The organism is Sunxiuqinia dokdonensis (assembly GCF_001270965.1).
Classification (GTDB): Bacteria; Bacteroidota; Bacteroidia; order Bacteroidales; family Prolixibacteraceae; genus Sunxiuqinia; species Sunxiuqinia dokdonensis.
This window is the reverse complement of record NZ_LGIA01000161.1, coordinates 57,672-115,342: the sequence shown is the minus strand read 5'-3', so window position 1 is coordinate 115,342 and position 57,671 is coordinate 57,672. Positions and strand designations below refer to the sequence as shown.

The following is a 57,671-nucleotide window of genomic DNA, read 5'->3' as shown; positions in this document are numbered from 1 at the left end:
ACCGTTTCCGAACATCCGGCCATGCAAGCCAATTACAATTTGTGGTGGGCGGTTCCTGCCAACCTGCCTTTTATGTTTTTGTGGATGGTGAAAAAATGGCGTCCCGCACTGCTCTGGTATTGGAGAGCTTTGGCGGTTTGGCTGGTCTTGTTTTTTCTGTTCAATTTTTTCATCCCGCAAGCCTTTCCACTGGGATTCTATCTGCTTACAATTATGCTGCTGTGCCGGGCCTTGCTGCATAGTTTCCCGTCGTTACGACGCAGGCAGCTTTAATTCCAATCTGGCGGATCACAATTTGTTGAAAAGTTTCGATGAACAATGGCGGGCGCTTTTGCTTTCTTGTAAGCACATCTTATATCTTTGTTGATCGTTGAAAATTAAATCCAATCGATTTGTCACAATCAAAAAAATATGTTGAGACGCCTTTGATGAAGCAGTATTACGCCATCAAGGACAAACATCCGGATGCGGTGTTGCTCTTTCGTGTAGGCGACTTTTACGAAACCTTTGGCGAAGATGCCATTAAAGCGGCTGAAATCCTTGGGATAACTCTGACCCGGCGGGCCAATGGTGCCGCCAGTTATGTGGAGTTGGCCGGATTTCCCCATCATGCCCTGGATACTTACCTGCCCAAGCTGGTTCGGGCCGGGCAACGGGTAGCCATTTGCGAGCAGCTGGAAGATCCCAAAATGACGAAGAAAATCGTCAAACGCGGAATCACCGAGCTGATCACGCCCGGGCTTTCCATCAACGACAATATTCTGGAGCACCGGGAAAACAACTTCCTGGCTTCCGTGCATTTCGACAAGAAGATGGCCGGCGTGGCGTTCCTCGATATTTCAACCGGCGAATTTCTGACGGCTGAAGGCAGTTTTGAGTACATAGACAAGCTCTTGAATTCTTTCAAACCGAAAGAAGTCTTGTTTCAACGGGGCAAAGGCAATGATTTTATCGCGCTTTTTGGCGGGAAATTTTACACCTACACACTCGATGACTGGGTTTATACTGAGGACGCGGCCATGGACCGCTTGTTGCGCCACTTCGAAACCAAATCGTTGAAAGGATTCGGAGTTCAGGATTTGAATTATGGGGTGATGGCGGCAGGTGCCATTTTGCACTACCTTGACCTGACCCAGCATCACCAGGTACAACATATCTCATCGCTTTCGCGGATTGAAGAAGACAAGTACGTTTGGCTCGACCGCTTTACCATTCGGAACCTGGAGCTTTTTGGGGTGATCAACGAAGGGGCCATGACCCTGGCTCAGGTGTTGGACAAGACCATTTCACCCATGGGCTCACGCATGTTGAAACGCTGGATCGCGCTGCCGCTGAAAGAGATTTCGGCCATCAACGACCGGCTTTCGGTGGTGGAATACTTCACCCAACATCAAAGCCAGAAAGACGAGCTTTCCGATCATATCCGGCAGATCGGTGATTTGGAGCGGATTATTTCCAAAGTGGCAGTTGGGCGCATCAACCCGCGCGAAGTGGTGCAGTTGCGCAGTGCTTTGCGTGCCATTGAGCCGATCAAGGAATATGCGGCCAGTGTTGACCAGCCGGTACTTAACCGCATGGCCGAACAGCTGAATCCCTGCAAATCCATTCGCGAACGCATGGAGCGTGAAATTACAAACGATCCGCCAGTGCAGGTTCACCGGGGCAACGTGATTCAGCCTGGCGTTTCGGACGAGTTGGATGAATTGCGCAAGCTGGCATACTCGGGCAAAGATTACCTGGCGCAAATGCAGGAGCGCGAATCGAAACGCACCGGGATCACTTCCCTGAAAATCGCCTTTAATAATGTGTTTGGCTATTACATCGAAGTTCGAAATTCGCATAAAGATAAGGTTCCTGAAGAGTGGATCAGGAAGCAAACCCTGGTAAACGCCGAGCGCTACATTACCGAGGAACTGAAAGAATACGAAAGCAAGATTTTGGGCGCCGAGGAAAAAATTTTGGCGCTCGAAGCCCGCTTGTTTAACGAGCTGGTGGTGGCTTTATCGGAGTACATTCAGGCTATCCAGCTGAATGCGGCGGTGATTGCACGACTCGACTGCCTGCTGTCGTTCGCTACTTCGGCGGTCGAATGCCAATACAACCGGCCCGAGATCAACGATTCGGTGAAGATCGAAATTAAGGACGGCCGGCATCCGGTCATTGAACAGCAGTTGCCCATCGGCGAAAGTTACATCAGCAACGATGTGCTGCTGGATCAGGACGATCAGCAGGTGATCATCATTACCGGGCCCAACATGGCGGGTAAATCAGCCTTGCTGCGACAAACCGCACTGATTGTCTTGATGGCCCAGATCGGATCTTTTGTTCCTGCCAAAGCCGCCAAAATTGGCTATGTCGATAAGATCTTTACGCGGGTGGGAGCGTCGGACAATATTTCGCTGGGCGAGTCCACCTTTATGGTTGAAATGAACGAGGCCGCCAGCATTTTGAATAACCTGTCGGATCGCAGCCTGATTTTGCTGGACGAGCTGGGGCGTGGAACGTCCACCTATGATGGGATTTCCATCGCCTGGTCGATTGTGGAATACATTCACGAGCATCCGAAAGCCAAGGCGAAAACCTTGTTTGCCACGCACTACCACGAGCTGAATGAGATGGAAAAGTCATTTGGACGGGTGAAGAACTACAATGTGACCATCAAGGAAGTAGGTAATAAGGTCATTTTCCTGCGTAAACTCGTGCGCGGCGGAAGCAATCACAGCTTCGGGATTCATGTGGCTAAAATGGCCGGCATGCCGCCTTCGGTGGTTAACCGGGCCAACGAAATACTGGGACAACTGGAGTCGGCCAACCGGAAAGACAGCCTGGCCAAGCCTCTGGAAGGGATGGCCGAACAGCGCGAGGGCTTTCAGCTCAGCTTCTTCCAGCTCGACGACCCGGTATTAAAGCAGATTCGCGATGAAATTAAGAACCTGAACATCGACAATCTGACACCGCTGGAAGCACTAAACAAATTGCACGGAATCAAGAAGCTTTCGGGTCTGAAATAGGAATGCGGCCCAAAGCCTTAATTTCTCCGGTTTTTTTAAATATTCTTTTTGGAGAAAGAAAAATTAGCGATATATTTGCATCGCTGTTTTCGGAAGCCGAAAGCAGCACGTTCTTTAAAAAAACACTTGCGAGCCAGGCTCATTTGGAAGAGCATCATCCGGCAATTGACGGATCGGGGTCGCGGTGACAAGGGAAACCAGAATAAAACATGCGAGAGTAGCTCAGTTGGTAGAGCACGACCTTGCCAAGGTCGGGGTCGCGGGTTCGAATCCCGTCTCCCGCTCCATTTTAAGGATGCCCGGGTGGTGGAATGGTAGACACGTTGGACTTAAAATCCAATGATCATTATGATCGTGCGGGTTCAAGTCCCGCCCCGGGTACCATTTACAGTTTTATGGCGAGAGTAGCTCAGTTGGTAGTGAGCGCGATCCGGCAACTGACGGATCGGAGTCGCGGTAACAAGGAAAAAAAACAAGCGAGAGTAGCTCAGTTGGTAGAGCACGACCTTGCCAAGGTCGGGGTCGCGGGTTCGAATCCCGTCTCCCGCTCAATAAAAAGCACTTCATGAAAATGAGGTGCTTTTTTCGTTGGTCTAAGCGAACGTTGAGCAAAACCAGGATCAAACACTTGAAGCGGTGCGACTATCGACATCAATTCAGTTTACAATTTGAAAATAAATAGTCCCTGATGTCATTTGATTGTACTTTTTGTAACATATGCATCGATTCGATTGAAAGATGGTTTCAATCGGCCTCCTCCAAATAATCATCAGCGGATCTGGTTCCATGCTTATGGCAATTGTTCAGCAATAGTCCACAAATCAAAGTCGCCGTAATGCTCCAAAGAGTTTCCACAATGAACGATGACGATTTCCTTGTCGGGAATGACATAAATGTTTTGTCCCAGATTCCCTGAAGCGGCAAACTGAAAGGTGGAGTCGCAGTTGGCATGGCCCCACCACTGGTACTTGTAATACACGTGTTTGCAATCCTCTCCAAACCAATCGGGATAACTGTCGCGGGCGATGCTTTTGTCTTCGCGCGTCGATTCCAGGACCCAGTTTTTGGAGATGATTTGATTTCCATTCCAGTTGCCCTCGTTCAGGAAAAGGCGACCAAATCGGGCGTAATCAATCGCTCTGGCGATTAAGCGGCTGGGCATGTATTCGAAGCCAGATTTTTTACTGTCGATGGAAAACAAGGCATCGTACGCCATGGTTTTCGACCATAGTTTTTCCTCCAGATATTTAGATACCGTTTTTTCAGCAGCCCTCTCAATAATTAATCCCAGGTAGCTTGTGTTGTAATTGTTGTATTGAAATGTTTCTCCCGGTTCGCGGGCAATGTGTACTTTTTGCAGGAGCAGTTTCCGAACGTTGGGATGGTAGTATCCAACAGCCTCATCGTGCCACGGTGCATGAATGTAGGTTCCCGGAAGGTAGCTCGTATTGTACGCAAGCCCTGAGCGCATTTCCAGCAAATGCTGAATGGTGATCTTACTGAAGTTGGGATCCCTGGTTAGCAGTTCCGGAACATACTTTGTCATCGGGTCATTGATGCCGGAAATCAACCCATCGTCAATGGCGGCACCAATTAAAAATGAGATAAACGATTTGGCCATAGACTGCGAATGAAAATAGGAATCCCTGGAGAATCCGTTGAAATAGGCTTCATACAAGACCGTGTCTTTTCGAATGAAAATCAGCGCGGTTGTTTGCGATTTTTCTGCCCATTCGTCAAACGTTTTAAATCCCGATTGTGCCACCCTTTCGCTGAACAAAGCTTCAACATATTCCTTGTTTTGGCTTTCAGCAAACTGAAAGGCATTTTCAGCACCTTCTATCGTTCTGTTTTCATACAATTGATAATCATAAACATCGGCCACATTTTGCGTGATTAAGCGGTAAACATATACAGGCGAGTATTTTACAGATAACACAAGCAAAATGAAAACCAGAAGTATAATTGGGGTGAGCAGAATAATTTTAATTGCTTTTTTCATTTTTCAAGTACGGGTTTTGGAGTTGGAATTTCGGGATCCAAAGTAAATGAGCCAGAAAGCCAGCAAAATTTCTGCAAGTGCCATGGGTAGCGCAAGAAATTTTTCAACGGAGACCAGCAGCTGTTCGTCGAATAAACTCAAATGCCGAGCTCCGTGCAATACCGTATAGCAAGTGCCGCCGAAGTACAGTAAATAGCCCAACAGTTTGGGAACGGATGTGGACTGAACCGATAAGTAGCCCAGACCAATCAAATGTAGTCCAAACACAACCAGGCCAAGCGACCATAGCTTTTCAAACATGTGCAAATGAGTTGAAATCTCAAAAGCGTCAGGATTCAAGGAAGACAGAACAGGAACAATTCGATATAACTGATAAATGGCAATTCCTAAAAGCAGGGTGTAAATGATTCTTATAAAAGCAGTTAAGGCAGCTGTTTGCTTTGATGTACTGCGAAAAAACAAGTACAGCGCGATGGCAACTACCAGGTCGGTTATAAAAATGATACTCCATCCGGCCAACTCAGCCAGGAATAGTGATTTATTTGCAATCAGGTTTTGCAGGGTGATTTCCGGGGAGCCGGCCACTAAATTGCTGTGGGCATATCCATAGGCGAATCCTGCTGCAATAGCCATGAAAATCAGTGAAATTCCAGCAACGATTCCCTGTTTTTTTTCTCTTCGGTTCATTTGCATGGGTTTTAAGATGGTTGTATTAAAATACAAGTTGTTTTAGAAGCATCTGCAATATTTTAGTTCGGTTCAAGCTTGTTTGCTTTTCGCTTGCCAATGATTTTCACAATCCGCTTATAGGCGATTTCCGCCAAACTCCAGTCGTATCCGTCAAAATTAGTTGTGTTTACAAACTGGATCACCACCAGATCCAAGTCTTTGTGGTATTTGGCAATGCTTTGGTAACCGGGAATTAAGCCGGTGTGGTTGAATGTGTAGATGGAGGAATAAATTTCCTGCTCGCCTTCTTCAAACAGGGAGCCATCATTGAGTGCACGCAAAAATATTCCCACATCTTCGGCTGTAGCCAGCATGGAGCCATAATCCGTTGTTTTGATGTCTTCTTCCACGCCAACATAATAGCCGCTCATGACCTCATCCATATTCACGTCGTGAATCGATCCGAACGTATTTTTTAGTCCGAGAGGATTCAGGATTTCTTCTTTGATGAATTCGAATTTTCCGGCACCCGTTACTTTTTCAATAAGCAGGGAGATCAGCAAATAATTGGTGTTGGAGTATTCATAGTCTTGGCCGGGTTCAAAGTTTGCGGGCAAATCAAGTACGCGTTCAAGCGCTTCCTGGCTGTTTTGAGGCGGGTTGATCCAAAAGTCCGGCGTATTGGTCAGATTTGGAATCCCACTCCGGTGCTGCACCATCATGCTCAAGGTAATTTTGTCCGCATGCTCAATTCGCCCCTTTAAGTCCGGAAAGTAATCGGCCAGCGTTTTATCCAAGGACAGACGACCATCGTGTACCAGTTTGGTGATGGCCACAGCATCATATAACTTGCCAATGCTGGCGATCTTGAACAGGGCGTGCGGATCTGCAGGAATCTTATTCTCCCTGTTTTTCCATCCAGCAGCGTAGAACTCCGGCGCTGCTCCGCCCTGGTCAACGTACACAATCATCCCGTCAAATCCATATTCAATAGCTTGATCCAGTTGCTGCTGCACGGTAGCTGGCAGTGGCGTTAACATGGCTCTTAGTATGGTCCACGGGACAAAAAACATGGAGATGATGGTTCCGGCAGCCAATGCGATTCTAATTATTCGTTTCGTTTGTCTTTTGGTCATGACGCGGTTATTAAGTTGCTTTAGTTTAAATGAGTTGCTAATAACTTGTAATTTACCAACAATGGGGTTTATAAGCCCAGCTTCAGTCGAATTTTTTGCGGTATTATTTTCTTGCGATCCCACTTGAGCCCAAATAGCGGACGCATAAAACCGATCCTTCGGATCATAAATTCATAAATGAGAAAACATAACACAAACGTAAAAGTTGTGATGAGGATGAATTTCATAAAAGCTGGCATGTCCAGCGGTAGGATCACCAGGGCACCTGCATAGAGGGCGAACATATGAACGATATAAACCGGATAAGCTGCCTGACTTAAGTAGCTCAAGGTTTTTCCAGGCTTGTTCAGATACTGGTAACCAAAACCAAAAACTCCGAATATCCAGCAGTTTGATTCGATGGCCATCAGGTAGCCCGGTGAATTCGTTTCAAATACCAGTAACCGAATGGTGTACAAAACAGTTGCCAGACCAACGTACAGCCATTTCCATTTCGAGACAGTTTGCCAGAACGGTTTTCCGCTGTAAACAAACAGAAATCCAAAAAAGAAAGCCAGCAATCCCAGGAAGAACCCATGCAAAGTTTGGGCATATAAGGTAAACAGCTGGGGTTTGACCATGATGGCTTCGGCAACAAAGAAAACGGATATGGATAAGGGACCCAGCGGATGGGTCATCAAGCTGGAAAGTCCCTTTTTGAATTTTCCGTCTTCCCTTTTCTTCAGAAAAAGCAAAAGCGGAGCGAGCAGCAGTACGTAGACAAAAATGTTCCCGAGGAACCACAAATGCCCGGCGTGCGGATAATAGCCCAGCGGCAGCTGATAGTATTTCTGAAAAATCAGAAAGTGCAGTGGGGCAATCGCCACAATTCCAAAAAGCAGGGGGAGCAAAATTCGTTTGGTTCGTTCTGTAATCAACTGTCGGAAATTTCGTTTCCGCATGGCAAAGTATAAGCCCATGCCCGACACGTAGAACAAGAATGGAATCCGCCACACATTCAGCATGGTCATCGGTTTCCACAGGCCTTCCATGGTCTCGTCGTTTTTGATGAAGCCGATGAACATGGCCCACGGCTGAAATACAATGGCTATGTGATAGATGAGCAAAAGCCCGATCGCCAGCACCCGCAGCCAATCAATGTCGTATCTTCTTTCTGTAGTCATCGTGGTTTCCATTTGAGTTGATTATTGCAGCATCATGGCAATGACCGGGCGGTTTTTCTCGACTTCGTTCATGTCCAATTTCAAACCAAGTGGTTCCAACTGCTGCTGAATCATGCCATAAATGGGCTTCATTTCCGCGAATGGAGTCATCACGGTTTCCCGGGGAGTGGCGCCAAAATTATTTTTCACGGTTTTATCTGCCTTGGCGTCAATCAGCATCTGCACCATTTCAATCCGGCAAAAGAATGCGGCAACATGTAAGGCAGTCGCTCCTTCGTTATTCTTAATGCTTAAATCGGCATGGGCATCGATTAAGGCTTTGGCAATAGCTGTTTTTCCAAAGGTTACCGCAGTAATTAAGGGGGTTGAGCCACTCATCTGCTCTTGTACATTGATATCAGTTCCGGCTTCCAGGTGTTGTTTCACGATTTCGAGATTGTCCGACAAGATGGCCGCTTGAAGGTCCATTTTAGGTTTCTCAACTTTCGATGCTGCCTTTGGTTCATCTGCTGCGTGTTTGTTAGGGGCATCGCCCGACCTGCCACAGGCATTGAATAGTAAAAGGAGAACGAACGAAAAGCTTATTAGCATTTTGACAGCATTGGATTTTTGTGTTTTCATCTTTTTTGAATTGAAATTTTTAGATACTTTTTTCATGATGTTGAATTTTAGAAATTTGACTTTGAAAATCTGTGTTACAAAGATGAAACATTCGCAAACGCAAGTCATAAAAGCCATGCAGCCAAGTGTATCACCTATGGGTAAAGCATAAAAACTATGACGCAACGATATAAACTATGACGCAAAAGGCTGTTTTCAGGTCCTCGTCGAATTACTTTTTGATGGGCATGTGCACAAAATTCTCTACTTTCGTTTGATCAAAAAGAATGCAGTTTGAACCCATCCATTAGCAGAACAGATTTCATTGAGAAGGCAGAAGCCATGATTCTGGAACATATTTCAGAAGAGCAATTCGGCGTTTCTGAACTGGCGGAAGCGATGAATATGAGTCGCTCCAATTTGCTGCGGAAAATAAAAAAGGATACCCAGCTTTCTGCAAGCCAGTTTATCCGGCAGGTTCGGCTTGTCAGGAGTATGGAGCTGCTTAAACAGAATACGCTCACGGTTTCGGAGGTGTCGTACCAGGTTGGCTTTGGAAATACGTCATATTTTATCAAATGCTTCCGCGAACAGTACGGCTTTTCGCCCGGCGAACTGGGAAAAAGAAGCCCGGCCGATGAAAATAAGGTGGATCAAACGAGCTTGCTCAATCGGTATAAATGGCACATTTTAACAATCGTCGTGCTGATCGTACTGATTGGTACTGTTGTGCTTCTCCGAAAAGAAAGTTCCGTTCGGGTTAAAAATCAACTGGAAAAATCAATTGCCGTCTTGCCCTTCAAAAATGAAAGCAGCGACACGCTGAACCTCTATTTTGTAAACGGATTGATGGAATCGACGCTGAACAACTTGCAAAAAATTGGTGATTTGCGTGTGATCAGCAGAACTTCGGTGGAAAAATACCGGGAGACGAACAGGAGCATTCCCGAAATCGCCGAAGAGCTCCAGGTGAATTATTTGGTGGAGGGCAGCGGCCAACGCGTGGGTGACCAGGTTTTACTCAATATTCAGTTGATTGAAGCTGCCACCGACCAGCCCATTTGGGGCGAGCAATACAACCGCGAAGTGGGTGATGTTTTTGCGCTTCAAAACGAAGTGGCCCGAAAAATTGCCGATGCAATCGAAGCTATCGTTACGCCGGCCGAAATGAATCAGATCGAGAAAATACCCACCGAAAACCTGGTGGCCTACGATTATTATCTTCAGGCACTCGATCCGTATTACACCAGAACAAGGGAAGGCCTGGAAAAGGCGATTCCCCTGTTTGAAAAGGCCATAGAAAACGATGAGCAGTTTGCCCTGGCTTATGCCAATGTGGCCATATCATACTATTTTCTCGATGCTTATCAGAAAGAAAAACATTATACCGAACAAATCAACAAGTTTGCAGACAAAGCGTTGCTTTACGATTCGAAATTGGCGGAAAGCCTGATCGCTAAAGCACTTTACTACATACAAATCGGCGAATATCCATTGGCGGTTCCGCATCTGGAGAAAGCCCTGGAGTACAATCCCAATTCTGCTGCAGTGGTCCAAATGTTGGCCGACATTTATGCCCGCGTCATCCCCAATACAGGTAAATACCTGGAGTATGCATTGAAAGGCATTCAACTTGATATTGCTGCTGATGACTCCATCGCCAGAAGCTATAACTATTTGCACCTGAGCAACGCGCTCGTCCAAAATGGTTTTGCCGACGAGGCCGTCACTTATATCAACAAATCGCTCGAATACAGTCCGGAGAATTATTATGCGCCCCTGTTGAAAGCTTTTATTCAATATGCGAAAGATGGCAACATTGATCTAACCAAAAGACTGCTGATCGCTGAATGGCGAAAGGATACAACGCGCCTCGACATCTTGCAGGAAGTGGCCAAAATCTACTATTATCAGGAAGATTTTGATAGCGCTTTCCATTACTATGAAATATTTGTTGAGGCCCGGGAGAAGGATGGTCTGGATATTTATCCGCAGGAAGATGTGAAAATTGCCTGGGTTTATCAGCAACAAGGAAGGACTGACCAGGCTCGCAAATTTTTCAATGCCTATGCCGACTATTGCGAAACGGATCAATCCATCTACAAAAGCGCCAGCACAGCTGTAAAGTACGCCTATGAGGGAAAGGTAGACGCGGCGATCGATCAACTCAAAGTTTTTGCCACACAAGACAATTACCAGTATTGGATTGTGTTATTTATGGAACTGGATCCGCTGATAAAGCCCCTGAAAAAGCGTCCGGAGTTTGATGGCATCATGCAAAAAATAGAGAAACGCTTCTGGGATAGCCACAATCAGCTGGAAAAGCTGTTGGACGAAAAAGGATTGATTTAGTTGGGGCTTTTTCATCCGTACAATATTGCAGAAATACATTCACTTGCTTGTAGTTCCTGGTTTTTGGCCGTGCGGTGTTTCTTAATTTTCAAAGCTGAAACAAGCTGCCGGATTAAAACGCTTATTTGCTTTTAGGAAGCATACCTGTCATTTCAATACAAATATAAATTTGTCGGGATTGTAGTTCATTTGCATGGAACTGGAATCCGGGGCTTGGCTGTTTTTCGATGGATCGATCGGCCTGCGGCTGGTTTGGCGGGATGGTTCCGGCGTGAAAGGCAAAGACTTGATAAGCCTTGGCCCTTACCTTTTCTCAATGGGTGCATTAAACCTAAAGCCGATGCCGTGCAGGTTAATGATTTTGATGTTTGGGTCGCTTTTCAGGTATTTGCGTAAGCGCGAAATAAAAACATCGAGGCTTCGGCCCAGGTAGTAGTCGTTCGATCCCCACACGTTTTTCAAAATTTCGGAGCGGCTCAATACCGCGTTGGAATGTTCGCAGAAATAGCGTAACAACTCAGCTTCCTTGTAGGTGAGGGTGCGTTTTTCCTCGCCATGTTGCAGGGTCAGGTTGTCGAACAAAAAGTCGAAGTGGCCTACTTTGCAACTGCTTAGCTCTTCCGGTTCAAGCTCGTCGGTATGGCTTCGTTTTAAAAATACTTTGATGCGAAGCAGCAACTCTTCCATGCTGAACGGCTTGGTAATGTAGTCGTCGCCACCAATGGTGAAGCCTTTGATTTTGTCTTCGGTCATGGCTTTGGCCGTTAAAAACAAGATGGGAATGGACTGGTCTTTCTCCCTGATTTTTTTGGCCAGCGAAAAGCCATCCATTTTGGGGAGCATCACGTCGAGCAGGCACAGGTCGAACGGATTTTTATCGAAGATCTCGTAGCCTTCCTGGCCGTCGTCGGCTGCTTTTACATCGTAGCCCGCTTCTTCCAAATAGTCACGGATAATAAAGTTGAGGGTCTTGTCGTCTTCAACCAAAAGAATCTTTTTACCAGTCAGTTCCATAGCTAATTATCTTGTTTCGAGTTCAAGGTTTTTCCAGATCGAGGCGATCAGGAAATCGTCACCCGATTGTTGACTTTATTTCGGAATGACAATCGTAAATATACTTCCTTTTGGCGAATTATCAGAAACATCAATTTCCCAGTTGTGCCGTTCAATAATTTTCAAGACATAATCGAGCCCCAGGCCAAAGCCTTTGACATTGTGAATATCGCCGGTTGGAACCCGGAAAAAGCGGCCAAATATTTTTTTGCGGTATTCTTTGGGAATGCCAATGCCATTGTCGGCAAATTGGAGGAGGATGCTCTTTTTTGTTTGGCTGAGCCTCACATCGACTATTGGCGATTCGTCGCAGTATTTAATGGCGTTGTCAAGAATATTGAAAATGACGTTGGAAAAGTGCAGCGAGTCGGCCTGAATTCGCCAGTCGTCCACTTCACTCGTAAAATTTATGGCGTATTGATTCCCGTTCTGGCTGGTTTTAAAATCGGAAATGCTCTTTTGTACAAACTGGTTCAGCTCAATCATGGTCAGGTCGAGCTCGAGTCGCTGCTTTTCGATGCTGGCCATTTGCAGAACCTTATCAACCTGGGCCGACAAGCGTTGGGTTTGTTCGCTGATAATGTTGGAGTATTCCCTTAGCCGGTTGGGATGGTCCAGAATTCGAGGGTCGGCAATCACCTTCGACGAGAGATCGATCGAGGCGATGGGGGTGCGAAATTCGTGGGTCAGGTTGTTGATAAAGTTCTTTTGAATTTCGCTGAGCCGCCGCTGCTTGAAGATGACGAGCAGGGTGTATCCAAAAAACAAAATAACAATGAGCAAGAACCCATTGACCACGTACCAGCCATGCACCTGACTGCTGTAATATTTGGATCGGTTTGGGAACGATACCCCAAAATAATAGGTGTACTTTTCGCAGGTGGGCAGGCCGCATTCTTTTTTTGCGGCTTGTGTGTTGTAGTGCTGTTCAAAAAGCGCATCCTCGGCATCGCACTCGTCCGACTGGTTACTGACCAGCAGCGTGCTTGTGAGGCTGTCATTTTTTTCCATCAGGTGTTTGCCGTACACCATCTTTTCGTTCTCACAATCGTAAATGGCAAATTCAAAATCAACTTTCAGATTGTGATTTTTAAACTCTTCAATCAGAAAGTGCTCCAGCAAACCCGGGTGAATATCTTCGTTGACATTGACCACATAGTAGTTGTTCGAGATTTGATCGACCGCGTTGGGCAGATCTGCTTTCGCCTCCCTTCCCTTTACTTTTTGGTTGTACGAGACCAGTCTTTGAGCGACAACATTTAAGGCTTGAGTGGTAGATTCGTGAAACTTTCTTTCGTTTAAATTAACGGTATTCCGAAGAAAGAAAAACTGAATCAGAATAATGCCCAAAACCGAGAATGTTGCCAGTATGATGACGTATCTTATCGTGTTTCTTCCCATTCCTTTTCGCTTACGCAATTGACAACCACGAAACTACGGAATCTTTTCAAATAGCATGGCCTGTTAACACTTCATTAACAAAAGTTAGTGATGCATTAACAGCGATGAGGGTGAAGCTTTTATAGATTTGTTGCTGTCTGGTTAATTTGCCAGGGATTGTTATCTTTGATCGTGAATTCAATGCCTCAATTTAAATTATTGTCTATGAAAAATATGCTCTTTCTTTTAGTCTTGGTGTCCTTTGCTTTTGCTACGGCTGGCGTGGGACAAACAGTAAAAGCTAAAATTGATTTTGAAACGCTGGAACATGACTTTGGCACTTTTAAAGAAGAAGCCGGGGCACAAACCTACAGCTTTAAGTTTGTAAATAATGGTGCATCGCCACTGATCTTGAACAACGTTCGGGCCTCGTGTGGTTGTACAACGCCGCAGTGGACCAAGGAGCCAATTGCTCCGGGGCGTGAAGGTTTTATTAAAGTGAGTTACGACCCACGAAACCGGCCGGGCCCATTTAATAAAACGGTTACCGTTTCGTCGAACGCCGAGAATGCGACCACCGTTTTAAGAATAAAAGGAGCCGTTGAGCAACGCGAAAGAACGCTGGCCGAACAATATCCGCGCGAAATTGGGCCGCTGCGTGCAAAAACCAACCAGCTGTCGTTTGTCAAGATTAATGAAAACGAAGTGAAAACCGAGGAGCTGGAACTGGTGAATGACACCGATCAGCCGGTAAAAATTGAATTTAAAACGCCTCCGTCGCATTTAGCGGTGAAAGCGGTTCCGGAAACCATTCCGGCCAAAGGCAAGGGAAAGGTTGTGGTAACCTACGATGCCAAGCAACTCAACACCTATGGTTTCATGATGCACCGGATTTATCTGAATATCAATGGCGAGTCGAACTACCGCAATTCCATAGGGGTGTCGGCTACCATTGAAGAAGATTTTTCGGCGCTGTCGCCCGAAGAACTGGCCAGTGCACCGGTGGTATCTTTCAACGAAAAAGCGCACGATTTTGGAGACATTAACCAGGGCGATGCCGTGGAATACACCTTCACCATTAAAAATGAAGGCAAGCGCGATTTGATTATTCGCAATGTAAAAACTTCGTGCGGTTGTACAGCAGTAACGCCTGAGAAAAAAATTATTTCGCAAAACGAAGTGGTGCCGCTAAAAGTTAAATTTGACTCAAAAGGTAAGCGCGGACGCCAAAACAAGTCGATCACAGTCATCACCAACGACCCCAAAAACCCAACGACCATTTTAAGGGTTTCAACCAATATTAAAACCGCCGGATAACAACAAAACGATAAGAATTGAAAGCCGCTTCATTTTTTGGAGCGGCTTATTTTTTTCTAGTCACCGATGTTTTACCTTCGTAAAAAATTTTTTTCAATGGCAGCAGATCGCGATTTCCATCATATCGAAAATGATGACCAATATAAAGGACTGAACGTGAACAAAGGAGTGGATCAACCGCAGACGTTTAATGAAGATTCGATCAAGCGCTTTTTGAAGCACAAGCGCAAGAAAGTGATGACCGCCGATACTTATGTCGAAGGGATCCTGGCCGGGAATATTACCATGCTGAGCCAGGCGGTAACCTTGGTTGAAAGTTCGAAAAGAGAACACCAGGAAATTGCCAGCGAAATTATAACCCGATGCCTGCCCTACAGTGGTAAGTCGCTGCGCATTGGCATTACGGGTGTGCCGGGCGTTGGGAAAAGCACCTTTATTGAGTCGATGGGCAAGTTTATAACCCGGCGTGGCGGTAAACTGGCCGTGCTGGCAATCGATCCCAGCAGCGAGCGTTCCAAAGGAAGTATTTTGGGTGACAAAACCCGGATGGAAGAACTATCGTCTGATCCGAATGCCTACATCCGTCCTTCGCCCTCAGCAGGTTCGCTGGGTGGTGTGGCCCGGAAAACCCGCGAAACGATCGTGCTTTGCGAGGCTGCCGGATTCGACACCATTTTTATTGAAACCGTCGGCGTGGGACAAAGCGAAACCATGGTTCACTCCATGGTCGATTTCTTTTTGCTGCTGATGCTAGCTGGTGCCGGCGATGAGTTGCAGGGGATCAAACGGGGAATTATGGAAATGGCCGATGCCATTACCATCAACAAAGCCGATGGCAACAACATTGAAAAAGCAGAGATGGCCCGCGTGCAGTACCTCAATGCCTTACACCTGTTTCCGCCAACCGATTCGGGCTGGACGCCGAAGGTGTTGACTTGCTCTGCCTTTCATCACCTGGGCATCGATAAAATTTGGGAGACCATTGAAGCCTATGTCGAATTAGTGAAAAAAAATGGTTATTTTCAGCACCGGCGAAATGAGCAATCCAGGTATTGGATGTATGAAACCATCAACGACCGCTTAAAGTCTGATTTTTACCAGAATAACGAGTTAAAGGAAATGACGGCAGCCTTTGAACAGAAGGTGCTCGGGCAGGAGATGAGTTCGTTTGTCGCTGCTCGCGAATTATTGGAAAACTATTATCAATTTAAAAAATCGAACAAATGAGAAATTTAGGACTATTCATTCTTGCATTGCTTTTTATTGCTGGCTGCCAGAGCAATTCAGCAAAATATCAGATTAGCGGCACGGTTGCCGGGCTCGATTCGGCCATTGTTTATCTGGTAAAGGCAGAAGAAGGGCAGGCTGTAACCACGGACACGACCGAACTGGTGCAAGGAAAATTTAAATTTGAAGGAAGCATCGACGTTCCTGAGCTGCATTACCTGCGCTTGGGCGACCGGCAGTATTTTGCTCAGTTTTTCCTCGAAAATGCAAACATCGAAGTGGCGGCCAACAAAGATAGCTTGCGGAATACGACCGTAACCGGTTCGCCATTGACCGACACGTTTAATGAGTATCTGGATGAAGTGCAGTTGATGAATGAGAAGGTCAACGAATACCAGCAACAGTATTCAGCGGCAGCAGCTTCCGGTAATCAGGATGAAATGGACCGAATTCGCATCGATGCCGAAGCCACCAATGATAATATGCGGGTTTACGCCAAAAACTTCGTCAAGGAACACAGCAGCTCCATTGTTGCTCCGTTTATTACGCTCACCCAGCTGGCTCAGCAATTGGAATACAACGAATTGAAAGAGTTGGTTGACTTGTTCCCGGCAGAATTGGATTCGTCGGTCTACACGAAGCAGCTAAAAGAATTTGTTGAGCAAAAAGGCCGTACGGCTATTGGTACCCAAGCTCCTGAATTTACGATGAACGATCCCGAAGGAAATCCGGTTAGCCTGGCTTCCTTCCGCGGGAAATATGTGTTGCTCGATTTTTGGGCAGCTTGGTGTGGCCCCTGCCGCCAGGAAAACCCCAATATCGTAAGTGCTTACAATGCGTTTAAAGATAAAGGTTTCGATATTCTCGGAATTTCGCTCGACCGCGACAAAGCGGCCTGGTTAAAAGCTATTGAAGACGACAACCTGGCCTGGACCCAGGTTTCGGATTTGAAATACTGGCAAAACGAAGTGGCCCAAATGTATGGGGTAAACTCCATTCCGCATTCTGTCTTGCTCGATCCCCAGGGCGTGATTGTTGCCAAAAACCTGCGCGGGCAGGAGTTGCACGAGAAGTTAGCTGAGCTCTTGAATTAGAAAGACATGACAATCATAAGAAAAGCCGGTCCCAAAAGGAACCGGCTTTTTCATTGGCCTTCGCTTGTCAATCTGGCGGCTGGTATTCGGTCCTTTGGAAAACTTTTTGCAACTTAAACTGTTTTTTAAAGCGATCAATCAAATTCAGTTAATCAATCATTATGAGTTACGATGTATTAGTTATAGGAAGCGGGCCTGGCGGTTATGTTGCCGCAATCCGGGCTTCTCAGTTGGGTTTTAAAGTAGGCGTTGTTGAAAAAGAAAATATTGGAGGCGTGTGTCTCAACTGGGGATGTATCCCAACCAAGTCCTTGCTGAAAAGCATGCAGGCTTTTGAATATGCCAAGCATGCAGCCGATTATGGCGTGAGCATCTCGGGCGAAGTGAAGGCCGACTTTGGGGCCATGGTTAAGCGCAGTCGCGACGTGGCTGGCGGCATGAGCAAAGGTGTGCAGTTCCTTTTTAAAAAGAACAAGATTGAAGTGATCAATGGTTATGGTCGCTTAAAAGATAAAGGCACCGTTGAGGTAGAAGATGAAAAAGGAAAGAAAACTACAGTTTCAGCCAAACACATCATTCTGGCTACCGGTGCGCGTTCACGTCAATTGCCAAACCTGGAGCAGGACGGTAAGAAAATTATTGGCTACCGCGAAGCCATGACCCTGGACAAGCAGCCCAAATCGATGGTGGTTGTTGGATCGGGCGCCATTGGCAGCGAGTTTGCCAACTTCTACCACGCCATTGGCACCGAAGTGACTTTGGTGGAATACATGCCAACTTTGGTTCCCAACGAAGATGAGGAAGTAGCCAAAACCCTGGAGCGCTCTTTCAAAAAAGATAAAATGAAAATAATGACCAATGCTTCGGTCGAATCGGTTGACACGAAAGGAAAGCTTTGCAAGGTGGTTGTGAAAACCAAAAAAGGCGAAGAAACCTTGGAAGCCGAAATTGTTCTTTCGGCAGTTGGAATTGCTCCGAACATTGAGAATATTGGCTTGGAAGACCTGGGCATTGAACTGGAAAATGGTAAGATCAAAGTGGATGATTTCTACCGCACCAATGTAGAAGGCGTTTACGCGATTGGCGATATTGTTCACGGACCTGCCTTGGCGCACGTGGCCTCAGCTGAAGGAATTACCTGCGTGGAAAAAATTGCCGGAAAGAACCCGGATCCGGTGGATTACGGGAACATCCCGGGATGTACCTACACCAGCCCCGAAGTGTCGTCAGTTGGCATGACGGAGAAAAAGGCCAAAGAAGCCGGCTACGAAATTAAAGTCGGTAAGTTCCCTTACTCAGCCAGTGGGAAAGCAAGTGCAGCCGGGCAAAAAGATGGCTTTGTGAAGCTGATTTTCGATGCCAAGTACGGCGAATTGCTGGGTGCCCACATGATTGGCGGAAACGTGACCGAAATGATTGCCGAGCTGGTGGTCGCCAAAAAACTGGAAATTACCGGGCACGAGTTGATTAAATCCATTCACCCGCACCCCACCATGAGCGAGGCGATCATGGAAGCTGCTGCTGCTGCTTACGATGAAGTAATCCATTTATAGTACAATAAAGTTTAAAGGTTGACATGCTGAGAGCCGTTTCGGAAGATATTCCGGAGCGGCTTTCTTTTTCATGAAAAAACCGTTTACCAACCAGCCTTCCCGGTGGTTTCAAATCAAGCTTTCTGCTTCTGCTGGCCTTCCCAATGGGATCCCTCGATTCATGGCAGCTTCATTTCTTTTTTTTTTTGTTTGTTGACCTGTTGTCGGGCAGGTCAAATCGGTAAACAATTCACTGAGGACCATGTTTTTTCAATGATGAGGCATTGGTAATTTGTTGGCTTGCTGAGCCCGTTTTGTGGGCAGAATAGCGGCCACAAAGTGAATCGAAATTGATCATAGCAAAATAAAAATCGAAGTTATAGTTTTCATCTATGTCTGGATAGAAACAATAGATAAAAAATATCGATAGGCTTTTCGTAAATTGTAGGTCATAACAAGAAAAATTAATCAAAAATGAAAAACGACACACATTCAAGTACACCGGGAGACGGCAAAGTTTGGGACGTGAACGAGTCCGGCAAATGCCCTTTTACCGGAGGCGCTGTAAAACAAACGGCAGGAACTGGCCGTTCGAACCGTGATTGGTGGCCAAACCAGTTGAATTTAGGTATCCTTCGTCAGCATTCATCGCTGTCGAATCCGATGGGCGAAGATTTCAATTATGCCGAGGAGTTTAAAAAACTCGATCTGAAAGCCGTAAAAAAAGACCTTTTCGATCTGATGACTGACTCGCAGGATTGGTGGCCCGCTGACTATGGGCATTACGGACCATTTTTTATTCGAATGGCATGGCACAGTGCCGGAACTTACCGTATTGCTGATGGCCGTGGGGGCGGGGGATCGGGCTCGCAACGTTTTGCACCGCTCAACAGTTGGCCCGACAATGCCAACCTGGACAAGGCCCGCTTACTGCTTTGGCCGGTAAAACAAAAATATGGCAAACAGATTTCCTGGGCCGATCTTATGATTTTGGCCGGGAACTGTGCGCTGGAATCTATGGGATTCAAGACATTCGGTTTTGCAGGTGGACGCGAAGATATTTGGGAACCCGAAGAAGATATTTATTGGGGATCGGAAGGCGAATGGCTGGGCAATAAGGAACGTTTAGCCGGCGATGAACTTGAAAACCCGCTGGGAGCCACCCATATGGGATTGATTTATGTGAATCCCGAAGGCCCAAACGGGAATCCTGATCCGCTGGCTGCAGCGAAGGACATTCGTGAAACTTTTGGACGCATGGCCATGAATGATTATGAAACCGTTGCCCTGATTGCCGGAGGACATACCTTTGGTAAAACACACGGTGCTGCCGATCCGGTCAAATATGTGGGGCCTGAGCCTGCCGGTGCAAGCATGGAAGAACAAGGCCTTGGCTGGAAAAATACCTACGGCACGGGACACGGCGAACACACCATCACCAGTGGTCTGGAAGGTGCCTGGACAAAAACACCGACCAAGTGGAGCAACAATTTCTTTGAAAATCTTTTTGATTACGAATGGGAATTGACCAAAAGCCCGGCCGGTGCGCACCAATGGAAACCCAGGGGACAAGCCGGTGCCAATAGTATTCCTGATGCTCACAATCCGGAGAAACGTCACGCGCCATTTATGCTGACCACGGATGTGGCCTTAAGGATGGACCCGGCGTATGAAAAAATATCAAGAAACTTTTATGAAAATCCGGATGAATTTGCCGATGCGTTTGCCCGGGCCTGGTTTAAATTAACCCATCGTGATATGGGGCCTGTCGCGCGGTATTTGGGACCGGAAGTTCCCCAGGAAGAGCTGATCTGGCAAGATCCGGTGCCGGCTGTCGATTTCGACTTGATTGATGATCGGGATGTCGCTTCACTGAAAAAGCAGCTCCTCGAATCGGGCTTGTCTGTATCCCAATTGGTAACGACTGCCTGGGCTTCGGCCTCCACTTTCCGTGGTTCCGACAAGCGCGGTGGTGCCAATGGTGCGCGGATTCGTCTGGCTCCTCAAAAGGATTGGGAAGTCAACAATCCGGCTCAGCTGGCCCAGGTGCTGGAGAAACTGGAGGGCGTTCAAAAAGCGTTCAACGATGCTCAGTCGGGCAATAAGCGGGTTTCGCTGGCCGATTTGATTGTGCTTGGCGGATGTGCAGGTGTTGAGCAGGCAGCCAGAAATGCTGGTCAGGAGCTCACCGTGCCTTTCACTCCCGGACGAACGGATGCTTCGCAAGAAAAAACCGATGTTGAAGCGTTTGCTCCCCTGGAGCCCAATGCTGACGGTTTCCGTAATTATCTGAAGAAACGGGAAAATATAAGCGCTTCGGCGGAGGAGTTGTTGGTTGACCGCGCACAGTTGCTGACCCTGACACCACCGGAAATGACGGTGCTACTGGGAGGAATGCGTGTGCTGAATACCAACTATGACCAGTCGCAACATGGGGTGTTTACCAAACGTCCGGAAGCACTGACCAATGATTTTTTCATGAATCTGCTCGATTTAAGAACGACCTGGAAAGCTACTTCGGAGGAAGAAGTTCTGTTTGAGGGAAGCGATCGTTCAACGGGCGAGAAAAAGTGGACGGGTACCCGGGCCGACCTCATTTTCGGATCAAATTCAGAGCTTCGTGCGCTGGCCGAAGTTTATGGATCGGTTGATTCGCAAGAGAAGTTTGTCCGCGACTTTGTAGCGGTCTGGAACAAAGTGATGAACCTGGATCGCTTCGATCTGGCCTGAACATAGCAGAACCTGTAAAAGCAGGTTTGCTTAAAAAACAGAAACGGGGTGACTTGGCAGCAGGTCACCCCGTTTGATGGATAGGCCCCCTGTTCACCGATGGGAATTGATATCCGTTGGTGCAAAAGATTTTGAAAAAAATGCTTTTAGTTTTGAAATAATCAGTTTCAGTTTTAACAAATGCGGTTCTATTGTTGTAAAATGATGTATTACTTTTGCTAAGAGATGTATTACTTTGGCTAGATGATCTACGGCTTTTGCCAGATGAAGTAATACTTTTGCCAGATGAAGTACCACTTTTAAGTAATGAAGTTCAACTTTTAAAAAAAGAGGTAGTACTTTTGTCAGAAAAGGTAAGACTTTTGTAAAATGAAGTTCAAGTTTTATTGGAGAGGGTGCAAGTGTGAATTAACGACGCACAAGTTTTATCAGAAGAGGTCATAGTTTTGTAGTCTGAGAAGCTTGTTTTAGTTTAGGCTATTCTGATTTTGGAAAATGAACAGTTGGTTTTAATTTATGCGAAACGATTGGTTTAAGCTTAGAGACACTGGAGAGAAATCCGAAGGCGAGTTGGTTCACTTACTCGTCATAAGTCAGCCCAAAGCCAAACGGATACAAAGGATTTTTCGAATCGTAGGGCACATCTTCCTTTTGGGTTTCCACAGCCTCCATTGACGAAGGCAGTTCGAAGGGAAGTTTGGCTTGCGGCTTAAAATCTCCAAAAATAACATCCAGTACGGCCTCATCTTCAGCGCCAAAGTCGGCCAGCAGGCCTTTACTTTGTTGGGCGATTTCGGGAATGACTGCCGCACGATCCAGGTAGATGCAAACGATGGTAGGTTTTTTATGCATGATGTTGAGCAGTCGTGAAAGTTCCGGCTCAGGAAAATTCAAATCGCCTTGGTGGAACATCCGCTCAATGAAGTCATCGGTACGATTTTCAAATGGCGTTGTGAGCCGCAGTATCGCGAAGTCGGCCTCCTCAAGTTTCGCGACGACCGTCGCATAGTTTGATGCCACTTCAGGATTGATGTTCTCCGTGTATATTTTTATTTCTTTTTTTAATGGAAGGACGTTCTGACGGTGGCCATCGGCTCCGTTTTTTAACAACACGATCGACTTTCGCTGGGCCATTTGTCCCTTTTCTTTGGATGTTTTTTGATTCACAATTTCAACAGCCTGTTCCGGATCAACAAACGGATTGTCGAACAAGCCAAGTTCAAATTTAACCCGTAGCAAGCGGCGCGCCGACTCGTCAATCCGATCTTCCGACACCTCGCCTTTTCTTACCAACCGAAGCAGCTGGCGGGTGTGCATGTTTCCTCCAAACTGGTCAACTCCGGCGTCAATTACTTTAGCAATCCGATCGTCAACCGATAAATTTTCAACGCCCCAGTTTTTGGCCTCCACCAGTTCGTAACCCAGAAATGAGAATCCTTCAATAATACCCCAGTCGGTGCAAACCACGCCATCATAGCCGTATTCCTCGCGCAGCAGTTTGGTAATAATTTCCTTGTTGAAGCTCATCCCCACGTTTTCGGTGGTTTGGTCAACGGCAATGCCATAATAGGGCATCATCATCGCGGTGTTGGCTGCAAGTGCCGCTTCAAAAGGAATCAGATGGTATTTGAAGTTATTACCCGGGTAAACCTGATTTTTCCCGTAATGAAAGTGAGCATCTTCGCCGGCCTCTTGCGGGCCGCCGCCAGGCCAGTGTTTGGTCATGCAGGCCACGCTGTTGCTGTCCAGCGAGTCGCCCTGAAATCCGTAAATATAGGCGGCGGTCAGTTTTGCCGAGAGCCTGGCATCCTCGCCAAACGTGCCGTTAATTCGGGCCCAGCGGGGGTCAGTGGCCAAATCAGCCATCGGGTGAAGCGCGGTGTGGATGCCCACGGCACGATACTCCTGCCGCGCGATTTCTCCAAACTCAACCACCAGCGATGAGTCGCCAATGGCTGCCAGCCCAACAGGCTCCGGCCAGCGCGACCACTCACCGCCCAGCAGATCCATGCCAATGAAGTTGGAAAGCCCATGCCGGGGGTCAGTACTGATACTGACCGGGATTCCCAGGCGCGTTTTCTCAGCCAGCTGCTGTAACCGGTTTGACCAGTTTGCGAGGTGTTTTGCTTCCGGTACGGCGAACAAGTTGAAATGATTGAGCTTTTTGTGAATGACGGCATCGTAGGTAGATACTGCACTATAAATGCCGGGCTTGGTTTGAAGTTCTCCCTTGTCGCCAACACCAATGGGTGGATGCCACATGAGCCCGATTTTTTCTTCCAGTGTCATTTGTGAGAGGATGTCTTCCACCCGAACATCAACTGGCTGACGCGCGTCTTCGTATGGATCCAGCCGTTCATTCTTATTCAAGTCCCGAAACCGGAGTCCATCGATGGTTAACAGCTGAACATCTTGAAGTTCCTTTTCGGCCTTTTTGTTTAATATGGAGTAGTAGGTATTAAAAGCGAGGGTGGCAACCAGAACAATTCCCACGGCAATGAGGAGAAAATAGAGGATGACTTTGAATAGTTTTTTCATCTCGATTCAGTTTCAGGTTTTGAACGAAAAGATAAGCCGAATAAAGCTTTTTGCGAAATTTTAAGGCGTGTTCAATAATATGTTTTGATTAATTCTTTTCAACAAAAACAGGTAACAAATTATTGTTGATTTAAACTCCGATCCGTGGCATTCTATCAGGCATTTTCCTATCTTTAGGGAAAGCATTCACCTATGGAAATACCTCAACTCGTACAAAACGATCGATACCTTGAACCACATGCTGCAGTGATTATCGATCGTATAAATCAAGCCAAAGCCAAAGAACAGGAGCTGACACAAAATGGCTCGTTAAAAGATTTTGCAAGCGGACATCATTGGTTTGGCTTGCACAAAACCAGCACAGGCTGGGTCATCCGCGACTGGGCGCCAAACGCGACCCAAATCTTCATGATCGGCGATTTCAACGACTGGCAGGAGCGGGATGATTATCGCTTACAGGCCATTGGCGATGGGCACTGGGAGCTTTCCCTGCCCGAAGACAAATTGGTGCATGGACAACTGTATGCCTTTTCGATGCACTGGAATGGTGGTAACGGCAAGCGAATACCTGCCTGGTGTAAGCGCGTGGTTCAGGATGAAGAAACCAAACTTTTCAATGCCCAGGTGTGGATTCAGGAAAAAGATTTTGAGTGGAAACATCCCAATTACATGCGGGCCGAAGAAGCGCCGCTGATTTACGAAAGCCATGTTGGCATGGCGGGCGAAGAAGAGCGGGTGCATACTTACAATGAATTTCGCGAGCAAATTTTACCGCGTATCAAGGCAGCCGGCTACAACACTGTGCAGCTGATGGCTATTCCGGAGCATCCCTACTACGGAAGTTTTGGCTATCACGTGTCCAGTTTTTTTGCGCCTTCATCGCGTTTCGGAACGCCCGAAGAACTCAAGCAGTTAATCGATGAAGCCCACGGAATGGGACTGGCGGTGATTATTGACCTGGTACATTCGCATGCGGTGAAAAATGAAGTGGAGGGATTGGGAAATTACGATGGCACCCGCTACCAGTTTTTTCATTCGGGTGCAAAAGGCGAACATCCGGCCTGGGATTCCTACTGTTTCAATTATGGCAAAAATGAAGTCCTGCACTTTTTACTGTCCAATATTCGGTACTGGCTCGAAGATTTTAAGTTTGATGGTTTTCGGTTCGACGGCGTGACCAGCATGCTTTATTTCGACCACGGATTGGGGAAAGCCTTTACGAAATACGACGATTATTACGATGGAGGAGTAGATCAGGAAGCCGTCAGCTATTTTTACCTGGCCAGCAAGCTTATTCACGAGGTAGATCCCAACGCCCTGTCCATTGCCGAAGAGGTGAGTGGCATGCCGGGGCTGGCCACCCCAATTGAAGGAGGAGGGTATGGCTTTGATTACCGAATGGCCATGGGCGTGCCCGATTTCTGGATTAAGCTGATCAAGGAAATCCCGGATGACAATTGGGACATGGGCCAGATTTTTCATGAGCTGACGTCGAAGCGTTTGGATGAAAAAGTGGTGAGCTATGCCGAATCGCATGACCAGGCGCTGGTGGGCGACAAGACCATCATCTTCAGGCTCATGGACAAGGAAATGTATTTTAGCATGCGGAAAGACCAGCCCAACTTGTTGGTTGACCGCGGAATGGCTTTGCATAAGATGATCCGCCTGGCTACCGTCACCTGCGCTGGCGGAGCCTATCTCAACTTTATGGGCAATGAATTTGGCCATCCCGAATGGATTGACTTTCCAAGGGAAGGAAATAACTGGTCGTATAAACATGCCAAACGAATATGGAGTTTGGCCGAAAACAAAGAGCTGCGTTACCATTTACTCTCTGATTTTGATCAGCAAATGATGCAGTGGATTCGCCAGGTTGGCTTGCTTGAAACCCCGGAGGTGGTCTGGCGATACGACAACAACGGCGATAAGGTACTGAGTTACCAGCGCGGCGAATTCCTGATGGTGTTTAATTTTAATCCCACACAATCTTATACAGATTATGGGATTCCGGTTGAACCTTCCAAGTTTAAAATCCTTTTTAATACTGATGAAGGGCGCTTTGGAGGACAGGAACGGATCGACAAACGAATGACTTACTACACAAGGCCATCGGCGGGCTTAACAAGCCAGCATTACCTGCATCTGTATTTGCCCGCCCGAACCGCCATTGTGTTGAAAAGAGAAGCTTTTAAAAGGGTAAGATAAATGAACCAGTATTACACCGAAGTGAATATAAAGGATCTGGGATGGAAGATTGACTACCATTCAAAATTGATGCTGCTGGGTTCGTGTTTTGCCGAGAATATTGGGCAGCGAATGCAACGGCTGAAGTTTCAGGTTGACGTAAACCCCTTCGGCATTTTGTATAATCCGCAGTCGATTTCCAAAAGTCTGCGTTTGCTCGTGGAAGGGAAAGCGTATTCTGAAGCTGATTTGTTTGAACACGACGGGGTTTGGCACAGTTTCGACCATCACAGCCGGTTTTCGTCAACCAACCAGCAGCAGGTGCTGGATGGAATCAATGAGCAACTGATCCTTTCGGCAGCACATTTAAAAGAAAGTGAGTTTTTGATGCTGTCGCTGGGCACAGCCTGGATTTTTGAGCTGAAAAGAACCGGACAAATCGTTTCAAACTGCCACAAGCTGCCGGCTGCTGAGTTTAAACGACTTCGCTTGACGCCCGGTGAAATTGTGGAAGATTACCGGGAGCTGATTTTGGCACTTTGGAGATTTAACCCAAAGTTAAAGATCCTGTTCACAGTCAGCCCTATACGCCATTGGAAAGATGGTGCTGTTGAAAATCAGCTCAGTAAATCGACGCTGTTATTGGCCGTTGATCGGCTGATTACAGGCTTCGGCGAAGAGCAATGCGCCTACTTCCCATCCTACGAAATTGTGATGGACGAACTGCGCGACTATCGGTTTTATGCGCCTGACATGTTGCATATTAGCGAGCAGGCTGTTGATCATATCTGGCATAAATTCAGTTCAAAACTGATGGCCGAAGAAAGCCTGAAGCTAACAGATCAGGTTTTGAAAATCGTCAAAGGCATGGAGCACCGTCCTGTTCGAAAGCAGTCCAAAGCCTATGAAAGTTTTCTGTTATACAACCTAAAAGAGATCAATAATTTATTGAAAACTTTTCCTTTTCTTAATTTAGGAAATGAAAAGAAGTATTTTGAACTGGAATTGAATGGTTATCAGCAGGGAAGCGTGAAATGAACGGATTCCTTTGCGTACATTTGTACAGAACCGCCATCTCAAACTGATTGCCTGTTTTATAAAAATTTATTTACTAATTTGATTAAGCCAACGTCTGGAATTATGAGCTACCTAAAATTTGATAAAAGTCGTTTAGTTAATCTGGAATACTCCCTTTCGCGGGAAGTTCTCCGGTCAAACCGGGCAGGTTCATACATCAGTACCACAATTTCCGGATGCAACACCCGAAAGTATCACGGATTGCTAATCTGTCAGCTCGATGAGCTGGATGGAGGCAAACACGTTTTGCTATCCTCTTTTGACGAGACCGTCGTTCAGCATGGCGCCGAGTTTAATTTGGGCATTCATAAATATGAAAACGATTTTTATGAACCCAAAGGGCATAAATACATTCGCGACTTCGAAGTGGACCAGATTCCGAAGACAACCTTTCGGGTTGGCGGAGTTGTGCTGTCGAAGGAACGGATATTGGTTGAGAATGAGCAGCAGGTGTTGACCCGCTATACGCTGGTGGAAGCCAATTCGCCAACAACGCTCAAATTCAAACCATTTTTGGCTTTTCGGAACGTGCACGAGCTTAGTAAGGCGAACTTGTATGCCAACACCAAATACAAGAAAGCGCCAAACGGTATTAAAATGAAGCTTTATGAAGGCTATCCGTTTTTACACATGCAGTTTTCCAAACCTGCCGAGTTTATTGCCGTGCCGGGTTGGTACAACAATATTGAGTACCTGAAGGAAAAGAACCGGGGCTACGACTATCGCGAAGACCTGTTTGTTCCGGGGTATTTTGAGTTGCCGATTAAAAAAGGGGAAAGTATCGTGTTTTCAGCATCTGTCAAAGAAGCGAACCCCGATACCATCAAAGCAAAATTTACGCGAGAGCTGAACAAAAGGCCGCCGCGTGATACCTTTAGAAGTTTTTTGGTCAATGCCGGACAGCAATTTTTTATCAAGCGGGGTGAAGATCACGATCTTGTCGCTGGGTTTCCCTGGTATGGATCGATACCACGCCAAACTTTTGTTGCGCTGCCAGCGCTCACGCTTGATCAGGATGAACCCGATCTGTTTGAAGCTGTCGTTGACACCCAGCTGAAAAATATGAAAAACGGCCTTTTCCCGAATGTTAACGGACAGCGACAGCCAGCCTATAATAATATCGATACGCCGCTATGGTTTTTTTGGGCCTTGCAGCAATATGCGAACGAAACAAAAAATTGGAAACATATCTGGGAGAAATATGGGGAGGTTATGAAGCAGATTCTGAACGCCTACCTAAAAGGAACCGATTTCAATATAAAAATGAATGAGCTCGGCCTCATTGAGGGTGAAGATGACAACCTGGCACTTACCTGGATGGATTCGTATGTGAATGGCAAGCCAGTTGTTCAGCGGGCCGGAATGCCGGTGGAAGTCAATGCCCTTTGGTACAACGCCATTTGTTTTGCGCTCGAGCTGGCCGAGGCCGTCGGTGATAAGGGGTTTACCAAGGAATGGGAGGCTTTGCCCAAGCAAATTGCCGATTCGTTTATGCGTCAGTTTTGGTGCGAAGAACATGGCTATTTGGCCGACTGCGTGAAAGATGACGTCAAAGACTGGTCGGTCAGGCCCAATATGGTGATAGCAGCAGCTTTGGATTACAGCCCGCTCGATCGGGAAAAACAAAAGCAAGTACTCAGTGCCGCCAAGCAACAACTGCTTACCCCCAGGGGGTTAAGGACCTTGTCGCCTCGGAATGCTCATTATGAAGGAGTTTGCGTAGGAAGCATTTCCGAGCGCGAAAAGACACTTCACCAAGGAACGGTTTGGCCGTGGTTATTGATGTTTTTTGTTGAAGGATATTTGAAAATTCACAAACGCGGCGGATTACCCTTCGTGAAAAAACTGATTGAAGGTTTTGAAGAAGAAATGACAGAACATTGCATTGGCACCATTCCGGAGAATTACAACGGAAATCCACCTCACCAGGGCAAGGGAGCCATATCGCAAGCCTGGAGTGTTGCCGCACTGATCAGAGCAAACAAACTGGCAGTAAATTTTTTAGAATAATTGTTTTAAACTGAATACGCATGAAAGTATTAATGTTTGGTTGGGAGTTCCCTCCACATATATCCGGAGGATTAGGAACAGCTTGTTACGGATTAACGAAAGGCTTAGCTGAATACAAAGATGTTGAGGTCATTTTTGTCGTTCCCAAGGCTCATGGTGACGAGGATCAATCAAGCATGAAACTGTTAGGTGCCAACGAAATTCCCATCACCCGAAAAAAGGTGCAATTTCGTGATCTTCAGAAGAAAATCGATTACTATGAAGTGGAGTCCGGCATGGTGCCTTACATGGATCCGGAGGAATTCTGGAAGCTGAGCAGCAAAAAGTATTCTGAGAAAACCCGCTTTGTGGAAACCGATGAAGATGGCCGGCTTGAATTTAGCGGCACCTATGGTAATGACCTGCTGCATGAGATTTACAAATACTCCCTGGTAGCCGAAGTCATTGCACGCGATCAGGAATTTGACCTGATTCATGCCCACGACTGGCTGGCCTATCCTGCCGGAATAGCCGCCAAGGAAGCCAGCGGAAAACCCCTGGTGATTCATGTACACGCCACCGATTTTGACCGCAGTGGAGGTAGTGTTAATCCGCAGGTGTTCGATATTGAGCAGCGAGGTATGCGTGCTGCCGATAAAATCATCACCGTGAGCAACATGACCCGACGGATTGTTATTGAGAAATATGGGATCGATCCGGCGAAGATCACCACCGTGTACAACGCTGTTGAACCCATTAGCCGCGAAGAGAAAGTTCGGTTGAAGAAAGGTGTTGAGGATAAAATCGTCACGTTTTTGGGACGAATCACCATGCAAAAAGGGCCCGAGTATTTTGTTGAGGCTGCCAACCTGGTGCTCAAACGAATGAAAAACGTCCGCTTTGTCATGGCAGGTAGCGGCGACATGATGAATCGCATGGTGAAGCGCGCTGCCGAACTGAAGATCTCGGACAATTTTCACTTCACCGGGTTTTTGAAAGGTGACGATGTTTTCGACATGTTTCGCATGAGTGATGTATTTGTCATGCCCTCGGTTTCCGAGCCCTTTGGAATTGTTCCGTTGGAAGCCATGCAAACCAATGTCCCGGTGATTATTTCCAATCAATCGGGCGTTGCCGAAATATTGAAATATGCCGTAAAAACCGACTATTGGGATGTGCATGCCATGGCCGATGCCATTTACGGCTTGCTGAATTATCCCGGCATGTGGAATATGTTTATGAAACATGGAAAAAAGGAAGTGGACATGCTGCAATGGAAAAACTCAGCCCGGAATGTTCGCGATGTTTATTATGAAGCTTTAAAAATTGAATAAAAAAACAAAAGATATGAAAGCCATCTGTTTATATTTTCAAGTGCATCAGCCGTTTCGTTATCGTCGCTACCGTTTCTTCGACATTGGCAACGATCATTATTACTACGATGATTATGCGAATGAAACCATTCTGAGAAAGATTGCCGACCATTGCTATTTGCCAGCCAATAAACTGATGCTTGACTTAATCAAGAAGCACAAGGGGAAATTTAAAATCGCCTTTTCCATTACCGGAACAGCCCTGGAACAGTTCGAACTGTATGCTCCTGAAGTGTTGGAATCGTTTCAGGAATTGGCAAAAACCGGCCAAGTTGAATTTTTAGCCGAAACCTATTCGCATTCGCTGGTGGCTTTGAAAAGCAAAGAGCTGTTTAAAGAGCAGGTCGATAAACACAGCGATGCCATGGAGCGCTATTTCGGACAGCGGCCTACCGTGTTTCGAAATACCGAGATGGTTTATTCCGACGAAATTGGTGTGGCAGTTGCCGACATGGGCTTTAAGGCAGTTTTAACCGAAGGGGCCAAGCACGTATTAGGCTGGAAATCGCCGAACTTTTTATACTGCAACGCCATCAATCCGCGGCTCAAAGTATTGATGCGCAACTTTAAGCTGAGTGACGACATCTCCTTCCGGTTCTCCAATCAAGGATGGAGCGAGTATCCGCTTACGACTGAAAAATTCGTGCGTTGGATTAGTCATGATCCCAAAGACGAGATTATCAATCTTTTTATGGATTACGAAACCTTTGGAGAGCACCAAGCCGAAGAAACCGGCATCTTCCGGTTTATGGAGCATTTACCGGACACGGTTTTTAAACAATCGGCTTTCCGCTTTGCAACGCCTTCTGAAATCGCCGACGACTTTCAGCCGGTATCGGCCGTAAGTGTGCCGAACACCATTTCCTGGGCCGATGAAGAACGCGACTTGACCGCCTGGCTCGGCAATGAAATGCAACAGGAGGCTTTCGACAAAGTGTACGAGCTGAAAGACCGAATGGCCAAAGTTGACGACGAAGCACTGAACAAAGATTGGAACTACCTTCAGGTTAGCGATCATTTTTATTACATGAGTACCAAGTTTTTCTCCGATGGAGAAGTGCACAACTACTTCAACCCCTACGAGAGCCCCTACGAAGCATTCATCAACTTCATGAACGTATTCGGCGACTTTAAACTAAGATTGAATACGTTTGTTCCTGAAAGTGAACTGGAGGTCAAGTTGGCTGTTCTGAATAAAGCACTGCTTGAAAAAGAAGAGAAACTGAAGAAGTACGAACTTGAAATTGCCCAGCTGCAAACCAAAAAGAAACCGAAAAAAACAACGACCAAACCGAAACCCGCTTCAACTGAAGCAAAGCGTAAAAAGTAAGTTTAACCAGAATCTTGAACATCTTGGAAGAGATAAAAGTCTTTGATTGAAAGATTTTTATACTTTTGCATCTCTTTTCAAATCAGCATGTCTCATGTTGAAACTAAACTGGTTTTTATAGTAATTTAATTTATTTTGATGGAGATGAATACAGAAGGTGTAAGATTTATAAAAGGACCTGTTGTGGATATGCCAAATTGGAAAAAATTGTTTGTTGAATCAAACATTCCTGAAAAACTAGCTCCTCTAAAAGAGTTGAGCAAAAACCTGTGGTGGGTTTGGAACACGGAAACACGTGAGCTATTTGCCAAAATAGACCAGGAAATATGGGAAGAATCTGTCCATAATCCGATCGTTTTGCTGGAGCAGGTAAGCTACCAGCGATTTAAAGAACTGGAAAACGACGAGTCGTTTATTCAGGAAATGGACAGCATCTACGAGCGTTTTCAAAAATATCAGCAAGAGCGGGAGCAGAAAATAGGCCCCAAAATCGCTTATTTTAGTATGGAATATGGGCTGCACGATAGCCTGAAGATTTTCTCCGGCGGCCTCGGAATTCTGGCGGGCGACTACCTGAAAGAAGCCAGCGATTCGAAAGCCGACCTGGTAGCCGTGGGACTCCTCTATCGCTACGGTTATTTCAAGCAGGTTATTTCGTTGCAGGGCGATCAGATGGCCAATTACGAAGCCCAGCAATTCTCGAAAATACCGGTGCAGCCGGCATTCGACAAGGATGGCAACTGGGTGCGTATTGAAGTTGAATATCCCGGACGTACCCTGCATGCCCAGGTTTGGGAAGTGAAGATCGGATCCGTCAGCCTTTATTTGCTTGATGCCGATATTGACGACAACAACGAAAACGACCGTTTTGTCACCCATCACTTGTATGGCGGCGACAACGAAAACCGGCTGAAACAGGAAATGCTGCTTGGCTTGGGTGGAATTCGCGCCCTAAACAAGCTGGGCCATGCCGATGCCGATATCTACCATTGTAATGAAGGCCACGCCGCCATGATTGGGCTGGAACGAATTCACAATTTGGTGGTGGACAGTAAGCTGACTTATGCCGAAGCCAAAGAAGTGGTGCGGGCATCAACCTTGTTTACCACGCACACCCCGGTACCTGCCGGGCACGATGCTTTTCACCAGGATTTGTTTGCCATGTATATGAAAGATTATCCGGCCAAGATTAACCTGAGTTGGGACGAATTTATCATGTTGGGAAAAGTGGCGCCACATGAAGACCATTTCAATATGAGCTTTTTGGCTGCCAACCTGTCGCAGGGAATCAACGGGGTAAGCATGCTGCACGGCGACGTGTCGAAGCACATTCTAAAACCCCTGTTTCAAGGGTATTTATCCGAAGAATTGAATATTGGCTATGTGACCAACGGGGTACATTATGCGACTTGGACGGCCAAAGAATGGAAAGCCATTCACCTGAAATACTTCGGAAAAGATTTTACCAATAACCAGTTGGATTTTGACTTGTGGGACAAGATTTATAAGGTGCCTGATCAGGAAATCTGGGATCTGAAACAAGATCTTCGATCAAAACTGATTGATTACATCAAGGCACGCTTTGCCGATAACTGGGTGAAACGCAACGAAAGCCCCAAATTGATCAGCGAAGTGTTGAGTTCGTTGAATCCGAACGCGCTGACCATTGGTTTTGCCAGACGCTTTGCAACCTATAAGCGGGCCCACCTGTTGTTCCGCAACCTCGACCGCCTGGCCAAGATTGTCAACAATCCCGAACGTCCGGTGCAGTTTATCTTTGCGGGTAAAGCGCATCCGGCCGACAAAGCCGGGCAGGACCTGATTAAGTACATTGTTGAAATTTCCAAGCGCCCCGAATTCTTAGGAAAAATCCTCTTCCTGCAGAATTACGACATGAACCTGGCCAAGCAACTGCTTCAGGGCGTTGATATTTGGCTGAATACACCAACCCGCCCGCTGGAAGCTTCGGGCACCAGTGGCGAAAAAGGCGTGATGAACGGAACCCTGCATTTCTCCGTGTTGGACGGATGGTGGGTGGAAGGTTATAAGGAAGGTGCCGGCTGGGCTTTGCCCCTGGAGCGTTCCTACGATGTGCAGGACTTTCAGGACGAGCTGGACGCACAAACCATTTACAACCTGTTTGAAGACGAAATTGTACCGGCCTTTTACGACCGCAATGCCAATGATGTGCCGGAAGAATGGGTGGGATACATCAAGAAAACGCAGGCCCAGGTGGCCCCGAACTTTACCACAACCCGCATGATACGCGATTACCAGGAGCGCTTTTACGCGCCCCAGGCCGAGCGTGGCGCACGGTTAACAGCCGATGACTTTAAATTGGCCCGCGAAATTGTAGGCTGGAAAAGCAAGCTTGCTGAAAAATGGGACGACATTGAAGTCAAGGAATTTGAAATTGCTGATGGAATTACCAATGCCATCCGCATTGGCGAGGAATACCCGGCACGTGTGGTGCTCGACCTGAAAGGTTTGTCGGCCGATGAAGTTGGGGTTGAAATTGTGATGACCGAAAACGGCGGAGGTGATGACCCGGAGCTGATTGAATGCAAAACGTTTGATGTGGTTGGTAGCCAAGATGGACTGACCACCTACAAACTCAACCTTCACCTTACACATCCGGGAGCATACAACTATGCCATCCGCATGTTCCCCAAAAACGAGAACCTGCCACACCGGCAAGATTTCGGGTACTTACGTTGGTTGTAGCAATCAAAAAAAAGAAATAGGAAAAGGCAGGCTGAAAAGCTTGCCTTTTCTATTTGTTCTGAAGTTTCGTTTGATAACATTCCTTATTTTTGCTTTAAACTCGTCTGTTGATATGAAAAAAATTCAATTTTTTTGGAATGAACTGAAAGCTTCGTTTTGGTTTATCCCTGTGCTAATCATTACACTGTCGGTCCCTATGGCCATTGGGTTTGTGTATTTGGACGGGTTGACGAGTATATCACAGGATGGTCTTCAGCGGTTATTTTTTGTGAGCAGTGCTGATTCTGCCCGGAGTATCTTGTCAACCATATCCGGCGCCATGATTGGAGTTGCCGGGACTGTGTTTTCAGTTACCCTTGTGGCTTTGACCTTGGCCTCTTCGCAGCTTGGTCCACGATTGATCAAAAACTTTATGTACATACGTCTGAATCAAGTCGTGTTAGGCGCATACGTATCAACATATTTGTATTGCCTTGTCGTACTGAATGCCATAAAAGAAAGTGAAGGTTTTACGTTCATACCGTCAATTTCTATTTTTTTGGCGATAATCATCGCCGTTGTTAACATTATACTGCTGATTGTATTTATCCATCAGATTGCCATCAGTATTCAGGCCGATAAAGTGATTTCTGATATTCATGTATTTATCACATCACAAGTAAAAACGCTTTTTCCTGATAAGTTGGGGGAGGAATCAGCTGCTGAAAATGGCGTTCGAGTGGCTAAGGTGAAGTCTCAATACGATACGATCATTTCTGTGAAATCGCCAAAGAGCGGCTATCTTCAGTATATTGATCGTGACGCATTGTTAAGCATGATGACTGCTGATAATTCGCTTTTCGACTTAAAGGTCAAACCAGGTGATTACCTCGTGGAAAATATTGAAATAGGGAAAATATACCGCAGTGGAAAGAAAAATGAAAATGACTTTGCAAAAGTCAGGAGTCAATTTATTATCGGAACAACAAGAACCTCACAACAAGACTTTGAGTTCTCCATCCATCAAATGGTTGAAATCGCAGCGCGGGCGCTTTCTCCGGGAGTAAATGACCCCTATACCGCAATAGCCTGCATTGACAACCTGACAGCTACAATGTCTTATCTTGCTCAGGTCAAGTTTCCATCAGCCTTTCAGTTTGATAGCGAAGAAGACCTAAGGGTCATTGCTGTTACCTTGAGTTTTGAGGGTGTTTTGGATGCTGCATTTAATCAAATACGCCAATTTTCGGCCGGGAGTACAGCTGTTATCATCAGGTTGATGGAAGCGCTGATCACAATTAGTCAATTCACAAAAAGCACAAGGAATAGAAACGCGATTATTCGCCATGCGAGAATGGTATTAAACCTGGGCAAGGCATCAATAAGCGAAGAAAATGACTTGAAAGACCTGATGGAACGATCAAAAAAATTGGTGTCGGAATGACAGGCACAGGCGCTGCAGGTCAGCCATGCTCTTTGGTGGCAGTTTCATAGCAGGCGGATTGCTGAACCCGACTTGCAAATGCAGGGCTCACCCTTGGTTCCCACTCCGTAAAACAACAGGGAGGGTTTGAAATGTAAGTTCAATTCTTTTTTGCTTTAAAAGATTTTACATTTGTTGTCAGATTTACTAAACAAACAATCATGAAACTGAAGTACCTATTGTCACTCATTCTCCCATTTATTGCACTGCAGATTTTTGGTCATCATCCGAAGGAAAAGGAAACTTTAAAACCACGCATTGTTGTGCTTACCGATGTTTCAACATGGGAAACCGATGATAGCGAATCGTTGGTGCGACTTCTTGTTCACGCTGATATGCTGGAAATTGAAGGATTGATTTTTACAACAGGCTGGAGCCTTGATGAAACCCGCGATGACTTTTTTCAGTTAATTCACGATGCCATTGATGCCTATGAAAAAGATTTGCCAAACCTTATGAAGCGATCGGAGCAGCTTAGCTTCGCGGAAGATGAATCCAAACAGACGATTGGATATTGGCCCAGCCCCGACTATTTGCGAAAACAAACCATGTTTGGCAGTAATAAAAGAGGGATGGATCAAATTGGCAACGACAATCGTTCAGACGGAAGTAATTTGATTGTTCAATTGGCTGATGAAGACGATGAACGCCCGGTGTGGGTCCTGCTTTGGGGTGGTGGAAATACCTTGGCACAAGCTATCTGGCAGGTTCAGCAAGAACGAACGGAAACGGAACTAAATACGTTTTTGCACAAAATACCAACCTACGCCATTACCGACCAGGATCGGTCGTATAAAGAAGGAACGCCCTATGACATTAGCGCTCACCAGTGGATGCGCAGCGCGTTTGAAAAAGACCTGATGTTTCTTTGGGATGAATGTGCCTGGAAATATCAAAACGGCACCGGCAAAAAGAATTGGGATGAATATGCCCGCCACATTCAAACTCATGGAAACCTCGGAAAGGTCTATCCAAAGTATAAGTTTGGTGTTGAGGGCGACACGCCTTCATTTCTGCATGTCATGCCTAACGGGCTAAATAACCCGCTTATTCCTGATCAGGTTGGCTGGGGTGGTTATTTCGAATGGGGCCAGGGACCCGACAACGCTACTTTTGCTTACACCAATCACGAAGGAAAAGCAAACCAGATTTGTGCCAAGTATGAAGCCTATTTTTATCCGGCTACCTTCAATAATTTTGCCTCCCGGATGGATTGGGCTGCCGAAGGTCGGGGAAATCGCAACCCGCTTGTCGTCGTTAACGGAAATCGTGGCCTTGAGTCCCTGTCGGTTGAAAAGAAAGAAGGGAAATCGATTGTCCTGGATGCTTCAAATTCATTCGACCCCGAAAATGATCAATTAAGCTTTAAATGGTGGGTATTGACGGAGGCCGGAACTTATCAGAAAGCGCTGACAATTCCTGGTAACAATTCACCCGAAATCACAATTAAACTACCTGCTGATTCAGCAGGGAAAAATTTTCACGTGATTTGTGAAGTAACGGACAATGGAGAGCCTAAGCTCACAAGCTACCGGAGGATCATTGTTCATTCAAAAAAATAAGTTGCCAGCACAGCCCCCGCGCGAATCCTTTCGCGTTGTTGGGATGAATAGCAAAACGCTTACCCATCGTTGTTGCAAACGGTGCCATGGCGCGGCAGCGGGGCAATTCGGAACGAGTGCATCATGCTGAGCTGCAACAACCGCTGACAGCATTGCAACAACCCCTGACAGTACTGCAACAACCCCTGACAGCATTGCAACAACCCCTGACAGCACTGCAACAGCCCCTAGCAGTACTGCAATAAGCACAGACTGTATTGCAACAACCGCTGACAGTCCTGCAACAACCCCTGACAGCGTTGCAACAAGTCCTAACGACACAACAATAGCTGCTGACAGAACTGCAACAGCCCCTGACTGCACTGCAACAACCGTTGAATATCCGGCAAACCCGCAGCACACAAATGAATACTCATCGATAGGCACCGTAACTGTTTACTGAAACGAAACCCCTCCAGTTAATTAGAATGAATTTAAATTACAGTTTGATGTTTTCTTTAAATAAACCAATGTTTGCCATCTAAATTTATTTTTCGTAACTAGCATAATCAATTAACCCAAACTACCATGAATAAAAGACAGATCAACCACAAGGAAATGCAGGACTCGGTGATCAACTTTTTGGACCGAAATGTTGACAAATGGACTGCGATCCCCAAAGTCGGTGAGTTTAAAAATCAACTCGACACCGTTAACCAGCAAATTGAGCAATCTCAGGAGGCGCAGCAAGCCGCCCAGGTGTTTCTCGGCAAAAGCAAAAAAGAATTGAAGTACGCCATTGCCCTCAAGGGCGATATTTTAAACGATGCCCTGGAATCGATGGGGGCCGTATCCGGAGATTTGGCACTGGAGAGCCGAATGAAAGATTCTTTCTCGGATATTCACCGGCTGACCAACCTTGAGTTTATTCCCAAAAACCAGGAGATCATCAGGGAAGCCGAAGCGCACCTGGACGTGTTGCAGGCTGAGTACGGTGTCACGGTGGAGCAAGTTGACGATTTGAAAGCAGACCTGGATAACTTTCTGCAGTTGAACGGAATGCCCCGGGCCTACCAGATTGAGTCGGCGCAGGCCACCCAAAGCCTGGAACAACTTTTTTCCGAAGCCAGCGACATCCTCAACAACAAGCTGGACAAGGTGATGAAAATCTTTAAACGCCGCGATCCCAACTTTTACAACGGCTACCTGGCCGCCCGGGTGATTGTGGATAACTAAAATAATGGGGAAGAACATATCCTGTTCTATTTACTAGTCGATAAGGGTCCGGCAATAAGCTCGGACCCTTATTTAATGCTTGGAAAGTAAGCCGGAGAATTTGGTTTGGAATGGGGGATATCAGGTCGGAAAGTTACAAACCACACCTGAGATGGAGATGTAAGATAGGTTTGGTGGAGATAGAAGCGAGTTGAAAGAAAATAAGTTTAGGACAATATGCATATGGAAAAAAAGAAAATTGACACTCAAAAATTAATTAATCACCTTAATGGAAAATGGGGACAAGTGAAATGCCCACTTTGTAATCACGGACAGTGGAATATTTCTGATACAGTATATGAATTGAGAGAATATAATGACGGAAATATGGTGATTGGTAATGTTCCTATTGTTCCAGTCGTCCCTGTTACTTGTATGAATTGTGGAAACACAGTTTTAGTGAATGCGTTGTTATCAGGAGCCGTTACTCAACCGAAGAAAGTAAACGAAAATGAAAAGGAGGGCGGTGATGAGTAGTGGTAATTTTCAAATATCTCAGGAATACGAATTAATTCCACCAGAAAAAAGTAAAGCATACCCAATTTTTGTCCACGAATGGAATTTTATCAAAGATAAAGTATCAAATATTGAGATTAGTTTTCAATGGTTTGACTCTATTGGATTTCTTTTAATCGGAGCAGGGATTTCTTGTTTGGTAACAGGATTAACCTCTGATTTTACAAAGGACATCTATAAAATATCAATTTGGGGATTTTTTACAATTTTTATTTTAGCGGGAATACTATCGTTGTTTTTTGGACATTCAAAAAGAAAACAAGAAAATACTAAGCCAAGCGAGATAACTGACCAAATGAATTTAATTGAAAACAGATTTAAAAATGAAGTATAAATTCGGGAGATAAAAAGCGGAACGTTGTGGGGCATTACGAATTAACCTAATAAAAACACTATGCTGAAAGAAAGAATCGAAAATTACAAATGGTTGGAAGAAGATCGCCAATCGAAACTGATGGTTTACATAACTGGCGATAGGCCAGGAATGGAAACACAAATTGCTACAGATGTTTTAGATTATTTTTCGGAACATCTCGACAAAATTAATAAAGTCCCCAAAATTAGTTTATTGCTTTATACTCGTGGAGGAGATACAATGGCTGCGTGGAGTTTAGTAAATCTTATTCGACAATTTTGTGATGAATTTGAAGTTATAATTCCGTCAAAAGCAAGAAGCTCTGGTACAATCATAAGTTTAGGTGCTGATAAAATAATGATGACCAAGCAAGCTACACTTGGTCCAATTGATCCATCTCTAAATAGTCCGTTAAATCCCCAAAACCCGCAAGTTCCTCAAAATCCTCAAGCGAGAATTCCTGTCAGCGTTGAGTCAATTCAAGGTTTTTTTGAACTTGCAAAGCAAGAACTTAAATTAAAAAATGAAGATAATCTTAAGGATGTTTTACTTAGTTTATCAGAAAAAGTCCATCCTCTAGTTTTGGGAAATGTCTATCGTTCGAGAACTCAAATTCAAATGGTTGCAAGAAAATTATTACAAAAGCAACTTGGAGCAGACCAAAAAGAGAAAATTGATAAAATTGTTGCGTTCTTATGTAGTGATTCCGGCAGTCATGATTATGCAATTTATAGAAATGAAGCAAGAGATGAATTAGGTTTAACTGTAGAAAAACCCAATGATGAGCAATATCAAAAATTAAAGGAGATTTTTGAAGATATTAGAAATGAACTGAAACTATTATCTCCTTTTAATGTAAATATAGAGCTAGGAAATGAAGTAAAAGTTAAATATTCATGCAGACGAGTATTAATTGAAAGTATAGAAGGTGGCACACATGTTTATTTATCAGAAGGTGAACTGACAAAAACAACACAAACAATTAACCAACATCCTCCCTTGCCTCCTATTGTACGTTCAACAATAGAGAATCAGATGAATTTTGAAAGTTGGAAATATGAAGAAAACAACTAAATTTGCACTAAGATGAATGACAACAGCAACATTGGAAGATTAACGAACTATGAGCAAAAATGCTCTAATTCTATAAATTACAGTTCATTCAAGACATCTTCAAGTCCATTAAGCTTTCCTGATTTAATGGAAAATGGCATCATAGTTAAATATGATACTCTTTTATTCTCAACAGATATTTTAGAGGAAAAAACTATTTCGGCAGAGAAATAATGCCTCAGCTCCAACGCGAGTCCTTTCCACCGCTCCCGCGCACATCCTTTCGCGTGGTGGGATTAATAAGCAAAGTACTTGCAAATCGAAGCAGCACACGATGCAATCGCATGGCAGCGGCAAGAAACATTCGTTTTCAAAAAATATGAGCACTTGATAGATTTTTGATTTTTTGTACATTTGTGATATGACGACGATAAAAAAAATAGAAACAAAGATAAATCAATTAACCCCTGATTTGATTGACGAATTAGACCATTATTTAGACTATTTGATCAATAAAAGGGTGGCTAAGAAGTCAAGGAAATTAACTCAAAATTGGGCTGGCGGATTAAAAGGAGAGAGTTACAATTCGATTGAATTACAAAAAAAAGCACTTGATTGGAGACAAAAGTAAGATACCTTGTTGACACAAATATCTGGCTTGAGAGATTATTAGATCAAGACAAATCAGATATCGTTTCTAAATTCCTTGATACCGTTCCCCTTGACCAAATTTTTATAAGTGATTTTGCATTACACTCGATCGGAGTAATATTGTCTAGACTAAAAAAACTCGACACACTTGATCAATTTGTAAATGACTTGTTCTTTAATGGATTGATCGAGCAAATATCACTTGACCCGCATGATTTTGTCGATATAATTTCAAATATAGAAAAATATGAACTTGATTTTGATGATGCTTATCAATTGACTATTTCTCAAAAATATGAGATGGCCATCGTAACGTTTGATAAGGATTTCAATATTGAGGGCATTGACAGAATGACTCCTGGTGATATCATTGAGTGAAAATCACCACAGGCTACAATCGCGTAGACCACAGCTCCCGCTCAAATCCTGTCGCGTGGTCGGAAGTGAACCAAAAAGCAAGTTCTGCTAGCGATCCAAATAAACAAATCCGCTTAGTTTTTCGTTGCCCCGGCCCAGGTCGAGGGTGTAGTAGTAGGTTCGCTCCAACTTTCTTGTCGACGAACAAGGATACAGCCGGAAAACCCAACTGTTTCCTATCGTAAAATGTGATAACCAATTGTAATCTGGCACTTGTGAATCTTGAACTTTAATTTTAGATTTGTACAAAACATTGATATGCAGCGTCTAATATCCGATAATATTGAAAGAATCAAATCGTTGTGCGAGACACATAACGTAGCGTCGTTATTTGTTTTTGGCTCGGTTTGCACAAGCAATTTTAACGACAAAAGTGATATTGATTTACTAGTCTCGTTTAAGCCGATGGATTATGGCGATTATGCTGACACCTATTTTGAATTGGCGGATAAATTTGAGAATCTATTTCAACGCCCTGTTGACTTAGTAACTGACAAATCGTTATCAAACCCCTATTTTATTCATACCGTGAACCAAACAAAGACCCTGATATATGGACGTTGAGATCAAAAAATATTTGTTTGATATTCAGGAATCAATTGATTCAATTCAAAAATATCTCGGTGATAAACGTGATTTTAAATCTTACATGGGAGATAAGATGCTAAGAAGAGCGGTGGAAAGAGAATTTGAGATTATTGGAGAGGCAATGAGTAGAATAGAAAAATTAGATTCAAGTATTGAGATAACGAGTAAGCGACAGATCATTAGTATGCGCAATCGCGTGATCCATGGTTACGATAAAATTGATAATGAGATTATCTGGGGAACGATTGTGAGACATTTACCTACCTTGAAATTGCAGATTGATAATCTTCTTGACTAGACAACAACTGGTTAACACTTATCCCCCAGCTCCCGCGCGCATCCTTTCGCGTCGTGGGATAAAAACAAAAAGCAAGTTCCGCTATCGATCCAAATAAATAAATCCGCTTAGTTTTTCGTTGCCCCGGCCCAGGTCGAGGGTGTAGTAGTAGGTTGCGGTGGGCATTTCCCCGTTGCCGGTTCGAATGCCGCGGGTAGCTTTTCCATCCCAGAAACCATCGCCTCCGGGCCCGTAGTTTTCCGATTCGTAGACCAAATTCCCCCAGCGGTTAAAGATTTTCAGGCTCACCCGCTCGTAGCTTCCAATGCCAACAATTTCGAAGTAGTCATTCAGTCCATCGCCATTGGGCGAAAAGGCGTTGGGCACAAACAGGGCCTCGTCGCTTACGCGCACCAGCACGGTGGCTTCGTCGCAGCGGTTGGAATAATCGCACACCGCATAAATAAACTCATCGTGCCCCACATAAAACTGGTCGGGGGTGTAGGTGATGATGGAGTCGGAAGTGATGGTGGCAAAACCATGACTGGGCGGCGACACAATGCTAACCGACTCGGGATCGAGCTGCCCTTGCGGTTTGTCGTTTCGCAGCACGTTGATGTCGGCATAGGTGTTTACCCGCACGCCAATGGCATCGTCGATGGCGGTTACCTGCACCAGCAGTCCAACCGTGACTGAGTCGCGCGCGGTGCAGCCAAACTGGTCTATCGCTTCCACGTAATATTTGCCCAGTCCTGACACTTGCGGCGTGGCGGTTTGCGAGCCGGCAATGATTAAACCCTCGCCTGCGGAACGCCAGTTGAACCTTAGGTTTTGTCCGGTGCTGGCCGAGGCATCGAGCAAAATGACATCGGTAGGATTGTTGACAAACACTTGTTTGTTGATAACAAGCAGTGGCGGATCGATCACTTCAACCCGGACGGCATCCGAGGCTGTTTGGCCCTGGCTGTCGGTTACTGTTACCGTGTAGGTGGCTGAGCTTCCCGGTGTGAATGTCGGGCGCGGACTGGCCGGATCATCCAAGCCAGTCGTGGGTGTCCACGAAAAGGACAGTTCGCCCTGCCCGGTGCTGCCCGAGGCATCGAGCTGGATGGGGACACAGCTTCCGGTTTGCAGGCTTTCTTCTACAATCAGGGCAATCGGCCGGTCATCGGGCGGTGTCACCACAACGGTTTTGGATAGTACGGCAGTTTGGCATCCTGTTGCATTGGTGGCTTGCACGCTGAGCACATGCGCGCCTGCTTGGTTCCAGTTGATGGACTCGGTGGTGCTCGTTTCGGAGCTGAGCTCCAGGATGGTTCCATCGGGCCTGAGCACTGACCAGTGATAGCGGTAGTTGGAAGGACCTTGAGCCGAATAGCTTGAAATGGAGCCAAAGGCCAGCTGGGCTTCGTTGGTGTTGAATGAAATTTCGGGCAACGACAAAATCGTTGTGCTCTGAATATTTTGTCCCTCGCGGGCTTGAATGGTCTGATTTTGGGCATCAGTCGCTTCCGTCAGCTGGACGGTGATGCTGGTGTTTTGGGTGGGATCAGCTGTAAAACTTTCGTTGCTGATCAGGATTTGCTGGTTGAAATAAGTGACGGTTTGAGGTGCTTGCGGCCTGCCATTGACAGCGAACGAAACCGTAACCGGAAAACGATCGGCAGCCCATAAGTCGCCCTGGGCATCAAAAAACTGAAGGTCAACCGTCAAGTCATTGGCACCTTCCTGGTAACATTGGCTGGTGGTGGCATTCGAAACGATGAATCCTCGTTGGCCACCGGAAATGACTTCGAGACGAAGTGCTTTCAGGTTGCTGCAACCGTCAGGATCGCTTTCGTGCACCATTAAGAAGTAAACCCCTTCGGACAGCCATTGAATGTCAACAGAAGAGGAGTTTTTTGAACTTAAAAATTGATAGTCGGCCGGATTGGCCGGTGTTAGCGGAACAAGGTCTTTATAAACCTGCCACTCATAGTCGTTGCCGGCATGCTCATCGACCTGGTAGTTGTGACTGGCCCCCACAAAAGGGGAAATAGCATCCTGTGCGGCCACATAGGTGACCGCCAAAGATAAGATTATCAACAGGATGCTATTTTTCACTTAACCAATCTTGCTATGAAGGTTGATTAGTTGTCTGTAGTAATTTGGCTTGTATTTGGACGAGCACTGATGTCATTTGTTGCTATATCATCATCAACATCACTAGTACCATTGATTTGAGTAACGCCATTGTTGTTGCCGTCCATACCCGTTAAGCTGATTTCAATATTTTGAGCCGATGTGCCTTCATTCCCAGTCTCATTGGTCGTATTGTTATCAACAGCAACTTCAATGTATATATACTGGTTGTCAGTCGGCACAGATATTTCAGTTGCCGTGGATGTGCTTACAGCAAAACTAGTATAGCCTGATTGTGGTCCTACTCCTGAAGGCGCAGTTGTTCCCCATGTTGCAGTAATATCAGATCCTGCTACATTTGTATTGCTAAATAGCAATGAGGGCTTCCAAGAGGTTGTTGCTAAATTAATTCCCTTAGCTTCAATCCGATAATAAAGATAGGTAGTTCCGTAATCATAATTGAAATCTTGAGCATCCGACAAAGTGGTAGCATTGGTTTGATTCCAGCCTAGAACAGCTACGTCAGCAGCACAATAAGTTCCCTTATTTCCAACAATAAGCGGGGTCAAATCGCCATCAATTGAAACAATGTCCATCTCAAATGCATTTTGAGGCTGAACAGCTAATACTTTTCTATTGGTACAACTTCCGTCATTTTCTATCACATGCACATAATATGTCGTAGTGCTTGATACCACAGGATTTACCCATGTAATAGAAATAGAATTGCCCGTTGTCGCTGACAATGTTGCAACAGAGGGTACTACAGAATTTTCACCGGCAACATCACTAGTAACATCCCATAAATAAGTATTAGTTCCATTCTGAGTAACAGAATAATCATGCTCACTCCCTACAAAAGGAGTGGTACCAGAATCAGTTTGCGCCATCACATTGGCGCTCATGCCCATTACGAGGAACAGGCTCAAAAGAGTAAAAAACTTTTTCATTGTATAAAAATTTAAAGGTTAAAATTTAAAAATTAATTTGTCATCTATCTTGTTGTTAATTAATCCGTTTCAATGTCGGAGGTGTTTGGAACACCCCAGAGGGTTACGTTGTCACTTTCGTCGTTATTAATGGTTTGTTTGGTAATGCTAAAATGGTCGGTGGCCGACTGAATCGTCAGGTTAAAATCTTTGTCCACTCCGGCTTCGCTGATAAAGGTAAAGGCGATCTGCACGGCCGGTGCACCCGACTCTTTGGTAACGGCCACGGCATAAGTTGCATCACAATGTTCAGTGGTCACGATCGATTCTGAATCATTGGTAAATAAATTTGAAACTTTTCCCGTGCAGCCATCTATGTCATCCGAAATGCTAAACTCAAAGGCGTAAGGCTCCACGCCGCCGGTAAAATCCACATCCCAAAAAACAACGGTGGGCGCGCCTGTTCCCCCATCCTGACAGGTGGGACCCAAGGGCTCAACACCGGAGTTAAAATCGGTTTCCTGCACCTCAATGTCCAGTTCGAAAACAGCCGAACAATTGCCTGTGAGCTGTTCTTTGATTACCCGAATGGTGTAGGTTTCGCCTTCGGTAAAGTAATTTTCTGAGAAGGGAATAACCGCATGGCGCGGATTGCTGTCCGGGAAGCTGATGTCAGGCTCAACATCGGTTCCCGACTGATCGAGTACCAGCCAGGTGTAAGTGTAGTCCTCGGGGGCGGCTTCATCCCGGTCAATTTCGTACGGGTGGGTGGAGGTGATAAACGGTTTTTGTCCCGAGCCTACCGCGCCTTCGCCCGACTGGTTCTCGTCGTAAATCATTTCGGAGATTTCGAGCGGGGCCAGGTTGGTCAGGTTGACCATAAAACTGCACGAGTCTTGGTTGCCGTCTTCATCGGCATAAATCAGCCAGATTTCGGTATCGGCAAACACTTCGGTATTCACTACAGGTCTTTGCGTAACCGTTGGATCGGCGTCGCAGTTATCGTTTAAGCCAATCAATAAAGTGGTGTAGTCCACTAGTAAAGCGGAGCAATTACCTTCAGCATCCAGTTGCTGGCTGACAGGGCAGCTGGCCGTTGGCGCGGTGTTATCTTCGATAGTAATGGCCTGCTCACATGTTCCTGTGTTTCCACATTCATCCTCAAAGCTCCAGGTGATGATGGTGGTTCCTTTTGGAAAAGCGATGTCCAAAATGCCACCTGCTGCTTCAATCAAACTTCCATCAATGGTGTAAGCATGATAAACCGTTACATCGCCAAAACCACAACCATCTGTAAAGTTGGTTGGAGCAGCAATGGTGAGTATTTTTTCGCAATTTTCATCGGCTGAATCGGTGATGTCGTCCGGGCAATCCACAATCACAGGTGCAGTCGCATCAGAAATGGTAAAGGTTTGCGTGCAGCTTGCCACATTGTCGGATTCATCGGTAATGGTATAGGTTCGTACCACTTCACAGGGGTTGATCGCATCCTTCTTGTCAGTGACATCGTCCTCCCATGAAAATATCAAGTTATCATTCGTGGTGCAATTATCAGAAACAGTTCCGCCCAGCGCAATAAATTCGGCTAGGGTAGTTGCCGGGAGAGGAATATCCTTGACACACGAGGCGGTAACTCCAACAGGACAATTCACCAGAGGTGCTTCTTCATCAAGAATAGCAACGGTAAAAGAACAGGTGCTCGTTCGGCCTGAAACATCTGTTGCCGTATAAGTAACTGATGTTTCGCCCGGATTGAATAATTGTTGACCTAGATAATTTATTCCGGTTGTCGGGGAGCTTGCTTCCGTCGCCCCCGACATGGTCCAGGTCAGGCTTTGCAACTTGCCATTGTCCGAAACCACTGGGTTGGGAATTGTTAATTGGCGGGTACAAATCCCTGGACCTGCAGCTTCCTCAACATTATCGGGACAAGTAATCTGGGGAGCCTGTGTGTCCTGAACGGTAATTACCTGGCTGCTGGTTGTTGTATTTTCGCAGTCATCAATTGCTTCCCATGTCCGCGTGATGGTGTAATTATAATGACCTGAATGGTTGACATCAGGGTTTTGTGTTGAAGATTGAGAATAGGTCAGGCTTGTCCCGGCATCGCAATTGTCGCTAACGGTAACTGTTGGAGCTGTTGGAATGTTGTTGTATTCTACCGTAGCATCAGGCGGAACGCCGGACAAACTTGGCGCCTCTGTGTCCTTTTTGTAGGTGTAGGTGCGGGTACAGGTTATTACCTTGGTGTCCAAGTGAAAAATCCACCAGTAAAATCGAAAAGTAGCGGTATAGGTCCTGGTCCGCTCATAAACACAATCTGCCCCGGAAACAGCCGTCTCATTGCCTAAAACGGATGTTTCCGAGTAAAGCTCCCATCCAGCTTCCATATAATAATTCATCTCACCTAAATTTGCGGGAAAATCTGAAGGATTGCATCCAAGGTAAATATCTCCCGGACAAATTGCAGTTGGATCGTCAACTTGTTCTACATTAATATTAAACGAGCAATCCGTTTCATTTCCAGCTCCATCTCTAACCATAATTTGAATGGTTGTTGTCCCCACATTCAGACTTTGTTCACCTAAGGGATTGATTCCACTGGATGAAGAACTTCGTGTGGTAGCTCCGGACATAGTCCAAACAAAATCAGTTACTGCACAATTGTCGTCAAAAAACGTTTCGTTAAAAGGATAGTCAATGGAATTAAATGACGTAGGTACATAAACAATCTCATTATCATAGCAACTGATCAATGGCGCTTCATCATCGACTACCGTCACTAATTGCTCGCAAGTATTACTGTTCCCATTGACGTCGGTCACGGTCCAGGTCACGGTTGTTTGTCCCACATTGAAAATCGGAGGCGCGTCATTGGTAATGAAGGCCACCCCGCAGTTATCATCTGCGACAGGTGTGCCCAAATCGGTAATTACAGCAGAGCACATATAGGGATCGTTGCCGACGGTTATGGGCTCGGGGCATGCAATTATTGGGGGTTCATTATCAGCAACACTGACCTGGAAACTACAGCTTGGTGAATTTCCTGCTTCGTCTGTAGCGGTTAAAACGACAGTCGTGATTCCGCTAATTATTGTTCCCGGAGCGGGTTCCTGTGTAACAGTCGGGGTATCGTCGCAATTGTCGGTTACCACAGCCAGACTCCTGTAGTCAGGCAATACGGCATCGCATGAAGCGTCCGCTTCAATCGTCTGGTTTGCCGGACAGTTAATTAAAGGGGCAGTAACGTCGTTTAAAATTACCGAAAACTCGCAAGAGCCGGTATTGTTTGAATCGTCCGTAGCAGATATAGTAACGGCAGTGGTTGCCGAGATAATTGATCCGGGAGCAGGATATTGAATGATGGTCAATGGTTGGCCGCAATTGTCGGTGGCGTTTACCAAACTTGTATAGTCAGGCAAGGTAGCCTCGCAATTGGCATTGGCATTGATGCTTTGGTTTCCAGGACAGGTCACCAATGGAAGAATTTCATCAATTAAAGTAAGCTCTGCCGAGCAAGAAACAGACGTTTCTGATTCGTCCGTAGCAGTCAAAGTAAAAGTTGTATTGGCAGTGATACTTGTTCCCGGCAAGGGGGACTGGCTTACGACAACCGTTCCCTGACCGCCTTCAATGACCGCCATGCCGGTAAAATCGGGCATGGCAAAATTACAACTAGCATCTACACTGCCAACTTGATCTTCGGGACAGGTAATTGACAACGGAATTTCATCGTCGATATTAGTTACGGCAACGTCATCAGGATTAATGCCGTGATAATTCAAATCATCACTTGACGCAGCATTTAGAATCACAGTGTAAGAAATATTTCCGTCCTCGTCAGGGTCGTCTACCCCGGTTATTGTAACCGTTTGCGGAATATTCCAATTTGAATCGTCGAAATTCAGAACCGATTTGTCTGTTGTGCCTTCAGTGATATCTGATGATTCAATTGTGATGGATACATTATTTGTTGGGGGTGTATCCAAAACAACAGTAAAGCTGGCTTGTCCTCCGGCTTCTGTAGTTTCTAGTCCCGAAATGGGAGACACAGTAATGCCTGGGGTTGCTGAACTAACTGTTATCGGAAAATTGGCTGATGCACCCCCGTTTCCGCAAGCGTTTGTAGCATAAACCGTAAGCATGCCTGAGGTGGCACCTGGAGCAAAATCGATGGTTATATTTTCTGTTGTACCGTTAATAGTGGCTCCTGTTCCCGAATAAGACCAGGCATAGTTATCAGCCCCGGTAACAACAGGAACTGAATAAGCGATGCCACTTTCCCCATCGTTGACTGAAGATGGGCCGGAAATAGTTCCGGCAGCTGCAGGGAGAGGGCTCACTGTTACGGTGGCGATATCCGAAAAATCAGTCGCGGTTACCGGAATGGAGACGAGACCCGCGTTTGCCTTTGAAACTGTAAGTTCTCTCCTGAAATAAAAGGTGCCAGGAGAATCAGCGACAGGCGTATAATTTTGAGTGTTCGCTCCGTCAATATCTGTCCAGGGGCCTTCAGCTGAGGAAGCTTGCTGCCATTGGTATGTGACGGTATAACTGCCAATGCTGGAAATAGGGGCCTCCGTATAAGAATCATTCGCTGTGATTGGAGTGGTTGAAGCTCCCTGACATAGGGTTTGGGAGACCCCGTTGGTCAGGTTGTTGGGTACTTTGGTCAAATTTTGAAAAGAAACCCGGTTACCCCCACCACTTTCATAATACTCATATAAAAGGCTGCTTCTTCCTGTCAGTTCAAACAATATTTTCTGATCCACTACATAACCTCGCTGTTTCCAATTGTCAAATACCTTTACGTTGTCCACGGTCAAGCGAATACCGTCATCGCTACCCATGTCGGCTACATAAATTCCGGTTCTGGTGGAATTCATTCTATACTTCACTGCAAAATACTCTGTGTAAACACTGCAATGAAAAGTGCCATTTGAATTTAAGGGGAAACAAGAGCCTGCCTCATTGAAACTCTGGTCAAAGGTTTCTGTCATTGTCCTGTTTCCAAGGTATCTGGCAAAAGCATTGGCATCGCTAGGGGCTGAGGCTGTTGCATCAGCTCGCTTGTAGAAATGCCCAACCCAAGAGTCGTTGCCGGCTGAGTTTTGATCATCGGGAGGAATGGCTGGAAGGTTGATTGTTAGGAGCGTTGATATTTCTGTACCGGACGCATCCTTCATCCAGACAGTATAATTTCCGGCAGCCAAACCTGTGAATGTTCCTGATGATTGGTATGAACCAGCATTGAGTTTGTATTGATATGGTGATTGTCCGCCAGAGCCGGAGGCGTTAATCTCACCATCATTTTGACCCACGCAGGAAATATCAGTATGCGTCGTCGTAATCTCAAGCGGATCACTTAATCTACAAGGAGTATTATATGAAACAGCATCCAGGTCCAAGTCCCAGCCATTGACACTTGTAAATTGAATAAATCGGGTATCTATACTTAATGGAATAGTTTGTGTAAGCCAGGTGTTTTGAGTATTTATTGTATAGGTAGCAACTTCAGTCCATGCTGATCCATCGACTGAAATTTCGACCCGAATTTGAGTTGCATTGTTTGAACTCCTGCGCCATCGGGCATCAACTGTGCCTCCCGCAAGTAAAATATTGCCCCCAGCAATGTCTAATGTGACCCCGTCGTTTGTTTCATGCAGTTGGGATCCATTATTGTCAGGCGCACCCACAGCATCACCTGAATCTGGCACACCAGTAAAGGAAACAACGGCAACCGCATTGCCCGAGCAATATGCAGGCGGGCTATAAATGACGTATTGCCCGCCCTGGTTGCCATCGCTCTCCCAATCTGTATAATCTTGTATCAAAGAGCAGTTGGAACCTGAGCAATTGCTTGTTCCAAAAACATAAAAATCAGCACCATTTTGGATCCAGGTATTCCCCCCTTCTGAATAAAAGGTGCCGACAACAATAATATCGGAACCTGGAGAGACAGCAATATTGCCACTTTTGGTAAGATCTCCATTAACAACTACCAATCCCGAATTCACATTCAAATCAGCATCGCTTATGGTATTTAGTGTTAAATCGCCGTCAACGACCACAGTACCGCTGTTATTAAGATTTCCTCCGGAATGGAAATCCCCACCGACATCAAGCATTGTTTGGGAAGTCTTGTTGTTTGTTTGTCCGGTAACATCAAGATCGTCCTCAACCACAACTTCCCCACTATTATTCAAATTGCCACCAATAATCAGTGAGTTGCCCACATTGACAATAGCAGAAGAACCAACATCCAAATTTTTCGCGACAGAAAGATCGCCTTCCACGCTTAATTGGCTGCTTTCTCCGATTGATAACGATGTGTTTTGGAGGTAAACGGTGCCGGTAACTTCAAGTACCCCCCCAGCTTTTATATATAGATTTGCGGAATTGCTAATGGTAAGGTCACCATTGACAATGAGCTTCCCCCCGGACTCGACTGAGATTTGGGATGAGGTCCAAATTAAATTGCCATCATAGGTAATTACGTGGCCTGAGTTTATTTCTGCGCCATCGCCGTTGACCGGATAACCAGTTCCATTCCAGGAAGTATCATTGATCCAATTGCCAGTTCCAACACTATTGTACCACGTCGCATTTCCAGCCATTGAGACAGCTAAAAAAACAACTGACAAGATAAACCTCCAACTATTCATCGGCTCACCAGGTTATGAATACGACATTTGATTTCCTTCACGCCTGAAACTTCATCCAGTTGCAGTACAACCTCTTTCGTCTTATTTCGTGATGTGTCAAAACGGAGACACGGAAATGAATCCCGACTCTCAATTTCAAAGAGATTTCGTGAAGAGTATAAAGAAATAAGCGCTGTATAACTATCCCACATCGAATTTGCCATCCCCAAAAGTTTGATTCATATGATTCAATAAGCGACTTTCAATCCCTCTTTCACGTATCCATATGAATATAAGTCCAATCACAGGTATTTCAAGGCGTTAAAGATAGAGGATTCTTTCATAAATCAATTGCAAAATGAGCAAACCCTAGCAAGTAACTAGCAAACTGGAGTACCTCCCTACCGAGCCAGACAAAACGATCAGTTTAAAGTCGGTTATGGAGCAGTTTATCAAGCAGTTCTTCCTTGTGTTTGGGCGAAACAGGAAGTTTGGATTTATCGGATAGTTCAACCAGTCCGCCATCGGTCTTCAGGTAGCGCTCAACAGATTTCAGGTTGACCAAGTGTGACCGGTGAATACGACAAAAACCGTGCGGTACCAACAGTTGGTCAAACTCGAGCAAAGTGCGGCTAATGAGCACCGAAGTGCCATTCTGATAAAAGACCCGGGTGTAGTTGCGTTCGCCTTCACAGCGTAAGATATTGGTCACTTTAATGATAGCAAAGCCATTCATTTCAGGCAGGGCAATGGTTACATGCGAACTTTCACCCTTGTTGTCGATGCTGTTTTTCAGAACTTCAACCCGGTGTTTTTCGCTGAGTACCGGAATTTCGCTGATTCGCTGGATGGTTGCTTTTACATTTTCAACCAGCACCGGTTTCAGGATGTAATCGAACGCGGAATATTTAAAGGCAGTAATGGCATAGTCGCTGTAGGAAGTGGTGAAAACCAGTTTGAAATTAACTTCCGGCAATTTTTCAATCAAATCGAAGCCGGTTCCATCAGGCAGTTCAATGTCTAAAAACACCAGATCAGGTGCTTGTTTTACAATCAACTCAACGCCGGTTTCTACCGAGTTGGCTTCACCAACTAATTCAATGTCAGGGAAGTGCTGATCCAGTATGCGAAATAATACCCTGCGGGCTAACTGATCGTCATCAATAATTGCGGCTCTATACATTTTTCCTGAGTAAAAAATCAGTTAAAACTAATAAAAAATAGAAATTATTTAGTCATTAAGAACAATTTGTTTTTTAACAAAAAAGCGCTATTCGTTTTTCCTGATCATTTTAAGGGCTTGTTCTGTTAATATCTTAATTTTGTTGCCAAATTGAGACCATCATGACAATGATATTGAATCTTGAATCGTCAACCGAAGTTTGTAGCGTTTCCATCGCGGAAAACGGCCAGCTGATTGATTTTGTTGAAAGCGACGAAGGCCAAAATCACGCCCGCTTGCTCAGCGTTTTCGCCCAGGAGTTGATGAACCGGAACCAGCTTGAATTCAGCCAGCTAAAGGCGGTTGCCATTAGTAAAGGGCCGGGCTCATACACCGGGCTTCGGATTGGTGTTTCACTGGCCAAGGGGATTTGCTTTGCCAACCAAATTCCGCTAATCGCCATCAGTCCGCTAAAATCGATGAGTGATCATGTCCGCTCAAACTTGGCGGAGTATGGCATTTCGCCATCACCCGGTTTGCTGTTGTGCCCCATGATTGATGCCCGGCGAATGGAAGTTTACACCGCGCTATACGATCGCGATTTGCAAGAAGTGGAAGCGGTTTCTGCAAAGGTTGTCGACTCCAGCACCTTCGCGCCTCAGCTTGAAAAACATCCCGTCGTTTTCTTCGGAAATGGTGCTGCCAAGTGCAAAAGCGAGATCGATCATCCCAATGCCTTGTTTATTAGTGATGTTAAGACTTCGGCACAGTTTATGTGTTCTCTGGGCCTGAAAGCATATGAAAACAATCAATTCGAGGATGTCGCTTATTTTGAGCCTTTTTACTTAAAGGATTTTATTGCAGGCATTCCCCGAAAAAATATTCTGAAAAAATGAAACAACAAATAATTTTTATTTTTCTGCTTGCCAGTATGGTCGTCCGGGCACAACCCATTGAGGAACTGAAATATCACATGAAATACAGCTTCATTAAAGGTGGAGAAGCGACTCTAAGCGTTGAAGATACGACGTATCAGGGAAAGGAAGCGCTTCATTTACTGCTTGATGGCAATACCGTTGGGGTGACCAATATGCTGTACGGTGTTCATGATATTTATGAAAGTATTGTCGATCCGAAAACCTTTATGCCCTACAAGGCGATTCGGAACATTAAAGAAGGGAGTTACCGTTGGTACAACGAAGCGTTTTTCTTTAACGACCGCGATTCGATTTATTCGCAACGATCAGGTCCTCGTGAGGTTCCGCCGAATACTGTGGATTTTATCACCGCTTTTTTTCACATGCGAAATACGAATTATCTCGATCAGTTTGAAGGGGGAGAGGAATTCTCAATTCCCGTGTTTCATGCCGATGAGTATTTTATGATGAAAGTTAAATACCTTGGGAAAACAAAGATTAAAACCAAACTTGGAACAAAAAGATGTCATGTCATTCAGCCGCGTATCGATAAAGGGAAAGTGCTGAACAGTGACAGCGGACTCAAGTTCTATATTACCGACGATGAACACCGGATTCCGGTACTGCTCGAATTTGACCTGAAAGTAGGCGCCCTGAAATGTGAGATCTATTCGTACAAGAAAAAAGGAGTTGAACAAGTTGATTGAGGCCATGCAGGCGAATGGTTTAGCGTCGAAAAACTAAATTATTAAGCAGAAATTGCCTACTTTTGCAGCAAAATTCGTAATTCACTATAAAACAGGGATATGGCAAGTACATCAGATTTTAGAAACGGACTGACAATTGAATACAACGGACAGATTTTTACCATTGTGCAATTTCAACATGTTAAGCCGGGAAAAGGCGCAGCTTTCGTGCGCACCAAATTGAAAAATGTGAAAACCGGGAAAGTGATCGAGAATACATTCAACGCCGGTGTAAAAGTAGATGTTGTTCGGGTTGAAAGAAGACCGTACCAATATTTGTACAAAGACGACATGGGTTGTAATTTCATGCACACCGAAACTTTTGAGCAAATTTCATTGAATCCGGACATGATTGAAAATGCCGACTTGATGAAAGAAGGACAGATGATTGAGGTGAACTTTCAGGCTGAAAACGAAACGCCGCTGACGGCTGAACTGCCTGCCTTTGTTGAACTGGAGATTGTTCAAACGATCCCCGGTGAAAAAGGCAACACGGCAAGTTCAACGGCTTTGAAACCTGCAACGCTTGAAACAGGTGCCGAAATTATGGTGCCGCTTTTCATCAATGAAAACGATATCGTGAAGGTTGATACCCGCGATCGCAGCTATTGTGAACGCGTGAAAAAATAGAAAATTCCATATTTTCATCAGGAAGGCCCGGCTACAACCGGGCTTTTTTGATGGATGGCGAAGGCTTGATACTGGATGCTTGATGCTCGATTCTTGATGCTGGATTGTTGCTCGATGAAATTGGACACTTTTGCTTGTGGTCATTTCATCGTCATTCTGTGCCAATGGTTGGACTTTGGGGATTTGGTGCACCATCTGGCGGTTGGACTTTGGAATTTCAAATTGGGATGCTGGATAAAACGTTGCTCCCGCAACACCGGCTTAATCGTCTGAAGCCGGCTGTTCGGATTTGGTGTAAAGATCATAAGCAACAATGATGGCGACAAATGCCCAAAAAGGAACCGAAGCTTTGTCTGTATCCAAAAAATTATTCAAAAAACCATGCACGAGGTAAGTGACGATACCAATAATTGCCGATAAAAGCAGGAGCCGTGCTTCCGGATCGTTGGTGGCCGAATAGGCGTGAATTCCGCGGTACAAAATCAGCGCAGCCAGTACCACAAAGCTCAGCAGGCCTAAAAATCCCGATTCGGCCAGCGGACCCAAATATTCGCTGTGGGCATTGCCGCGGTCAGCCGAATTGGTGCTGATAGTGGTCCGGTGTCGTGTTAACTGGAAAGGCGCGTACTGAAACATGTAAGTTCCGGGCCCCCATCCAAAAACCGGTTTTTCTTCAAACATTCTGATGGCGCAGCTCCATCGGTTTAGCCGTTCCAGGTTCGAAGCATCGCTGGTCACGTTGGTCATGGATGAAATGTGGGTCATCAAATCGGCCGATGATTCCTGGTCGTTGCGCTCCAGAAATTGCAGGATTGGCGCTTGAAATATCCAAACCAAGGCGATGGTCGAAACGGCTGTTACAAACAAAGGCCGGAAGCGAATCTTTAATCGAATCAGCAGCCAGACCGCCGCGCCAACCAGCAAGCTAAGCCAGGCCGCCCGGCTGTACGACAACACCAAGGCTAGGGCAAACAGCACCAGGGCCAAGGCAGCCAGCAAACGATAGCTCATCCGAAGCTTTGGAAACAAGGTGATGCCCAGCAAAAACGGAATAAAGAAAGCCAGCATGGCACCATAGGAGGTGTGGTCTTTATAGAACGGGTTCATTACAAAATGGGCTGCCTGCACGTTGTGAAAACCCAAAGCCAGGTGGCGCGACCAGGCATAAAAGATCACCAAAACGAAAGCACCGCAATAGAGGCCAACAAACCAGTAAATGTTTTTTATATTTCTGAAAAGAAGAATGCCCATCCAATAAAATGCGGTCAGAAACCAGACTTTGGCCAACCAAAATTTTAGCGAAACCAAGGGCATGGTGCTTGTCAGCGACGTGAGTAACATCCATCCCAGGTAAAAATAAAGCGCCAGCGACACCGGGTGTTTCAGCAAGCTTTTGTCGAAGCTGCGGTTTTCGGCCAGCTTAAAAAGAAAAAGCAGCAACAGTCCGAAAAGCAAGGGTTCCGTTGGCAGGTACATGTCGAAGGAAAGGCCTGGCACCAGCTTGTTGAGTGGGAGAGACAGGGGGGTGAAAAAGGCCACGAGCAACAGCAGCCGGTCCATACGAACTAGCGCTGTAAAAACGACTGCTGCCAGCAAAGGCAACAGGTTGATCAGTAGTGTTTCGCGTTGGACAAGAAAATAAAAATTGAGTGCTAGAAATAGAATCGAAACACTGTAGAACAGGATGATTTGAGTCGATCTTCGGAACAAAATCTTATGGTTTTGACGATTGAATTCCTTCGAGCCCCAGAATGGTCAGTACCGCCAGAAACTCAACCGCCAAAAAACTAACCACGACAATCAGCCAGCGGATGGGGTAGGCTTTTTTATCAGCAGGAAACGGTTCTTCAACAACCATGGTGTAAGTCACGTTTTTTTCCGACCTGGCCAATGCCTTGTCGTATCG

42 protein-coding genes and 3 tRNA genes (2 of these 45 cut by a window edge) are annotated in these 57,671 nt (G+C 45.6%); 31 read left to right on the top strand and 14 right to left on the bottom strand.

Features of this window, described 5'->3' with window-relative positions:
* The 5 genes from NC99_RS12680 to NC99_RS12655 all read left to right on the top strand — a co-directional run.
* Positions 1-273: the end of a lipoprotein N-acyltransferase Lnb domain-containing protein gene (locus tag NC99_RS12680; protein WP_053184221.1), read on the top strand. Its footprint begins 912 nt before the window's first position; only the last 273 of its 1,185 coding nucleotides appear in the window; the start codon falls outside the window, past its left edge; its stop codon occupies positions 271-273.
* A 119-nt stretch (positions 274-392) separates the two neighbouring features.
* Positions 393-3,011, top strand: a complete 2,619-nt coding sequence (mutS, locus tag NC99_RS12675) for a DNA mismatch repair protein MutS (RefSeq protein ID WP_204374989.1) — start codon at positions 393-395, stop codon at positions 3,009-3,011.
* A 211-nt stretch (positions 3,012-3,222) separates the two neighbouring features.
* Positions 3,223-3,298 (top strand) — tRNA-Gly (locus NC99_RS12665).
* Between the two features lie 10 nt (positions 3,299-3,308).
* Positions 3,309-3,395, top strand: a tRNA-Leu gene (locus NC99_RS12660).
* 92 nt (positions 3,396-3,487) lie between these two features.
* Positions 3,488-3,560: transfer RNA gene (locus NC99_RS12655), tRNA-Gly, on the top strand.
* 241 nt (positions 3,561-3,801) lie between these two features.
* On the opposite strand, the gene NC99_RS12650 is transcribed toward NC99_RS12655, so the two are convergent.
* From NC99_RS12650 to NC99_RS12630, 5 genes are all read right to left on the bottom strand, one after another.
* On the bottom strand, positions 3,802-5,013 hold the full coding sequence (locus NC99_RS12650; protein WP_053184216.1) for a serine hydrolase domain-containing protein: 1,212 nt from the start codon (positions 5,011-5,013) through the stop codon (positions 3,802-3,804).
* A gap of 3 nt (positions 5,014-5,016) precedes the next feature.
* Complete coding sequence (locus NC99_RS12645) at positions 5,017-5,700, bottom strand: DUF4386 domain-containing protein (RefSeq protein ID WP_162231212.1); 684 nt, start codon at positions 5,698-5,700, stop codon at positions 5,017-5,019.
* A 62-nt stretch (positions 5,701-5,762) separates the two neighbouring features.
* A complete protein-coding gene (locus tag NC99_RS12640) occupies positions 5,763-6,818 on the bottom strand; it encodes a serine hydrolase domain-containing protein (protein WP_053184212.1) in 1,056 nt (351 codons plus the stop codon).
* Positions 6,819-6,886: 68 nt separating this feature from the next.
* Complete coding sequence (locus tag NC99_RS12635) at positions 6,887-7,981, bottom strand: acyltransferase family protein (RefSeq protein WP_053184267.1); 1,095 nt, start codon at positions 7,979-7,981, stop codon at positions 6,887-6,889.
* A gap of 21 nt (positions 7,982-8,002) precedes the next feature.
* The gene (locus tag NC99_RS12630; RefSeq protein ID WP_053184264.1) at positions 8,003-8,602 is read right to left on the bottom strand and encodes an ankyrin repeat domain-containing protein; all 600 of its coding nucleotides are present in this window, start codon (positions 8,600-8,602) and stop codon (positions 8,003-8,005) included.
* A 273-nt stretch (positions 8,603-8,875) separates the two neighbouring features.
* On the opposite strand from NC99_RS12630, the gene NC99_RS12625 reads away from it, so the two are divergent.
* Entirely contained in the window at positions 8,876-10,933 is a 2,058-nt protein-coding gene (locus NC99_RS12625) for a helix-turn-helix domain-containing protein (RefSeq protein WP_204374988.1), read from the top strand.
* Positions 10,934-11,236: 303 nt separating this feature from the next.
* On the opposite strand, the gene NC99_RS12620 is transcribed toward NC99_RS12625, so the two are convergent.
* Together NC99_RS12620 and NC99_RS12615 are read right to left on the bottom strand one after the other, a co-directional pair.
* A complete protein-coding gene (locus NC99_RS12620; RefSeq protein WP_053184208.1) occupies positions 11,237-11,947 on the bottom strand; it encodes a response regulator transcription factor in 711 nt (236 codons plus the stop codon).
* Positions 11,948-12,022: 75 nt separating this feature from the next.
* A complete protein-coding gene (locus NC99_RS12615) occupies positions 12,023-13,387 on the bottom strand; it encodes a sensor histidine kinase (protein ID WP_157624863.1) in 1,365 nt (454 codons plus the stop codon).
* Positions 13,388-13,591: 204 nt separating this feature from the next.
* Here NC99_RS12615 and NC99_RS12610 point away from each other — a divergent pair, with 204 nt between their 5' ends.
* From NC99_RS12610 to katG, 5 genes are all read left to right on the top strand, one after another.
* Positions 13,592-14,683 carry a DUF1573 domain-containing protein gene (locus tag NC99_RS12610; protein WP_204374987.1) on the top strand — a complete coding sequence of 364 codons (1,092 nt, stop codon included), beginning with the start codon at positions 13,592-13,594 and terminating at the stop codon, positions 14,681-14,683.
* A gap of 96 nt (positions 14,684-14,779) precedes the next feature.
* Positions 14,780-15,910: a methylmalonyl Co-A mutase-associated GTPase MeaB gene (gene meaB / locus NC99_RS12605; RefSeq protein ID WP_053184260.1), complete on the top strand. Its 1,131-nt coding sequence runs from the start codon at positions 14,780-14,782 to the stop codon at positions 15,908-15,910.
* Positions 15,907-17,004 (top strand): TlpA disulfide reductase family protein, encoded by a 1,098-nt coding sequence (locus NC99_RS12600; RefSeq protein ID WP_053184204.1) that lies wholly within the window; start codon positions 15,907-15,909, stop codon positions 17,002-17,004. Before meaB ends, NC99_RS12600 begins: the two co-directional genes overlap by 4 nt.
* Before the next feature lie 161 nt (positions 17,005-17,165).
* Positions 17,166-18,557 (top strand): dihydrolipoyl dehydrogenase, encoded by a 1,392-nt coding sequence (gene lpdA, locus NC99_RS12595; RefSeq protein ID WP_053184197.1) that lies wholly within the window; start codon positions 17,166-17,168, stop codon positions 18,555-18,557.
* 453 nt (positions 18,558-19,010) lie between these two features.
* Positions 19,011-21,266, top strand: a complete 2,256-nt coding sequence (gene katG / locus NC99_RS12590) for a catalase/peroxidase HPI (protein WP_053184195.1) — start codon at positions 19,011-19,013, stop codon at positions 21,264-21,266.
* A gap of 579 nt (positions 21,267-21,845) precedes the next feature.
* Here the strand turns inward: katG and NC99_RS12585 are convergent.
* Positions 21,846-23,804: a glycoside hydrolase family 3 protein gene (locus NC99_RS12585; RefSeq protein WP_082326468.1), complete on the bottom strand. Its 1,959-nt coding sequence runs from the start codon at positions 23,802-23,804 to the stop codon at positions 21,846-21,848.
* Between the two features lie 192 nt (positions 23,805-23,996).
* Here NC99_RS12585 and NC99_RS12580 point away from each other — a divergent pair, with 192 nt between their 5' ends.
* From NC99_RS12580 to NC99_RS12500, 17 genes are all read left to right on the top strand, one after another.
* Complete coding sequence (locus NC99_RS12580) at positions 23,997-26,009, top strand: alpha amylase C-terminal domain-containing protein (protein WP_053184194.1); 2,013 nt, start codon at positions 23,997-23,999, stop codon at positions 26,007-26,009.
* Positions 26,010-27,026 (top strand): GSCFA domain-containing protein, encoded by a 1,017-nt coding sequence (locus NC99_RS12575; RefSeq protein ID WP_082326467.1) that lies wholly within the window; start codon positions 26,010-26,012, stop codon positions 27,024-27,026.
* A gap of 102 nt (positions 27,027-27,128) precedes the next feature.
* Complete coding sequence (locus tag NC99_RS12570; RefSeq protein ID WP_053184192.1) at positions 27,129-29,075, top strand: amylo-alpha-1,6-glucosidase; 1,947 nt, start codon at positions 27,129-27,131, stop codon at positions 29,073-29,075.
* 20 nt (positions 29,076-29,095) lie between these two features.
* Entirely contained in the window at positions 29,096-30,388 is a 1,293-nt protein-coding gene (locus NC99_RS12565) for a glycosyltransferase family 4 protein (protein WP_053184190.1), read from the top strand.
* Positions 30,389-30,401: 13 nt separating this feature from the next.
* On the top strand, positions 30,402-31,757 hold the full coding sequence (locus tag NC99_RS12560) for a glycoside hydrolase family 57 protein (protein WP_053184254.1): 1,356 nt from the start codon (positions 30,402-30,404) through the stop codon (positions 31,755-31,757).
* 138 nt (positions 31,758-31,895) lie between these two features.
* Entirely contained in the window at positions 31,896-34,481 is a 2,586-nt protein-coding gene (gene glgP, locus NC99_RS12555; protein WP_053184189.1) for an alpha-glucan family phosphorylase, read from the top strand.
* Between the two features lie 112 nt (positions 34,482-34,593).
* On the top strand, positions 34,594-35,904 hold the full coding sequence (locus NC99_RS12550; RefSeq protein WP_053184188.1) for a DUF2254 domain-containing protein: 1,311 nt from the start codon (positions 34,594-34,596) through the stop codon (positions 35,902-35,904).
* A 200-nt stretch (positions 35,905-36,104) separates the two neighbouring features.
* On the top strand, positions 36,105-37,505 hold the full coding sequence (locus NC99_RS12545; RefSeq protein ID WP_053184187.1) for a DUF1593 domain-containing protein: 1,401 nt from the start codon (positions 36,105-36,107) through the stop codon (positions 37,503-37,505).
* Positions 37,506-38,072: 567 nt separating this feature from the next.
* The gene (locus NC99_RS12535) at positions 38,073-38,720 is read left to right on the top strand and encodes a hypothetical protein (RefSeq protein ID WP_053184185.1); all 648 of its coding nucleotides are present in this window, start codon (positions 38,073-38,075) and stop codon (positions 38,718-38,720) included.
* A 222-nt stretch (positions 38,721-38,942) separates the two neighbouring features.
* The gene (locus NC99_RS12530; protein ID WP_053184252.1) at positions 38,943-39,236 is read left to right on the top strand and encodes a hypothetical protein; all 294 of its coding nucleotides are present in this window, start codon (positions 38,943-38,945) and stop codon (positions 39,234-39,236) included.
* Entirely contained in the window at positions 39,229-39,609 is a 381-nt protein-coding gene (locus NC99_RS12525; RefSeq protein WP_157624861.1) for a hypothetical protein, read from the top strand. Before NC99_RS12530 ends, NC99_RS12525 begins: the two co-directional genes overlap by 8 nt.
* Positions 39,610-39,669: 60 nt before the next feature.
* Positions 39,670-40,704: an SDH family Clp fold serine proteinase gene (locus NC99_RS12520; RefSeq protein ID WP_053184183.1), complete on the top strand. Its 1,035-nt coding sequence runs from the start codon at positions 39,670-39,672 to the stop codon at positions 40,702-40,704.
* A gap of 12 nt (positions 40,705-40,716) precedes the next feature.
* Complete coding sequence (locus NC99_RS21905; RefSeq protein WP_157624859.1) at positions 40,717-40,917, top strand: hypothetical protein; 201 nt, start codon at positions 40,717-40,719, stop codon at positions 40,915-40,917.
* A 187-nt stretch (positions 40,918-41,104) separates the two neighbouring features.
* Positions 41,105-41,314, top strand: coding sequence for a DUF2281 domain-containing protein (locus NC99_RS12515; RefSeq protein ID WP_053184181.1), 210 nt, complete (start codon positions 41,105-41,107; stop codon positions 41,312-41,314).
* Positions 41,299-41,712 (top strand): type II toxin-antitoxin system VapC family toxin, encoded by a 414-nt coding sequence (locus NC99_RS12510; RefSeq protein ID WP_053184179.1) that lies wholly within the window; start codon positions 41,299-41,301, stop codon positions 41,710-41,712. The genes NC99_RS12515 and NC99_RS12510 overlap by 16 nt, the downstream gene beginning before the upstream one ends.
* Before the next feature lie 297 nt (positions 41,713-42,009).
* On the top strand, positions 42,010-42,315 hold the full coding sequence (locus tag NC99_RS12505; RefSeq protein ID WP_053184177.1) for a nucleotidyltransferase family protein: 306 nt from the start codon (positions 42,010-42,012) through the stop codon (positions 42,313-42,315).
* Complete coding sequence (locus NC99_RS12500) at positions 42,305-42,637, top strand: HepT-like ribonuclease domain-containing protein (RefSeq protein ID WP_053184175.1); 333 nt, start codon at positions 42,305-42,307, stop codon at positions 42,635-42,637. The genes NC99_RS12505 and NC99_RS12500 overlap by 11 nt, the downstream gene beginning before the upstream one ends.
* An 81-nt stretch (positions 42,638-42,718) precedes the next feature.
* Here the strand turns inward: NC99_RS12500 and NC99_RS12495 are convergent, their stop codons facing one another.
* The 4 genes from NC99_RS12495 to NC99_RS12480 all read right to left on the bottom strand — a co-directional run bounded on the left by NC99_RS12495 (position 42,719) and on the right by NC99_RS12480 (position 53,493).
* Positions 42,719-44,701 carry a T9SS type B sorting domain-containing protein gene (locus tag NC99_RS12495; RefSeq protein ID WP_157624857.1) on the bottom strand — a complete coding sequence of 661 codons (1,983 nt, stop codon included), beginning with the start codon at positions 44,699-44,701 and terminating at the stop codon, positions 42,719-42,721.
* A gap of 44 nt (positions 44,702-44,745) precedes the next feature.
* Positions 44,746-45,687: a hypothetical protein gene (locus NC99_RS12490; RefSeq protein WP_053184171.1), complete on the bottom strand. Its 942-nt coding sequence runs from the start codon at positions 45,685-45,687 to the stop codon at positions 44,746-44,748.
* A 59-nt stretch (positions 45,688-45,746) separates the two neighbouring features.
* Positions 45,747-52,331 (bottom strand): HYR domain-containing protein, encoded by a 6,585-nt coding sequence (locus tag NC99_RS12485; protein ID WP_082326466.1) that lies wholly within the window; start codon positions 52,329-52,331, stop codon positions 45,747-45,749.
* A gap of 406 nt (positions 52,332-52,737) precedes the next feature.
* The gene (locus NC99_RS12480) at positions 52,738-53,493 is read right to left on the bottom strand and encodes a LytR/AlgR family response regulator transcription factor (RefSeq protein ID WP_053184167.1); all 756 of its coding nucleotides are present in this window, start codon (positions 53,491-53,493) and stop codon (positions 52,738-52,740) included.
* A gap of 161 nt (positions 53,494-53,654) precedes the next feature.
* Here NC99_RS12480 and tsaB point away from each other — a divergent pair, with 161 nt between their 5' ends.
* The 3 genes from tsaB to efp all read left to right on the top strand — a co-directional run bounded on the left by tsaB (position 53,655) and on the right by efp (position 55,765).
* Positions 53,655-54,368, top strand: coding sequence for a tRNA (adenosine(37)-N6)-threonylcarbamoyltransferase complex dimerization subunit type 1 TsaB (gene tsaB, locus NC99_RS12475; protein ID WP_053184165.1), 714 nt, complete (start codon positions 53,655-53,657; stop codon positions 54,366-54,368).
* Positions 54,365-55,096: a DUF3108 domain-containing protein gene (locus NC99_RS12470; protein WP_053184163.1), complete on the top strand. Its 732-nt coding sequence runs from the start codon at positions 54,365-54,367 to the stop codon at positions 55,094-55,096. The genes tsaB and NC99_RS12470 overlap by 4 nt, the downstream gene beginning before the upstream one ends.
* 99 nt (positions 55,097-55,195) lie before the next feature.
* Positions 55,196-55,765 (top strand): elongation factor P, encoded by a 570-nt coding sequence (gene efp, locus NC99_RS12465; RefSeq protein ID WP_053184161.1) that lies wholly within the window; start codon positions 55,196-55,198, stop codon positions 55,763-55,765.
* Positions 55,766-56,026: 261 nt separating this feature from the next.
* Here the strand turns inward: efp and NC99_RS12460 are convergent, their stop codons facing one another.
* On the bottom strand, positions 56,027-57,475 hold the full coding sequence (locus tag NC99_RS12460) for an O-antigen ligase family protein (protein ID WP_157624855.1): 1,449 nt from the start codon (positions 57,473-57,475) through the stop codon (positions 56,027-56,029).
* Positions 57,476-57,479: 4 nt separating this feature from the next.
* Positions 57,480-57,671 carry the final stretch of a GumC domain-containing protein gene (locus NC99_RS12455; protein ID WP_053184158.1) on the bottom strand. The gene runs 762 nt beyond the window's last position, so only the last 192 of its 954 coding nucleotides appear in the window; the start codon falls outside the window, past its right edge; the stop codon is at positions 57,480-57,482.

Bases quoted from the DNA above. Each gene is read 5' to 3' on its own strand.
- NC99_RS12650 (WP_053184216.1), bottom strand. From the start codon at position 5,013: ATGAAAAAAGCAATTAAAATTATTCTGCTCACCCCAATTATACTTCTG.
- NC99_RS12645 (WP_162231212.1), bottom strand. From the start codon at position 5,700: ATGAACCGAAGAGAAAAAAAACAGGGAATCGTTGCTGGAATTTCACTG.
- NC99_RS12640 (WP_053184212.1), bottom strand. From the start codon at position 6,818: ATGACCAAAAGACAAACGAAACGAATAATTAGAATCGCATTGGCTGCC.
- NC99_RS12635 (WP_053184267.1), bottom strand. From the start codon at position 7,981: ATGACTACAGAAAGAAGATACGACATTGATTGGCTGCGGGTGCTGGCG.
- NC99_RS12630 (WP_053184264.1), bottom strand. From the start codon at position 8,602: ATGAAAACACAAAAATCCAATGCTGTCAAAATGCTAATAAGCTTTTCG.
- NC99_RS12620 (WP_053184208.1), bottom strand. From the start codon at position 11,947: ATGGAACTGACTGGTAAAAAGATTCTTTTGGTTGAAGACGACAAGACC.
- NC99_RS12615 (WP_157624863.1), bottom strand. From the start codon at position 13,387: ATGGGAAGAAACACGATAAGATACGTCATCATACTGGCAACATTCTCG.
- NC99_RS12610 (WP_204374987.1), top strand. From the start codon at position 13,592: ATGAAAAATATGCTCTTTCTTTTAGTCTTGGTGTCCTTTGCTTTTGCT.
- meaB (WP_053184260.1), top strand. From the start codon at position 14,780: ATGGCAGCAGATCGCGATTTCCATCATATCGAAAATGATGACCAATAT.
- NC99_RS12600 (WP_053184204.1), top strand. From the start codon at position 15,907: ATGAGAAATTTAGGACTATTCATTCTTGCATTGCTTTTTATTGCTGGC.
- lpdA (WP_053184197.1), top strand. From the start codon at position 17,166: ATGAGTTACGATGTATTAGTTATAGGAAGCGGGCCTGGCGGTTATGTT.
- katG (WP_053184195.1), top strand. From the start codon at position 19,011: ATGAAAAACGACACACATTCAAGTACACCGGGAGACGGCAAAGTTTGG.
- NC99_RS12585 (WP_082326468.1), bottom strand. From the start codon at position 23,804: ATGAAAAAACTATTCAAAGTCATCCTCTATTTTCTCCTCATTGCCGTG.
- NC99_RS12580 (WP_053184194.1), top strand. From the start codon at position 23,997: ATGGAAATACCTCAACTCGTACAAAACGATCGATACCTTGAACCACAT.
- NC99_RS12575 (WP_082326467.1), top strand. From the start codon at position 26,010: ATGAACCAGTATTACACCGAAGTGAATATAAAGGATCTGGGATGGAAG.
- NC99_RS12570 (WP_053184192.1), top strand. From the start codon at position 27,129: ATGAGCTACCTAAAATTTGATAAAAGTCGTTTAGTTAATCTGGAATAC.
- NC99_RS12565 (WP_053184190.1), top strand. From the start codon at position 29,096: ATGAAAGTATTAATGTTTGGTTGGGAGTTCCCTCCACATATATCCGGA.
- NC99_RS12560 (WP_053184254.1), top strand. From the start codon at position 30,402: ATGAAAGCCATCTGTTTATATTTTCAAGTGCATCAGCCGTTTCGTTAT.
- glgP (WP_053184189.1), top strand. From the start codon at position 31,896: ATGGAGATGAATACAGAAGGTGTAAGATTTATAAAAGGACCTGTTGTG.
- NC99_RS12550 (WP_053184188.1), top strand. From the start codon at position 34,594: ATGAAAAAAATTCAATTTTTTTGGAATGAACTGAAAGCTTCGTTTTGG.
- NC99_RS12545 (WP_053184187.1), top strand. From the start codon at position 36,105: ATGAAACTGAAGTACCTATTGTCACTCATTCTCCCATTTATTGCACTG.
- NC99_RS12535 (WP_053184185.1), top strand. From the start codon at position 38,073: ATGAATAAAAGACAGATCAACCACAAGGAAATGCAGGACTCGGTGATC.
- NC99_RS12530 (WP_053184252.1), top strand. From the start codon at position 38,943: ATGGAAAAAAAGAAAATTGACACTCAAAAATTAATTAATCACCTTAAT.
- NC99_RS12525 (WP_157624861.1), top strand. From the start codon at position 39,229: ATGAGTAGTGGTAATTTTCAAATATCTCAGGAATACGAATTAATTCCA.
- NC99_RS12520 (WP_053184183.1), top strand. From the start codon at position 39,670: ATGCTGAAAGAAAGAATCGAAAATTACAAATGGTTGGAAGAAGATCGC.
- NC99_RS21905 (WP_157624859.1), top strand. From the start codon at position 40,717: ATGAATGACAACAGCAACATTGGAAGATTAACGAACTATGAGCAAAAA.
- NC99_RS12515 (WP_053184181.1), top strand. From the start codon at position 41,105: ATGACGACGATAAAAAAAATAGAAACAAAGATAAATCAATTAACCCCT.
- NC99_RS12505 (WP_053184177.1), top strand. From the start codon at position 42,010: ATGCAGCGTCTAATATCCGATAATATTGAAAGAATCAAATCGTTGTGC.
- NC99_RS12500 (WP_053184175.1), top strand. From the start codon at position 42,305: ATGGACGTTGAGATCAAAAAATATTTGTTTGATATTCAGGAATCAATT.
- NC99_RS12490 (WP_053184171.1), bottom strand. From the start codon at position 45,687: ATGAAAAAGTTTTTTACTCTTTTGAGCCTGTTCCTCGTAATGGGCATG.
- NC99_RS12485 (WP_082326466.1), bottom strand. From the start codon at position 52,331: ATGAATAGTTGGAGGTTTATCTTGTCAGTTGTTTTTTTAGCTGTCTCA.
- NC99_RS12480 (WP_053184167.1), bottom strand. From the start codon at position 53,493: ATGTATAGAGCCGCAATTATTGATGACGATCAGTTAGCCCGCAGGGTA.
- tsaB (WP_053184165.1), top strand. From the start codon at position 53,655: ATGACAATGATATTGAATCTTGAATCGTCAACCGAAGTTTGTAGCGTT.
- NC99_RS12470 (WP_053184163.1), top strand. From the start codon at position 54,365: ATGAAACAACAAATAATTTTTATTTTTCTGCTTGCCAGTATGGTCGTC.
- efp (WP_053184161.1), top strand. From the start codon at position 55,196: ATGGCAAGTACATCAGATTTTAGAAACGGACTGACAATTGAATACAAC.